This window comes from Haloparvum sedimenti (assembly GCF_001462205.1).
GTDB lineage: Archaea > Halobacteriota > Halobacteria > Halobacteriales > Haloferacaceae > Haloparvum > Haloparvum sedimenti.
Genome location: NZ_LKIR01000119.1, coordinates 1 through 52,288 on the forward strand (window position 1 = coordinate 1; position 52,288 = coordinate 52,288).

50 protein-coding genes and 2 tRNA genes are annotated in these 52,288 nt (G+C 69.9%); 28 read left to right on the forward strand and 24 right to left on the reverse strand.

Annotation, left to right across the window (positions count from 1 at the left end; translation table 11 throughout):
* The 7 genes from AN233_RS06885 to AN233_RS06915 form a co-directional block, all read right to left on the reverse strand.
* Window positions 1–1,026 (reverse strand): ABC transporter substrate-binding protein (locus AN233_RS06885; protein ID WP_141654133.1); only part of this gene is annotated, 1,026 nt, incomplete at its 3' end.
* A 147-nt stretch (window positions 1,027–1,173) separates the two neighbouring features.
* The gene (locus tag AN233_RS06890; protein WP_058366066.1) at window positions 1,174–2,877 is read right to left on the reverse strand and encodes a GTPBP1 family GTP-binding protein; all 1,704 of its coding nucleotides are present in this window, start codon (window positions 2,875–2,877) and stop codon (window positions 1,174–1,176) included.
* Window positions 2,878–3,019: 142 nt separating this feature from the next.
* Window positions 3,020–3,586, reverse strand: a complete 567-nt coding sequence (locus AN233_RS06895) for a J domain-containing protein (RefSeq protein WP_058366067.1) — start codon at window positions 3,584–3,586, stop codon at window positions 3,020–3,022.
* A gap of 111 nt (window positions 3,587–3,697) precedes the next feature.
* Window positions 3,698–4,120, reverse strand: coding sequence for a DUF5809 family protein (locus tag AN233_RS06900; protein WP_058366068.1), 423 nt, complete (start codon window positions 4,118–4,120; stop codon window positions 3,698–3,700).
* 51 nt (window positions 4,121–4,171) lie between these two features.
* Window positions 4,172–4,672, reverse strand: coding sequence for a DUF5810 domain-containing protein (locus AN233_RS16400; RefSeq protein WP_080508397.1), 501 nt, complete (start codon window positions 4,670–4,672; stop codon window positions 4,172–4,174).
* A gap of 112 nt (window positions 4,673–4,784) precedes the next feature.
* Window positions 4,785–5,243 (reverse strand): NOB1 family endonuclease, encoded by a 459-nt coding sequence (locus AN233_RS06910; RefSeq protein WP_058366069.1) that lies wholly within the window; start codon window positions 5,241–5,243, stop codon window positions 4,785–4,787.
* Window positions 5,243–5,488 carry a PRC-barrel domain-containing protein gene (locus AN233_RS06915; RefSeq protein ID WP_058366070.1) on the reverse strand — a complete coding sequence of 82 codons (246 nt, stop codon included), beginning with the start codon at window positions 5,486–5,488 and terminating at the stop codon, window positions 5,243–5,245. Before AN233_RS06915 ends, AN233_RS06910 begins: the two co-directional genes overlap by 1 nt.
* 237 nt (window positions 5,489–5,725) lie before the next feature.
* Here AN233_RS06915 and infB point away from each other — a divergent pair, with 237 nt between their 5' ends.
* Window positions 5,726–7,516 (forward strand): translation initiation factor IF-2, encoded by a 1,791-nt coding sequence (infB, locus tag AN233_RS06920; RefSeq protein WP_058366071.1) that lies wholly within the window; start codon window positions 5,726–5,728, stop codon window positions 7,514–7,516.
* A gap of 175 nt (window positions 7,517–7,691) precedes the next feature.
* Here infB and AN233_RS06925 read toward each other — a convergent pair whose 3' ends face one another.
* Window positions 7,692–8,147, reverse strand: a complete 456-nt coding sequence (locus tag AN233_RS06925) for a 30S ribosomal protein S19e (protein ID WP_058366072.1) — start codon at window positions 8,145–8,147, stop codon at window positions 7,692–7,694.
* 138 nt (window positions 8,148–8,285) lie between these two features.
* Between AN233_RS06925 and thiL the strand changes: the two genes are divergently transcribed.
* The 5 genes from thiL (at window position 8,286) to AN233_RS06950 (ending at window position 13,325) form a co-directional block, all read left to right on the forward strand.
* A complete protein-coding gene (gene thiL / locus AN233_RS06930; protein ID WP_058366073.1) occupies window positions 8,286–9,176 on the forward strand; it encodes a thiamine-phosphate kinase in 891 nt (296 codons plus the stop codon).
* A 696-nt stretch (window positions 9,177–9,872) separates the two neighbouring features.
* Window positions 9,873–10,874 carry a 2-phospho-L-lactate transferase gene (cofD, locus tag AN233_RS06935; protein ID WP_058366074.1) on the forward strand — a complete coding sequence of 334 codons (1,002 nt, stop codon included), beginning with the start codon at window positions 9,873–9,875 and terminating at the stop codon, window positions 10,872–10,874.
* Window positions 10,871–11,749 carry a tRNA-dihydrouridine synthase gene (locus tag AN233_RS16570; protein WP_058366075.1) on the forward strand — a complete coding sequence of 293 codons (879 nt, stop codon included), beginning with the start codon at window positions 10,871–10,873 and terminating at the stop codon, window positions 11,747–11,749. Before cofD ends, AN233_RS16570 begins: the two co-directional genes overlap by 4 nt.
* Entirely contained in the window at window positions 11,746–12,621 is an 876-nt protein-coding gene (locus AN233_RS16575) for a triphosphoribosyl-dephospho-CoA synthase (RefSeq protein WP_058366076.1), read from the forward strand. Before AN233_RS16570 ends, AN233_RS16575 begins: the two co-directional genes overlap by 4 nt.
* Window positions 12,618–13,325 (forward strand): DUF447 domain-containing protein, encoded by a 708-nt coding sequence (locus AN233_RS06950; RefSeq protein ID WP_080508398.1) that lies wholly within the window; start codon window positions 12,618–12,620, stop codon window positions 13,323–13,325. Before AN233_RS16575 ends, AN233_RS06950 begins: the two co-directional genes overlap by 4 nt.
* A gap of 32 nt (window positions 13,326–13,357) precedes the next feature.
* Here the strand turns inward: AN233_RS06950 and AN233_RS06955 are convergent, their stop codons facing one another.
* Together AN233_RS06955 and tmcA are read right to left on the reverse strand one after the other, a co-directional pair.
* On the reverse strand, window positions 13,358–13,849 hold the full coding sequence (locus AN233_RS06955; RefSeq protein WP_058366077.1) for a DUF456 domain-containing protein: 492 nt from the start codon (window positions 13,847–13,849) through the stop codon (window positions 13,358–13,360).
* Window positions 13,850–14,011: 162 nt separating this feature from the next.
* Entirely contained in the window at window positions 14,012–16,363 is a 2,352-nt protein-coding gene (tmcA, locus tag AN233_RS06960; RefSeq protein WP_058366078.1) for a tRNA(Met) cytidine acetyltransferase TmcA, read from the reverse strand.
* Window positions 16,364–16,479: 116 nt separating this feature from the next.
* Here tmcA and AN233_RS06965 point away from each other — a divergent pair, with 116 nt between their 5' ends.
* Together AN233_RS06965 and AN233_RS06970 are read left to right on the forward strand one after the other, a co-directional pair.
* Window positions 16,480–16,929, forward strand: a complete 450-nt coding sequence (locus AN233_RS06965) for a UPF0179 family protein (RefSeq protein ID WP_058366079.1) — start codon at window positions 16,480–16,482, stop codon at window positions 16,927–16,929.
* Between the two features lie 253 nt (window positions 16,930–17,182).
* Entirely contained in the window at window positions 17,183–17,959 is a 777-nt protein-coding gene (locus AN233_RS06970; RefSeq protein WP_058366080.1) for a mechanosensitive ion channel family protein, read from the forward strand.
* Between the two features lie 78 nt (window positions 17,960–18,037).
* Here AN233_RS06970 and AN233_RS06975 read toward each other — a convergent pair whose 3' ends face one another.
* From AN233_RS06975 to AN233_RS06985, 3 genes are all read right to left on the reverse strand, one after another.
* On the reverse strand, window positions 18,038–18,850 hold the full coding sequence (locus AN233_RS06975) for a DUF7847 domain-containing protein (RefSeq protein WP_058366081.1): 813 nt from the start codon (window positions 18,848–18,850) through the stop codon (window positions 18,038–18,040).
* 146 nt (window positions 18,851–18,996) lie between these two features.
* Complete coding sequence (locus AN233_RS06980) at window positions 18,997–19,956, reverse strand: zinc-dependent metalloprotease (protein WP_058366082.1); 960 nt, start codon at window positions 19,954–19,956, stop codon at window positions 18,997–18,999.
* A gap of 72 nt (window positions 19,957–20,028) precedes the next feature.
* A complete protein-coding gene (locus tag AN233_RS06985) occupies window positions 20,029–20,361 on the reverse strand; it encodes a hypothetical protein (RefSeq protein ID WP_058366083.1) in 333 nt (110 codons plus the stop codon).
* 152 nt (window positions 20,362–20,513) lie between these two features.
* On the opposite strand from AN233_RS06985, the gene AN233_RS06990 reads away from it, so the two are divergent.
* The 4 genes from AN233_RS06990 to AN233_RS07005 all read left to right on the forward strand — a co-directional run bounded on the left by AN233_RS06990 (window position 20,514) and on the right by AN233_RS07005 (window position 25,022).
* Window positions 20,514–21,578 carry a M20/M25/M40 family metallo-hydrolase gene (locus tag AN233_RS06990; RefSeq protein WP_058366084.1) on the forward strand — a complete coding sequence of 355 codons (1,065 nt, stop codon included), beginning with the start codon at window positions 20,514–20,516 and terminating at the stop codon, window positions 21,576–21,578.
* A 3-nt stretch (window positions 21,579–21,581) separates the two neighbouring features.
* Window positions 21,582–22,541: a glycosyltransferase gene (locus AN233_RS06995; RefSeq protein WP_058366085.1), complete on the forward strand. Its 960-nt coding sequence runs from the start codon at window positions 21,582–21,584 to the stop codon at window positions 22,539–22,541.
* Window positions 22,542–22,629: 88 nt separating this feature from the next.
* Window positions 22,630–24,129, forward strand: coding sequence for an amidophosphoribosyltransferase (gene purF, locus AN233_RS07000; protein WP_058366086.1), 1,500 nt, complete (start codon window positions 22,630–22,632; stop codon window positions 24,127–24,129).
* A 197-nt stretch (window positions 24,130–24,326) separates the two neighbouring features.
* On the forward strand, window positions 24,327–25,022 hold the full coding sequence (locus tag AN233_RS07005; RefSeq protein WP_058366087.1) for a halocyanin domain-containing protein: 696 nt from the start codon (window positions 24,327–24,329) through the stop codon (window positions 25,020–25,022).
* Window positions 25,023–25,111: 89 nt separating this feature from the next.
* On the opposite strand, the gene AN233_RS07010 is transcribed toward AN233_RS07005, so the two are convergent.
* Window positions 25,112–26,494, reverse strand: a complete 1,383-nt coding sequence (locus AN233_RS07010; protein ID WP_058366088.1) for an NAD(P)/FAD-dependent oxidoreductase — start codon at window positions 26,492–26,494, stop codon at window positions 25,112–25,114.
* A gap of 245 nt (window positions 26,495–26,739) precedes the next feature.
* On the opposite strand from AN233_RS07010, the gene AN233_RS07015 reads away from it, so the two are divergent.
* From AN233_RS07015 to AN233_RS07030, 4 genes are all read left to right on the forward strand, one after another.
* Window positions 26,740–28,065, forward strand: coding sequence for a sodium-dependent transporter (locus AN233_RS07015; RefSeq protein ID WP_058366089.1), 1,326 nt, complete (start codon window positions 26,740–26,742; stop codon window positions 28,063–28,065).
* A gap of 155 nt (window positions 28,066–28,220) precedes the next feature.
* On the forward strand, window positions 28,221–28,820 hold the full coding sequence (gene sod, locus AN233_RS07020; RefSeq protein WP_058366090.1) for a superoxide dismutase: 600 nt from the start codon (window positions 28,221–28,223) through the stop codon (window positions 28,818–28,820).
* Window positions 28,821–29,689: 869 nt separating this feature from the next.
* Window positions 29,690–32,065 carry an amino acid permease gene (locus AN233_RS07025; RefSeq protein WP_058366091.1) on the forward strand — a complete coding sequence of 792 codons (2,376 nt, stop codon included), beginning with the start codon at window positions 29,690–29,692 and terminating at the stop codon, window positions 32,063–32,065.
* 51 nt (window positions 32,066–32,116) lie between these two features.
* Window positions 32,117–32,659: a universal stress protein gene (locus AN233_RS07030; RefSeq protein WP_058366092.1), complete on the forward strand. Its 543-nt coding sequence runs from the start codon at window positions 32,117–32,119 to the stop codon at window positions 32,657–32,659.
* Between the two features lie 20 nt (window positions 32,660–32,679).
* On the opposite strand, the gene deoC is transcribed toward AN233_RS07030, so the two are convergent.
* Window positions 32,680–33,321, reverse strand: a complete 642-nt coding sequence (deoC, locus tag AN233_RS07035) for a deoxyribose-phosphate aldolase (RefSeq protein WP_058366093.1) — start codon at window positions 33,319–33,321, stop codon at window positions 32,680–32,682.
* 136 nt (window positions 33,322–33,457) lie between these two features.
* Here deoC and AN233_RS07040 point away from each other — a divergent pair, with 136 nt between their 5' ends.
* Complete coding sequence (locus AN233_RS07040; protein WP_058366094.1) at window positions 33,458–33,859, forward strand: hypothetical protein; 402 nt, start codon at window positions 33,458–33,460, stop codon at window positions 33,857–33,859.
* A 25-nt stretch (window positions 33,860–33,884) separates the two neighbouring features.
* Here AN233_RS07040 and AN233_RS07045 read toward each other — a convergent pair whose 3' ends face one another.
* Window positions 33,885–35,300 (reverse strand): sodium-dependent transporter, encoded by a 1,416-nt coding sequence (locus AN233_RS07045; RefSeq protein WP_058366095.1) that lies wholly within the window; start codon window positions 35,298–35,300, stop codon window positions 33,885–33,887.
* A 356-nt stretch (window positions 35,301–35,656) separates the two neighbouring features.
* Here AN233_RS07045 and AN233_RS07050 point away from each other — a divergent pair, with 356 nt between their 5' ends.
* The 6 genes from AN233_RS07050 to AN233_RS07075 all read left to right on the forward strand — a co-directional run bounded on the left by AN233_RS07050 (window position 35,657) and on the right by AN233_RS07075 (window position 40,493).
* A complete protein-coding gene (locus AN233_RS07050) occupies window positions 35,657–36,577 on the forward strand; it encodes an ABC transporter ATP-binding protein (protein ID WP_058366096.1) in 921 nt (306 codons plus the stop codon).
* Between the two features lie 53 nt (window positions 36,578–36,630).
* Window positions 36,631–38,058: a Fe-S cluster assembly protein SufB gene (sufB, locus tag AN233_RS07055; protein WP_058366097.1), complete on the forward strand. Its 1,428-nt coding sequence runs from the start codon at window positions 36,631–36,633 to the stop codon at window positions 38,056–38,058.
* A complete protein-coding gene (gene sufD, locus AN233_RS07060) occupies window positions 38,058–39,266 on the forward strand; it encodes a Fe-S cluster assembly protein SufD (protein ID WP_058366098.1) in 1,209 nt (402 codons plus the stop codon). Before sufB ends, sufD begins: the two co-directional genes overlap by 1 nt.
* Window positions 39,267–39,388: 122 nt before the next feature.
* Window positions 39,389–39,874: a ferritin family protein gene (locus AN233_RS07065; protein WP_058366099.1), complete on the forward strand. Its 486-nt coding sequence runs from the start codon at window positions 39,389–39,391 to the stop codon at window positions 39,872–39,874.
* 60 nt (window positions 39,875–39,934) lie between these two features.
* Complete coding sequence (locus AN233_RS07070) at window positions 39,935–40,372, forward strand: metal-dependent transcriptional regulator (RefSeq protein ID WP_058366100.1); 438 nt, start codon at window positions 39,935–39,937, stop codon at window positions 40,370–40,372.
* Window positions 40,373–40,420: 48 nt separating this feature from the next.
* Window positions 40,421–40,493: transfer RNA gene (locus tag AN233_RS07075), tRNA-Gln, on the forward strand.
* A 50-nt stretch (window positions 40,494–40,543) separates the two neighbouring features.
* Here AN233_RS07075 and AN233_RS07080 read toward each other — a convergent pair.
* Complete coding sequence (locus tag AN233_RS07080; protein WP_058366101.1) at window positions 40,544–42,160, reverse strand: long-chain-fatty-acid--CoA ligase; 1,617 nt, start codon at window positions 42,158–42,160, stop codon at window positions 40,544–40,546.
* A 155-nt stretch (window positions 42,161–42,315) separates the two neighbouring features.
* Here AN233_RS07080 and AN233_RS07085 point away from each other — a divergent pair, with 155 nt between their 5' ends.
* The 3 genes from AN233_RS07085 to AN233_RS07095 all read left to right on the forward strand — a co-directional run bounded on the left by AN233_RS07085 (window position 42,316) and on the right by AN233_RS07095 (window position 44,969).
* Window positions 42,316–43,110, forward strand: a complete 795-nt coding sequence (locus AN233_RS07085; RefSeq protein WP_058366102.1) for a molybdopterin synthase — start codon at window positions 42,316–42,318, stop codon at window positions 43,108–43,110.
* A gap of 278 nt (window positions 43,111–43,388) precedes the next feature.
* The gene (locus tag AN233_RS07090; protein WP_058366103.1) at window positions 43,389–43,649 is read left to right on the forward strand and encodes a DUF7123 family protein; all 261 of its coding nucleotides are present in this window, start codon (window positions 43,389–43,391) and stop codon (window positions 43,647–43,649) included.
* A gap of 189 nt (window positions 43,650–43,838) precedes the next feature.
* Window positions 43,839–44,969, forward strand: a complete 1,131-nt coding sequence (locus AN233_RS07095) for a site-2 protease family protein (RefSeq protein ID WP_058366104.1) — start codon at window positions 43,839–43,841, stop codon at window positions 44,967–44,969.
* A gap of 748 nt (window positions 44,970–45,717) precedes the next feature.
* On the opposite strand, the gene ndk is transcribed toward AN233_RS07095, so the two are convergent.
* The 4 genes from ndk to rpl7ae are packed head-to-tail and all read right to left on the reverse strand — an operon-like array spanning window position 45,718 to window position 46,985.
* Window positions 45,718–46,197, reverse strand: a complete 480-nt coding sequence (gene ndk / locus AN233_RS07100) for a nucleoside-diphosphate kinase (protein WP_058366105.1) — start codon at window positions 46,195–46,197, stop codon at window positions 45,718–45,720.
* Window positions 46,194–46,388 (reverse strand): 50S ribosomal protein L24e, encoded by a 195-nt coding sequence (locus AN233_RS07105; protein WP_058366106.1) that lies wholly within the window; start codon window positions 46,386–46,388, stop codon window positions 46,194–46,196. Before AN233_RS07105 ends, ndk begins: the two co-directional genes overlap by 4 nt.
* 3 nt (window positions 46,389–46,391) lie before the next feature.
* Window positions 46,392–46,616, reverse strand: a complete 225-nt coding sequence (locus tag AN233_RS07110) for a 30S ribosomal protein S28e (RefSeq protein WP_058366107.1) — start codon at window positions 46,614–46,616, stop codon at window positions 46,392–46,394.
* Window positions 46,617–46,622: 6 nt separating this feature from the next.
* Window positions 46,623–46,985: a 50S ribosomal protein L7Ae gene (gene rpl7ae / locus AN233_RS07115; RefSeq protein ID WP_058366108.1), complete on the reverse strand. Its 363-nt coding sequence runs from the start codon at window positions 46,983–46,985 to the stop codon at window positions 46,623–46,625.
* 300 nt (window positions 46,986–47,285) lie between these two features.
* Here rpl7ae and AN233_RS07120 point away from each other — a divergent pair, with 300 nt between their 5' ends.
* Both AN233_RS07120 and AN233_RS07125 read left to right on the forward strand, forming a co-directional pair.
* Entirely contained in the window at window positions 47,286–48,716 is a 1,431-nt protein-coding gene (locus tag AN233_RS07120; RefSeq protein WP_058366109.1) for a bifunctional metallophosphatase/5'-nucleotidase, read from the forward strand.
* 55 nt (window positions 48,717–48,771) lie between these two features.
* Window positions 48,772–49,173 (forward strand): universal stress protein, encoded by a 402-nt coding sequence (locus AN233_RS07125; RefSeq protein ID WP_058366110.1) that lies wholly within the window; start codon window positions 48,772–48,774, stop codon window positions 49,171–49,173.
* 49 nt (window positions 49,174–49,222) lie between these two features.
* Here the strand turns inward: AN233_RS07125 and AN233_RS07130 are convergent.
* The 3 genes from AN233_RS07130 to AN233_RS07140 all read right to left on the reverse strand — a co-directional run.
* Window positions 49,223–49,306 (reverse strand) — tRNA-Ser (locus tag AN233_RS07130).
* Window positions 49,307–49,509: 203 nt separating this feature from the next.
* Entirely contained in the window at window positions 49,510–50,898 is a 1,389-nt protein-coding gene (locus tag AN233_RS07135) for a glycoside hydrolase family 68 protein (protein ID WP_058366111.1), read from the reverse strand.
* Window positions 50,899–51,327: 429 nt separating this feature from the next.
* Window positions 51,328–52,288, reverse strand: a 961-nt coding sequence (locus AN233_RS07140) for a lysylphosphatidylglycerol synthase transmembrane domain-containing protein (RefSeq protein ID WP_058366112.1), incomplete at its 5' end; no start/stop codon positions are given.

The following is a 52,288-nucleotide window of genomic DNA, read 5'->3' on the forward strand; positions in this document are numbered from 1 at the left end:
CTGCCGGACGCCGGACGGCTGCACGAAGTTCTCGATGGCCTGATCCATCGAGAAGCAGTAGTCGACGGCCTCGCGGACCGCGGGGTCCGCGGTCGGGCCCTCGTTACAGTTGAACGCGAGGTAGAAGTAGCCGACGCCCGGCTCCTCGGAGATGCTCGCGTTCTCGTTGCTGCGCACCGTCTCGTACAGCTGGGGCGGAATCGTCTCGATGATGTCGACGTTGCCCGTCTCCAGCTCCGTGACGCGGGTCGTCTGCTCCTCGATGGGGTCGAACTCGATGGTCTGGACGTTCGGAAGCCCCGCGTCTCCGTCCCAGTAGTCGTCCCATCGCTCGACGGTCGCGAAGTTCTCGGGCTCCCACTCGACGAGGTCGAAGGGACCGGACCCGACGGGGTCCTGGTTGTACGCCTCGGTGTCCTCCTGCCGGACGGAGGCGTTGACGACGTTCCGGACCATCGCGGTGTTGAACGCGCCGTACGGGTACTTGAGGTCGAACTGGACCGTGTGCTCGTCGATGGCCTCCGCGGTGTCGATCATGTCGACCTCGGAGGCGTTCTCGGTCTCCTCTTCGACCGGTGCCGTCATCGTGTGGATGACGTCCTCCGCGGTGACGGCGTCGCCGTTCTGGAACTCCGCGTTCTCGCGGAGCGGAACGATGTATCGCGTCCCGTCGTTCTCGACGGTCGGCTGCTCGGCCGCGATCTTCGGCACGATGTTGACGCCCTCGCCGTACTCGTAGAGGCCGTCAAAGATCTGGCCCGCGATCTGCGCGGACGGCACGTCGTTGATGACGATGGGGTCCATGTCCAGCGCGCCCTTCACCTGACCGAAGTAGAGCTCCTGCTGGGGCAGGTCGCTTCCACCGTTGCCGCCGCCACCGCCGGAACCGTCCTCGGTGCCGGTTCCGCCGCCGGAACCGCCGTCGTCTCCACCGGTACAACCCGCAAGCAGCGCCGTCGACGACAGCGCGGCTCCGCTTGCGAGCAACTTCCGCCTCGTAACGTTGTCCATGCGTGACTTCCGCATGTTATGCCGGTTTCCTTTCTATATAATAAGGATTTCGCAAATCGTTCATGGATCTCCATCCGAGGTCGGTGATCTAACGGTAGATGTTGGACAGGAATGTACACTCCTGCGGATCCGTGTGACTCGGTCACAGGCGTTCCGGTCGTCTCAGTCGTCCGCGTTCGCGGGACTCGGTCGCGGCGTCACCGACGTGACGGTGCCGACGCCCTTGCTCGACCCCTCGCGGAAGACGAACCGCTGTCCCTCCTCCACGAGGTAGGGTCGGAACTTGAACCGGACCGTGGCCTGGCCGGTGTCACCGGGCAGCAGCCGCCCGCCCTCGGGCGAAAACTCGGCCGCTTCGCTCATCGTCTCCAGATGGACCACCGGCTCGTAGCCGTCGCGGATCCGGGTGGGGTGGTTGAGCACCATCACCTCGGCCTCGAACTCCCGGACTGCGGGCGGGTTCTCCTCCCGCGGCACGAGCACCATGCCGCGTTCCAGCTCCGCCTCGTCGACGCCCTTCAGCGCGATGCCGACGATGCGCCCGGCCGTCGCACGGTCGACGCGGTGGTAGTGCATCTCGATGGAGCGGACCTCGACCTCCCGGAAGCTCCCGTCGGGCATCGGCCCGCACAGCAGTTCGTCGCCCGCCTCGACCGCGCCGGAGTTCACGGTCCCGGACGCGACCGCGCCGACGCCGGTCACGCTGTAGGTCCGGTCGATGTACATCCGGAACGACGCGCGCTCGGGCGTCGCGCGCTTGGGGAGCGCCGCGAACAGCCGGTCGAGGTCGTCCAGTCCCTCCCGGGTCACCGCGCTCGTCCGGAAGACGGGGACCACCGACTCACCGATCTCGTCGGCCGCGGCCGCGACGCCGTGGCGCTCGACCGGGAGCGGCGTGCGCCCGACCTCCCGCAGCATCGACTCGACCTCACGCTCGACTGCGTCGACGCGCTCGTCGCTCACGGCGTCGGTCTTGGTGACAGCGACCACGGTCGGAAGCTCGGTCGCCAGCAGGATCCCGAGGTGCTCGCGCGTCGTCTTGGTGGGCCCGTCGTCGGCCGCGACGACGAGCAGCCCGTAGTCGAGCTTCTGGCCCACCAGCCCGCGGATCGTCGTCCGGAGCCACGGCTCGTGGCCCACGGTGTCCACGAACGAGACGAGCCGGTCGGCCCGCTCGACGACGCCCGCGCGGTCCGTCTTGCGGTGCGGGTTGTCCATCCGGACCGGCACGGGGTCCTCGACGGGGTCTCCCGCGGACTCCGCGTTCTCGTCGCCCTCGAAGCCGTAGACTGCGTACGACAGGTCCGCGGAGAGCCCGCGCTCGACCTCGTGGGGCTGCACGTCGAGGAAGCCGCGCGTCGCGCCGTCGCCGTCGTCCGCGTCTCCGGTGACGAGCGACCCGACGAGCGTCGACTTGCCGTGGTCGACGTGTCCCGCGGTGCCGACGACGAGGTGGTCCTCGTCCGTCTCCAGCACGCCGCCCTCGCGAACCGTCGCGAGACCGACGATCCCCTCCGTCGGGCTCTCGCCGCCGTCAGCGCCCTCGCGAACGTCGCCGACGCTCCACGTGTCGACGTCGTGGATGTGCGCGTCGGCCTCCTCGGCGAGCACCGAGAGCACGTCCATCGTCTCCGAGAAAATTTCCGGCGGAACGCCGGCGAGTCCGCCGTCGTCGGTGACGCCGAGCACGTACGTCGCCTCCCCATCCCCGGAGAGGACGCGGTGGCGGAGCTGCGCCACGAGCGACTCCATGCGCCCGTCCGCGAGGTGGACCTCGCGGGAGAGCCGCTCTTTGAACTCGACGGCGCCGCCGTCCTGCTCCCCGCGCTCGATGGCCCCCCGTATGGCGGACCGGTCAGCGCTCATGGGCGCTCGTAGGCGAGGACCACGTATAACGGTTTTCGTGGGGTGTGTCCCCACGGCACGGGATCGGTCCGGACCGGCCGAGAGCGGGAGGGAGCGCTCTCGTGTTGGACGTATTTCTGTCTCGGACGCTTCGCTGACCGCCCTACGCCCGCGACCCTTCCTGTAAGCGCTCGTAGGCGGCGTTTAGCTCCTTGAACGCCTCCTCGTCGCCATCCGCGGCGTCGGGATGCAGCTCCTTCGCCTTCTCGCGGTACGCGCGCTTGACGGCCGCCTCGTCCGCGTCCGTCGAGAGGTCGAGCGTGGCGTATGCCTCGCGGACCGTCGGACCGCCGTCGGCCGGTGGGGCCCGGTCGCGGCGTCCGTTGCGACGGCTGCTCCGGCGTTGCCCGCCCCGTCGCCGCCGCTCGCGGTGCTGCCGCTCCCGTGAGCCCGCTCGGTCCCCGGAGAACGCCGCGCGGCGGTTCTCGGCGGCCCTGGCGCGTTGTCGGGCCCGCCTTCGATCACGGGCGGACGCGCCCGTCGCCTGCCGCCGGACGCGGGCCCGGAGCCGACCGCTGGCGTGGTACCAGAGGAAGTAGGTCGCGAACGCGAACGGGACGGCGACCGCCAGCATCACCGGGCTGACCGCGAGCCCGCCGACCAGAAGCACCGCCGTCAGCCCCGCGAACGTCGCCGCGAGCCCCACGACCACCCGCTCGTTCGAGAGCACGGTCTCCGTTGGGGGCGAAGCGCCGTAAGCGTCCCGCCGAGACGCCGTCCCCGTCGTCGGAGCGCGTCGTCGACGCCTCGGGCGACGCGTCGTCAATCCCCCGACCGACCGCTACAGTTCGTCCCGATAGATCCGCCCGAAGGCGTTTCGACGGAGCGTGCCGGCGGCCGCGTCCGGTTCGTTCTGGAAGGTGGCGGCGACGACCGCGTCCGCGAACGGCGCGGCGTGCCAGACCACGTTGTCGACGTGTTCGGAGCCGAGCACCGTCACGTCCCCCTCGGTGAACGGGCGCTCGTCGAGCCACGTCTCGAACGTCTCGCGGTCGGCGACGTGGACGGTCAGAAGCGACGCGAACAGCGCGTCCCGGGCGGTCTCGATAACCTCGCCGGTGACGCGCTCGTCGTACTCCTCGCCGTCGAAGCCCATCGCCTTCGCCGTCTCGCGGACGACCACCCGCGCCGCCTCGCCGGCCTCCGCGTAGCGGTCGCGCGCCTCCTCCACGGTCGCCGGAGCGAACGAACCCTTCGTCTCCATGCCCCCGGATCCGACCGGCGACGGGAAGGGGTTTCCGCTCCGCGCCGGCGGTCAGGCGTCGTCTTCGGTCCCGGGAGTGTCGTCGTCCGACCCGTTGCCGTCGTCTGCCCCGCCGCCGTCGCCCGCCCCGTCGTCGTCGAGCATTCGCTCGGTCAACTCGCGCGCCTCCCGGAGGACCTGCTGGACCTCGGGGTCGTCGCGGCTGGGGGCCTCCGACGTGCCCCCCGAGGCGCGCCCGGTGCCGCCGGCGCCGAGTCCGCCCACTCCGCCGCCGAGGGGGCCGACGTCGGGCCGTCCCGGTTCCTGCCCGTGGCCCTGACCGTGGCCGTGCCGATGGTCGTGACCGTCCCCGTCCTCGGTCTCGACCTCCTCGGCGTGCGGCGTCACTTCGCCCGCGAGTTCGGCCGGGGTGCTGTCGCTCCACGCGTCGGCGTGCTCGTCGAGCCACGTTTCGTGGTCGTCGCCGTGCAGCATCGCCGTGAACGCGAGGTGATGCGCGAGGTGCTCGCCGTCGCGCTGCGGCAGGTCACAGACCGGACACGCGTAGCCCATTGTTCGTCCGCACGTCCGCGCGCCGGCCGCTTCAACCCGTCGTCCGCGGTCCGCGACCGAGCCCTCAGGGGTCAGAAAAAGGTCCGCGGACGAGGGTCGGGAACCGCGCCGCTCACGAGGGGTTCTTGCGCGTGAGCTCGCTGCCGCAGATCGGACACCGGTCCTTCTCCTCGTCGAAGACGCGGCCGCAGCCGAAACACTGCCACTGCCACTCGCGCTCCTCCGTGATGCCGTCGCGGGCGATCACCTCCACGTCGAGGTCGAGCCGCTCCGCGACGTTCTGCATCGCGTAGTCGTCCGTGACGAGCGTCGCGTCGAGCTCGAAGGCCGCGGCGACGAGGCGGCGGTCCGTCTCCGAGAGCACGTCCGCGTCGCCGGACTCCTCGGCGGCGCGGGTGATCCGGCGGAGCGACGCCTCGTCGGGGATGTGGACGGTCATGCCGCCCCCCTCCATGGCGTCGAACCGCAGCGCGTGGCCGCCCTCCAGTTCCTCCTTCACCGCCGGGATGGAGGCGGTCGGTCCGTCCGGGTCGTGACCGTGGATGAACGCGGAGGCGTCGAGGACTCGCATTAGCGGCCGACGACGATGTAGTCCTTCACCGCCTGCACGTTGCCGACGGGGACGAGCATCCGCCCCCGCTCGTCGACCTGAAAGCTCGACCGCGCGGGGTCGAACTGGTCGTTCGGAGTGACGAGCAGGTGGTGGAGCTCGCCCGACTTGAGGTTCATCGTGATGTTGTACAGGTCGCCGAGCTCGGTGCCGTCCGCGCCCATCACGGCCTTGCCGGAGAGGTTCTCCGCGAGGATGTCTGCCATGTCCGAACGAATCCGGCGGACCGTCTTAAACGCCACGGGGGCGTCCGACGGGCGGCACACGCCACACGGGGGCGTCCGACGGGCGGCACACGCCCACGGGGGCGGACCGACCGGGAGCACGGGAGCCGGCCGCCGCACCCGGGATCGGTCCGATCGCTGCGCGACCGCCGTTTTGAAAGGCTTAACTGCCGCCCGCGATTCCCTCCGGTAACGACCGATTTCTCGGGGTGACCTTCGATGGCAGACACACACGCGGACACGCTACGCACGCCAATCGTCGCCGTGCTCGGGCACGTCGACCACGGCAAGACCAGTCTACTCGACAAGATACGCGGCTCCGCCGTCTCGGAGGGCGAGGCGGGCGCGATCACGCAGCACATCGGGGCGACGGACATCCCCCTCGCGACCATCTCCTCGATGGCGGGCGAGCTCGTCCAGCCGGAGGACTTCGACCTCCCCGGTCTGCTGTTCATCGACACGCCGGGCCACCACTCCTTCTCCACGCTTCGGGCCCGCGGGGGCGCGCTCGCGGACATCGCGGTGCTCGTCGTCGACGTCAATGACGGCTTCCAGCCCCAGACCGAGGAGGCGCTGGACATCCTCCGGCGGACGGGGACCCCCTTCGTCGTCGCCGCGAACAAGATCGACACGACGCCCGGCTGGAACCCCAACGAGGGCGAGCCGATCCAGCCTACCTACGACGCGCAGTCCGACCGCGCGCAGTCGATGCTCGACGAGAACCTCTACAAGATCATCGGGGAGCTGTCGGACAACGGCTTCTCCGCGGACCTGTACTGGCGCGTGCAGGACTTCCAGAAGAATATCGGCGTCGTCCCGGTCTCCGCGATCACCGGCGAGGGCGTCCCGGACCTGCTGACGGTCCTGATGGGGCTCTCCCAGCGGTTCATGAAGGAGGAGATGGCCATCGACGTGGCCGGTCCCGGCAAGGGGACGGTGCTGGAGGTGAAAGACGAGCGCGGCTTCGGCGCGACCGTCGACGCCGTGATGTACGACGGCGTGATCCGCACCGGCGACACGATCGTCGTCGGCGGGCAGGGCGACCCCATCGTGACGGAGGTGCGCGCGCTGCTCCAGCCCCAGCCGCTCGCGGAGATCCGGACCGAGAAGCAGTTCGAGACCGTCGAGGAAGTCGGCGCCGCGGCCGGCGTGAAGATCGCCGCGCCGGACCTCGACGACGCGATGGCGGGCGCGCCGGTCCGCGTCGTCCGCGACCGCACCGAGGCCGAGGTGATCGCGGAGGTGGAGGCCGAGCTCGCGGAGATCGAGGTCGAGACCGAGGAGGACGGCGTCGTCGTGAAGGCTGACACCCTCGGCAGCCTCGAGGCGATGGCGAACGCCTTAGCGGAGGCCGAGGTCCCCATCCTCCGCGCGGAGGTCGGCGACATCGCGCCGCGGGACGTGGCCATCGCGGAGACCGCCAACCAGGACGAGCACAAGGCCATCCTCGGGTTCAACGTCGACCTGCTGTCGAACGCCCGCGACGAGCTGGAGGCCGCGGACGTGAAGCTGTTCACCGACGACGTGATCTACCAGCTGATCGAGGACTACGAGACGTTCGTCGAGGAGCGCCAGCGCGCCCAGCAGGAGACCGTCCTCGACAAGATCGTCCGCCCCGCCCGGTTCCGCATCCTCCCGGACCACACCTTCCGGCAGAACGACCCCGCGGTCGTCGGCGTCGAGGTCCTCTCGGGCACCCTCCAGAACAACCGCAACGTCGGGAAGTTCGAGGGCAACGAGTTCGACCGCGTCGGCCAGCTCTCCGGCATCCAGAAGCAGGGCGAGGACGTGGACGAGGCCCGCGCGGGCGAGCGCGTCAGCGTCGCCATCGACGGCCCGACCGTCGGCCGCGGCATCGAGGAGGGCGACACCCTCTGGACCGAGGTCCCCGAGAAGCACGCGAAGATCCTCGAACAGGAGCTCAAAAGCGAGATCACCGCCGACGAACTGGAGGCGCTGACGAGCTACCTGGATACGCGGCGCAAGCGGGACCCCTTCTGGGGGAAGTAGCGTCATCGAAGCCGCCACCTCCGTTTTCTGAGCTGCGAGGGCACTCCTGTCAGCGGCGCGATTTCCTGAACGACAGAATACTGCCCGCCAGAGTCGCGGTTTTCTGAACCACAAAAGGACGACCGCCAGCCCAGCCGCTCACGACCGCGAGCCTTTGGAAAAAGCGACTGCGGATCTACGCGTAGCGTTCGAGTTCGGGGCGGTCGAGGTCCTCGAAGACGTCCTCGGCGACCTCGGCGAGGAAGGCGGTGCCCTCGCCGGTGAGGCGGCGGCCCTCGCCCTGCGCGGTCTCGACGAGGCCCTCCTCCTCGAGCTGCTGGAGCGCGGTGCGGATGACGTTGCGGGAGCCGGCCGCGTGCTCGCCGGGGCGGACGATGTAGCGGTTGGAGCCGCGCTTCTTGCCGCCGTACTCGGTGGCGAGGCGCTCGACGCCGACCGGGCCGCTCTTGGAGATCTTGCGGAGCAGGCTCGCGGAGCGGACGTACCAGAAGTCCTCCTGCTCGGGGGGGAGTTCGTTGGCGGTGCCGGCCTTCGCGAACTCGGCCCACGCGGGCTCCTCGATGCGGTCCTCCAGTCGCGCGGCGGCCTCCTCGATGAGGTCCTCCGCCGGGACGTCGTAGATGGTTACCATTGAGGCCAAATTCCGTCGCATGCCGTTTAAAGTCATCGTATTCGGGAGGCACCGTGGGAACGGTTTGCAGGGCCGGAGCGGCGGGATTCCGGCCGCGTGTCGGCCCCTTTTAGTCGACCGCCGCCGAACCCCAGCCCGATGGACGAACGCGAGGCGCTGGCGCGGATCGGCGCCACCCTCCCACACGCTGGCGACGACGCGGCGGTCGTGAACGGGACCGTCGTCACCACCGACATGCTCCACGAGCGGACGGACTTCCCGGCCGGGACGACGCGGTACACCGCCGGCTGGCGCGCGGTCGGCGCCTCGTTGTCGGATGTGGCGGCGATGGGCGCCGACGCGACCGCCGCGGTCGCGGTGTACGCCGACGAGCGCTTCGATCCGGAGGAGCTGACGGCGTTCCTCGAGGGCGCCCGGGACGTGTGCGCGGCCGTCGAGGCCGAATACGTCGGCGGCGACCTCGACGAGCATTCGGAGTTCACCGTCGCCACGACCGCGTTCGGCGAGGTGGACGAGCGCGCGGGTCCGGTCCGCCGCACCGGCGCCGACCCCGGCGAGGCGGTCTGTGTCACCGGCGAGTGGGGCCGGAGCGCGGCCGCCCTCCGGCTGTTCGAGGCAGGAGAGGCGGAGCGGGCGAACGACCTGTTCCGGTTCACGCCCCGCGTCGCGGTCGGTCGCGTGCTCGCCGGGCGCGCGAGCGCGATGATGGACTCCTCCGACGGGCTGGCGCGCTCGCTCCACCAGCTCGCGGAGGCGAGCGACGTGGGGTTCGCGATCGACCGCGCGACGGTCCCGGTCCACCCCGCGGTGGAGGAGGTCGCCGCGGACGCGACGGACCGCTTCGAACTCGCGGCCCACTTCGGGGAGGACTTCGAACTCGTCTTCACCGCCTCCGAGCGCGCACTCGACGCGATCCGTGAGCGTTCACCCGCTCCGATCGCCCGGATCGGAACCGTCGAACCGGCCGATAACGGCGTGACCGCCGACGAAAATTCCCTCCCCGATCGCGGTTACACGCACGGGACTTGACATCCTCCCCGCCCTGAAGGGCGGGGATTTCTCCTCTGTTCTCCGCATACCGAACTCCCAGACCGCGATACTGAGTGATGCAGACCGATTCAGAAGTCTCGCTTTTCTGAAACTCGCGGCGGTGCGGTGCTGTGCGGTCGCGGAGCGGTGCGGTTGCGGTGCGGTTGCGGTCGCAGTGCCGTGCTGTCGGCGCGCGCCGCGGCGACCTTGTGTCGCCGCGACCGCGCGAGGGAGGCGGCGGCGCGGCCGCATTGCGGTGCGGTCTCGCGGCCGCGCCGCCGCCGAGGTTGGGGAGGTGCGAGGCTGCTGTGCGGTTGCGGTGCGGGGTGGGGCTGAAAGGGGCAGTCGGCTCGACCGGCCCCGACGACGTAAGCACCGCAGCGGGCTGTGCGGAGAGCGAGGAGCGCAACGAGGCGCGGCCGGTCGAGCCGACTGGGGCTTTCTGGATGGTGTTGTTCCACGCAGCAGGATCTGCAACAGACACAAAAACCGCGTCCAGAGAGCCGGCTGGGGCTTTCTGGGTGTTGCTGTCCCCAGCAGCAGGATCGACAGCAGTCACAAAAACACCCACAAGTAGCAGAAAACAGACAAAAACACACCGCTCCACTAAGTATCGGTATCGTACAGGAAGATGGAGTGAGCGGTTTCGTCGTCGCGGAGGGCAGGTTACAAATCTCCCCGCGTCCATCCGTCTGTATGGTCACCTTCCTCGCCGGCGGCACGGGGACGCCGAAGCTCCTCGACGGGGCGACGCGCCTGTGGGACCCCGACGACGTGACGGTCGTCGGCAACACGGGCGATGACGTGGAGCTCGGCGGGCACCTCGTCTGCCCGGACGTCGACACGGTGCTGTTCCACGGCGGGGGCGTCCTCGACCGCGAGACGTGGTGGGGGATCGCGGACGACACGACGGCGACACACGACGAACTCCGCCGACTCGCGGACGCCGCGGGGCTCGACGACGGCCCGCGCTACCTCGCCGATGAGGCGCAGACCGCCGGCCGCGACATCGCGCGCTGGCGGCGCTTCTCCGGCGTCGCCGAGTTCATGGAGATCGGCGACCGCGACCGCGCGGTCCACGTCACTCGAACGAGCCTGCTCGACGAGGGCCACACCCTCACGGCGGTCACGCGCACGCTTGCGGACGCGTTCGACCTCGACGTGGACCTCGTGCCGATGTCCGACGACCCGGTCGCCACCATCGTCCACACCCCCGAAGGACCCCTCCACTTCCAGGAGTACTGGGTCGCGCGCCGCGCCGACCCCCCCGTGGAGGACGTGGAGTTCCGCGGCGCGGACGCCGCGGACCCCTCGCCGGCGTTCGAGAACGCCCTCCGCGGGCCGGTCGTGATCGGCCCCTCGAACCCGGTCACGAGCATCGGCCCGATGCTCGCGCTCCCGGGCGTCGAAGCGGCGCTCCGCGAGACGCCGGTCGTCGCGGTCTCGCCGTTCGTGGAAGACGAGGCCTTCTCGGGCCCCGTCGCGGACCTGATGCGGGGGACCGGGCGGGACCCCTCCACGGCCGGCGTCGCCGACGCCTACCCCTTCGCGGACGCGTTCGTGCTCGACGACGCCGACGGCACCGAGTTGGACCGGCCGACGGTCAGGACCGACACCGCCATCGCGGACGCCGACGACGCCGCGCGCGTCGCTCGGGCGTGCCGCGAGGCGCTGGAGCGGGCGGGGGCGGTCGCGTGACCGGGGACGCGCCCGCCGCCCGAGAGCGCCGGCCACGTCCGTTCGATCCGCCGCTGGCGGCCGCCAGTCTCAGCGGCGTCGCGGACGCCGAATGGGCGCGGGCGGTCGCGGACCGGGTCGGGTGCGCGTTCCTCGGTGGCGTCTCGCTCGACCCCGCGAGCCGGGCCGCCGCGCGCGACCTCGTCGCCCGCGGCCGCGAGGAGTTCCTGCCGACGGACCCCGTCGCGTTCGTCGACGAGCAACTCGCCGCGCTCGCGGAGTCCGACGCTGGCGGGGACATCGACGACCTCCGCCCGGCGGTGAACCTCCGGAGCGCGACCCCGGGACCGCTCGGCGAGGCCGCCGGAGTTTGCGCCGAACACGGCGCGATCGCCGAGGTGAACGCGCACTGCCGCCAGCCGGAGCTGTGCGCCGTCGGCTGCGGCGAGCGCCTCCTCGGCGAGGAGGACCGGCTCCGGGAGCACGTCCGTGCGGCCGTCGACGCCGGCGCGACGGTGAGCGTGAAGGTCCGCGCGGAGGTTCCGGGCGTCGACCTGCCGGCGGCCGCCGTCGCGGTCGCCGAGGCGGGTGCGGACGCGGTCCACGTCGACGCGATGGACTCGGAGGCGGTCGTGAGCGACGTGGTCGAGGCGCTCCGCGAGTGGGCGAACGCCGAGCCCGCGGAGGTGGAGCGCCCCTTCGTGATCGCCAACAACGAGGTGCGCGACCGCGCGACGGTCCGCGAGTACCTCGACCACGGCGCGGACGCCGTGAGCGTCGGCCGTCCGACCGCACCGGACGCGGACGGCGCGGCGCTGGACCGCGTCGCGGCCGCCGTGGCGGACCTGACGGACGCGGAGCCGGATGCGGGCGACTCACGGAGGGCGCCGACGTGACCGACCGCGACCGCTCCGCGGACCCGGCCGACGACGCGCGCCTCGCGCTGCTGCTGGAGGTCGCGGGCACCCCGAAGCCCGGGAACGTCGACCGGGCGCGGGACCTCCCCGATCTCCGGTTCGAGCAGTTCCTCGCCGGCGCGGTCGGGGCCGGATCGGGACTGGACCGCGCCGCCGCGGGAGCGCCGGTCGGCGAGGCCTTCGAAGAGGCGGTCGCGGGCATGCACGCTCGGGCCGGCGAGAACACGCAGTTCGGGTGTCTGCTCCTGCTGGTTCCGCTGGTGCAGGCGGTCGCGGAGACCGGCGAGGGCGCGCTCACCCCGGCGGCCGTCGAGGAGGTGGTCGCGGGGACGACCGTCGACGACGCAGTCGCGTTCTACCGCGCCTTCGACCGCGTGAACGTGGCCGTCGGCGACCCGCCCCCGGACGCCCCGGCCCTCGACGTTCGCCGGGGGGCGGCGGCGGAGCCGACCCTTCGCGAGCGCGGACTCACGCTGGCGGACGTGATGGAGCTCTCTGCCGCGCCGGAGGAGGGGGTCCCGGACCGGAACGCACAGGAGTGGGTCGAGGGCTTCCCCCGGACGTTCGACGCCGCCGACTCCCTGCTGTCGATGGACGGGCCCGTGGGCGAGCGGACGGCGCGCGTCTTCGTCGACCTGCTCGCGGCCGAACCGGACACGCTGGTCGCCACGAACCACGGGGACGCGGTCGCCCGCGAGGTGTCACGGCGCGCGATGGCGGTCCGCGGCAACCTCGACGCGGCGGCGGAACTGGCCGAGGAGCTCGTCGCCGAGGGGATCAACCCGGGGACGACCGCCGACCTCACCTGCGCCGCGCTGTTTATCGCGCTCCGACGGGGGTTGAGCGTGTGACTCGCGGTTTCGACTCCGACGCCGACTCCGACGCCGACTCCGACGGTGCCGACCTCGACGACGCCGGCTGGCCGGTCGACCTGCGCGGCGTGACCGAGTCCGTCGTCGCCACGCGCGGGCCGAACGACCTGTGGAACCACGCCGCGCTCGGACTCCACGCGCCCGAGGGCGGAGAGGACGGAAAGGGCGGAGAGAGCGGAGGAGAACGCGCCGCCGCCCGCGACCGCGTTACCGCGCGGACCTACGGCCGGACACGGACTTGGCGCAACTTCACCGAGCGCGGCCGGGGCGTCGTCCAGTTCACGAGCGACCCGCGCGAGTTCGTGGACGCCGCGCTGACGGTCCGGGAGACCGAGGCGCCGGTGCTCCCGAACGCGGACGCGTGGGTCGAGGTCCGCGCCGAGCAGGTCGACGCCCGCGAGGAGAACGGGACGACGATCAGGGAGTGGGCGCTGGAGCCGATCGAGAGCGCCGTGCTCGACGAGCGCGTGCCCACGATCAACCGCGGCTTCGGCGCGGTGATCGACGCGACGGTCGCGGCCTCGCGGCTGGACGTGTCGGGCTTCGAGGAGGCGGACCTGCTCGACAGGCTCGCCTACTTCGCGGAGACGGTCGAGCGCTGTGGCGGCCCCCGCGAACGAGAGGCGTTCGCGCGGATCGACGACGCGACCGGCTGGCGCGATCGACTGGAAGGAGACGACTGACGGCCGATCCCGGCGGTTTCCCGATCCCTCCGCTACAGCACCAGCACGAACAGCACGAACCCCGCCAGCACCGACCCCGTCAGCAGGACCTGCATGACCGCCGAGCCGAGCATCCCGAGCACCGTGTAGCCGGCGCGTCGGACGGCGTCCTCGCCGGTCTCGCCGCGGTGGAGTTCCAACAGGAGCACCGCGCCGAACGAGCCGATCAGGATGCCGACCGGGCCGGTGACGAAGAACAGCAGGACGCCCGCGCCGGCCGCGATCAGCATGGTCCGCGTCGACGCGCCAGTGGCGCGGGCGGTCAGCGGCCCGGCGAACTGCTCCAGCACCGCGGCCGCGAGCGCGACGAGGACGAGGCTCGCGAGGAGGAGCGAACCGATCGGCTCCGCCCCCCAGACCGCGTACACGCCGACGCCCGCGAGCGACAGGAGCCCGGAGGGAAGCATTGGGACGACGCTCCCAACGACGCCCCCGAGCAGGAGCGCGAGCGTGACTCCCGTGACGAGCGTGGCCGGTTCGACCATGGTGGTGATTCCTCCCACGGTGACATAAAGAATCCCGTCCGCGGCCGTCCCCCGTCCTTCTGTCCCGGCCGTCTTCTGTCCCGGCCGTCTTCTGTCCCGGCCGTCTTCTGTCCCGGCCGTCTTCTGTCCCGGCGTCCTTCGGTCGCCGTGCTGCACCGCCGCCTACTCCGCGAACCGGTCCCGCTCAGCGTGCGCGGTCTCGTCGCCGTAGCGGTCCACCAGGGGCTTCGCCGCGTCGCCGAGCGCGCGCATGCACTGGCCGGTGGAGACGTAGTCGAGGCGGTCCGCGACCACGTCCCACGCGTGGCCCTGCAACACCTTCGAGACGAGCAGGCGCTCCTCGCGGGGGGAGAGGTCGCCCTCGCGGACCGCCTCGCGGTCCAGCAGGTGCGCGAGGGCGAGGTCGCGGAACGCGCCGACCGCGGCGTCGTACATCCCCGGGCCGTAGGAGGCGCCGACGACGCCGCGCCAGTCGCGCGCGGACAGCGAGAGCTCCGGATCCGCCGGACAGGCCCGGAGCGCCGCCCGGCCCACGTCCGGGTCGAGGTCGCGGTGGGCGTCCGACAGCGAGTCGCGGAGGCGGTCCCGCAGCGCGGCGGCGTGTCTGTCCAGCAGCGCCTCGCCCGCGGGCGATTCCGGTCGGACCATCACCGCGGAGTACTCGCCGGAGGCGTCGTTTCTGGTCGTCGAGACGTGGACCGTCCGGTAGCCCGCGCGGCGCCAGAACCGAAGCAGTCGCGGCGTCGCGCCGTAGCCGACGCCGAAGTAGTCCATCTCCGGCGCGAACTCGTCGTGGACGGCCTCCAGCAGTCGGCTTCCGAACCCCGAATCGCGGAGCGCGGGGTGGGTCGCGATGCGCATCGTCCGGAGCCCGCGGGTCTCGCCCGCGTCCTCGTCGCGGAGCTGGCTCGTCAGCACGTCCGGCACCATGTTCCCCCGGACGCGCGAGCCCTCGTACATCGACGCCCGGAGGTCGGCCGGAAGGTCCCCCTCGCGCGCGAGCAGGTCGACGGCGACGACGTGCCCCTCGAACAGCAGCGCGCGCACCGAGAGGTTCGGCGCGTCGAGCAGTCGAGCGAGGTCGTTCGGCTCGGTGCGGTAGTGTGCGAGTACCAGCAGGCCGAACGCCTCGCCGAGCAGGTGCTCGTCCGCGAGCAGGTCGTCCGCGTCGAGCGTGCGGTACTCGGCGTCCTCTGGTGTCGCGTCCGCGACGGCCGCGTCGACCGCCGGCCGCGCGTCGAGCATGAGCGCGCGGAACGCCCAGCCCTCGACGGGGTCGCCGCGCGCGTACCGGATCGGCTCCTCAAGGCGACGCTCGGTCACGGTCAGGTCGCTCGCCATGAGCCGCTCCGTGAACCGAACCGAGAACCCTCGGCCCGCGCCCTCATAGCCGTGGACCGTGGTACAGAAGGCGACCGCACGGGCGGCGAGCAGACGCGTCAGGAGCCGGACCGGGACCGCGGCCGCCTCGTCGACGATCACGGCGTCCGGCACATCGCCGGGGGCGGTCGCCCCGCTGCCCCCGACCTCGCCCGCCACGAGGTCCGCCGCGGTCGCCGGGGACGCGAAGCGCACGACGCCGCCGGCCTGCGTCTCGATCCGGCGGTCGTCGGCCGTTGCTCTCTCGTCGTCCTCGACCCCCCCACCGCCAGCGCGCTCGCCGAGCGCGTCGACCAGCGTCCGCGCGCGCTCGAACACCTCGGCGGCGTTTCTGAACGCGGGGGCGGTGACGAGCACGTCCCGGCCCTCGGCGGCCAGCGACCCCGCGGCAAGCCCCGCCGCGCTCGACTTCCCGCGACCGCGGTCCGACTCCACGACGACCGCGGACCCGGGCGTTCGAAGGCGCTCGAACGCCCGGAGCGCGCGACCCTGATCGGCGGTCAGACACGCCTCGTAGGCGGCCGCGGGGAAGGCGGTGTTCGTGGGCGCGGCGCGGTCCGCGGCGAGTCGATCCCGGCCGGTCGCGCGCTCCGGCGGGTCGGTACGTCCGTCGCGCTCGACCGTGGGCGGTGCGGCGTCCACGTCGACGACCCCGATTCCGGAGTGCTGTCGGAGCGTGTCGACGAATCGCTCGCGAAAGCGGCCGGTCACGTCGTCGACCTGGAACGGCGGCACCGCGAGCGTCTCGTCGAAGTCGTCCCGGACGGCGGGCCACTCATCGAGCGGGGGCGTCAGCAGGACGAGCAGGCCGCCGCCGTCGACCGCCCCGACGACGCGCCCGAGCGCGTTCGGCGCGAAGTAGTCGTGGCAGTCGAGGATCACCGCCTTGCGGGTGCTCCCGAGGAGCGAGCCGGCGCTCCGGGGCGCGACGCGGTCGAACCGGAACCCCTCGCGCGTCGAGACGACCGTGGTCGCGTCGTCCGCGATCTCCGCCCCGGCGACGGCGTCGAAGGCGGCGTCGATGCCGGCCTCGCGGGCGCCCGCCAGCACGAGGACGCGGCGCTCGTTGCTCCGCTCGGCCTCCGCGCGGAGATCGGCCGCGAGGTCGGCGACGGCGTTCCCGTCCGTGGTCATGGTCTCGCCGTCGGTCGGCGCGGGCTTTGGCTCTTCGCTTCCGCGGTGCGGTTCGGATCGGCGCGGGCGGGTCCCGAGGCGGGAGGCTTAACGCCGGGGCGGTCGTTCCCTCGGACATGACCTCCATCACGCTCGTCGGGACGCGGCTCGCGGACGTCGGTCGGGAGTTCGTCTACGGCGGCGAGGCGCCGGGCTGTGAGGGCTGTCCGTACCGGAGCCAGTGTCTCAACCTCTCGGAGGGAACGCGCTACCGGATCACGGGCGTGCGCGACAACGCACAGACGCTGGAGTGTGCCGTCCACGACGCCGGCGTCCGCGCGGTCGAGGTCGAACCCACCTCCGTGCCCGCGAACGTCCCGTCGCGCGAGGCGTACGCCGGGAGCAAGACCTCGCTGGCCGGTCCCTGCCCCCACACCGAGTGTCCGAGCCACCAGTACTGCGTCCCCGAGGGCGCGGACTTCGACGAGGACCGGAAGGTGAAGCAGGTGCTCGGCGAACCGCCACACGACACCTGCTACCTCGACCGCGACCTGACGCTGGTGGAGTTCGCGCCCGAGGAGGAGTAGCCGTTCGCGGCGGCGGTCGGTAGGCCGCCGTTTCGCCGGGTTTCCGAGGAGCTCTTCCCCCATCGCTCCGGACGGCGTGCACCCGGCGATGTCCGATACGGACGCACTACCCGGACGGAAGCCCGCCCGATAGGGACCCACGCGGAACTCACTGTGCCCCCGCCGAGCGTCGCGAAACGACGTGCCTCGTGGGGGATCTGAAGAACGGTGTATGCGGGTAATAACAATCCGTTCAGGCGACGGACACCACTCAATGAGTTCCAAAGCGACGGAAACGAGTGTGACGACGGCCGACGCGGTCGCGCTTCAAGCCGGCGTGCCGGAGTATCTGCAGGAGACAGTCGCGGGGATCGTCGCTTTCCTCCCCCGCCTGGTCGGCGCGATCGTCATTTTGGCCATCGGCTGGGCCGTGGGTCGGCTCGTCGCCGGCGCCGTCCGCCGTCTCGCGGACAGGACGAACGTCGACCGACTCGTCATGAACACGCCGCTCGGCGGTGCGCTGGGTGGGACCGAGAAGGCGGTTTCACGGAGCCTCGGACGCGTTGCGGCCTACTTCATCTACGCGCTGGCGCTGCTCGCGGCGGCTGACGCCCTCGCCGTCGAACTCCTCTCCGAGTGGATCGCGGCCGCCATCTCGTACCTCCCGGCGTTCGTCGCCGGCGCGCTCGTCATCGTCGTCGGCTTCGTCCTCGCCGACTTCCTCGCCGACGTGGTCGCTCACACCGAGACGGTCACGGACACCGGATACACCGACGTGTTCGCGGACGGACTGCGCGTCTTCCTCTACTTCGTCGCGACCGTCATCGGCTTGGGCACGATGGGCGTCGACGTCCGGATCCTCAACACGTTCGCACAGGCCGCGGCGTGGGGAGTGGCCGCGGGCGCGGCGCTCGCCGTCGGCATCGCGTTCGGACTCGGCGGCCGGGACTACGTCGCCGCCAACATCGGCGAGTGGCTCCCCGGTCGGTCGCCGAGCCCCGGATCGACGCCGATGGGCCAGCCCGACGGGGGCGAGGAGTCGGCCGAGTGACCCGCACCGTCCGGTGATTGGTTCACTCCGGCCAGAGGTCCGTCCCCAATAGCCGGTTGGAAGGTCGGAAGTGGGCCGTCACGTGCCGGCCGGGATCGAGAGCCGCCGGTAGACGGCGACCGAGAAGATCCCGAGGAAGGCCCCGACGACTCCGGTCGCGGCGACCGCGAGGACCGCGACCGCGACGACCGCGGCGATCGGGACGTCAATACCGGCGCCCGCGGTCGCTCCCGGCGTCGTCAGCAGGGACAGGACGCCGAACAGGAGGCCGACCCCGCCCCCGACGACGCCGCTGAGGAGCATGTAGCCGAACGTTGCGAGGGGGTTGTGCCGGACGCGGGCCGCGCTCCGTTTCAGGCCGTCGACCGCCCCGAGGTCGTCGAGGACGATGGCGTGGCCGTAGAACTGCAGGAAGAACGCGACCAGCAGGTACACGAGGAACCCGGCCGCGACGATTCCGAGGATCGCCAGCACGCCGATCCCGCCGGCGCCGGAGGAACCGCCCTGCGCCATCGCGAGCACGCCGGTTCCGACGAAGGCGCTCGCGACGACGGTGACGATGCCCAGCGCGAGGTTGATCCCGAGCAGGGCGAGGTACGCGCCGAAGATGGAGAGGTAGTTCGACTTTCCGGCGTCGAGGAACGTGTCCAGCGACGTCCGGCCGTCGAGCGCCTCGTCTGCCATCGCGACGATGCCGCCCTGGAAGAACGGGACGACGAAGACGATCCCGACCGAGACGACGAGCGAGGCCACCGCCCCGAGGAGCGGGTTCACCGCCTGCAGGGCGAGCTGTGGAAGCTGCAGCGCCGCGAGCAGGATCACGGGGATCAGTACGACCGGATTTCGGAGGAGAGCGCTCGGGCTCTCGCGGAGGGCATCGAAAACCGCCATGGAGACGCGTCAGCGTACTCATACAAAAGGATGGGTAGTAGGGAGTCCCGAACAGACCGACCGGTGTCGAACGTGAAGCGACGAGACGGGACCTCGGACGGTCCGTTACCGGGACCGGGAGTGCGACGCCCTCAAACCCGGTCCGATCAGGGGTCGACGCGCAGCAGCCACGTCTCGGGATGATCGAGTTCGGCGTCGGTCGGGAGGTTCTCGGGGCGCTCCCACACCGCACCGGCCGCGGCGAGACTCCGGCGCTCCGCGACCGCCTCGAAGAAGGCGGCACCGCGCTCGTACTGCCGGCGCTTCAGCCCGAGTCCGAGCAGTCGCCGGACGAGCTTCGAGACCGGGCTCCCGCCCTGCCGGCGGGCATCGAGCTTGCGCCGGAGGTCCGCGTACTCGTCGTCGAACGCGTGGTCCATCAGGAGCTCCGCGTACCCCTCCACCGCGGTCATCGCGGCGTCGAGCTCGCGGAACGCCTCTCGGTCGAGCGCGCCGTCGGTGAGCGCGAGCACGCCCTCCTCCATGCGGGTTTCGAGGTATTCGGGGAGCCACGGCGCGGCGCCGAACTCCGCGGCGTGGGTCACCTCGTGGAACGCGATCCAGCGCCGGAAGCGGGGGTAGTCCACGTCGAGTTCCGCGGCCGCGTTCGCGATGTTCGGGTGGACGAAGTAGAGCCCGTGGGCGGCGTCGGGGTCGTCCGCCAGCAGCAGGGGGTCGTACTGGCCGAGGACGTTTCTGCCGAGGAAGCCGAGCATCACCGCCATGGTCCCGGTGTTGGCGACGCGGGAGGCGTCCGGGAGCAGGGGTGCGGCGCGGTCCTCTAGCGGTTCCATCACCGCGCGGAACGTCTCGAGGTTGGCGTCGATCCAGTGGTGGCGGTTCTGGATCTCGACGGTCTCGGGCACGTCGAAGGCCACGTCCGCGGTCTCCCGAAGGCGGTCGCGGGCGTCGCGCACGTCGGTCGCGTAGCCCTCGCGCTCCGCGGGCGGGAGGTCAAGCGTCCCCGGGTCGGTGCCGGCCTTCGCGGCCTCCGCCGCCCGGTCCCAGTCGACGACGCCGTCGCCGGAGGCGGCCGTCACCGCGCGGACGCTCCGAAACAGGTTCATGGAGGGAGTCGGGCCGCACGACGCAAAGCCCTTGTGTCGCGGTGCAGTCGCGGCGCGGTCGGCGGGCGCGCCTCAGTCGACCAGTTCCTCGACCTCGTCCTCGATCTCCTCGAGGTCCTCGAACTCGCCGCCGCCGAGGAGCTTCCACGCGGCCACCGCCAGCGCGGCGAGGAGGCCGAGAACGAGCGCGGCCTTGCCGAGTTTGCAGGCCGGACAGTCGCACCCGTCCGAGCACATCGGACACGGGCAGGACCGCGTCGCGGCGTCCGAGCCGGCGGTCGATTCGGCCTCGTGGGTCCCATCCGCGGCGTCGGCGGTCGACCCCGCGCCGAGCGACTTCGGTCCGATCTGCACGTCGCCGTCGCCGAGCCTGATCTGCAACAGCGTGAAGGATTTGTCGGCCATGTGCAGTGTTTCGCCCGGCGCGGGCTTAACGGTGCTGGCGAGACGCCGCGACGCGAACCGGCGTGCCACTGCTGCCGGGACGGGACGGAATGCGGCTCCCCCGTCCGGAGCCGAGCGCCGGCTTCATTGCGCCCGCGTTCGAGCCCCTGGGCATGCACGAGTCACGGCGTGAGTTCCTCACCGACCTGCTGGAGACGCCGAGCCCCTCCGGCTTCGAGACCGCCGGCCAGCGCGTCTGGACGGCGTACGTCCGCGAGTTCGCGGACGAGGTGGAGACCGACGCCTACGGCAACGCGGTCGCGGTCCACGAGGGGTCCGGCGAGGGGCCGACGCTGGCGTTCACCGGCCACGCGGACGAGATCGGGTTCATCGTCCGTGACGTGACGGAGGACGGGTTCCTCCGGATCGCGCCGGTCGGCGGGAGCGACCGCACCGTCTCGAAGGGCCAGCACGTCACCGTCCACGCCGACGAGCCGGTCCAGGGCGTGGTCGGGCAGACCGCGATCCACCTCCGGGACCCGAGCGAGGACGAGTTCGAGGACATCAGCGCGCAGTTCGTCGACGTGGGCGCCGACAGCGACGAGGACGCGCGCGAACTCGTGGAGGTCGGCGACCCCGTCACCTTCTCGACGACCGTGCAGGACCTCGCCGGCGACCGCATCGCCGCGCGCGGGATCGACAACCGGACGGGGACGTGGACCGCCGCGGAGGCCCTCCGGCGCGCGAGCGAGGCCGACGCCGACGCGACCGTCTACGCCGTCTCCACCGTACAGGAGGAGGTCGGCCTCAACGGGGCGCGGATGGTCGGCTTCGACCGCGAGGAGGTGGACGCCTTCGTCGCGGTCGACGTGACCCACGCGACGGACAACCCGGACGTGGCGACGAAGCGGCGCGGCCCGGTCGAACTCGGGGAGGGGCCGGTCGTCACGCGCGGGAGCGCCAACCACCCCGAACTCGTCACCCTCGCGCGCGAGGCGGCCGAGGCGGCCGACGTGGACGTGCAGTTGCAGGCCGCGGGCACCCGGACCGGCACCGACGCGGACGCCTTTTTCACCTCGCGGTCGGGCGTCCCCTCGCTGAACGTCTCCATCCCGAACCGCTACATGCACACGCCGGTCGAAGTCGTCGACACCGGGGACCTCGTCGCTGTCGCGGAGCTGCTGGCCGCGATGGCGGAGCGCGCCGCCGGCCGCGAAGGGTTCGCGGTCGAGGTCTGAGCCGTGCCCAGTGCCTCTGCCGACGGACCGCCCGCGAGCGTAATCCTCCCGACCGTCCGGTGGACCGACGCCTGCGATCAGGTGGCCACGCAGCTCCGCCCGGACGACGAGCTACTGATCGTCTGCGACGACGCGTCCGACCCCGTGGCGGCCCGTCGAGACGACGGATCCCTCCCAGATGGCGTCCGCATCGTGCTGGCGGGCGAACCCGAGGGGTGTTCCGGGAAGGCCAACGCCATCGCGGTGGGGATGGAAGCGGCGACCCACGACCGGATCGTCTGGACGGACGACGACTTCGACCACCCGCCGGCGTGGCTCCCAACGCTGCTGGACGACTACGAGGCGCGGGGGGCGACCACAGAAGTCCCGTTCTTCGCGGGGAAGGACCCGTTCTCGACGTTCCTCGAGCCGATGAACGCGCTCGGCGGGTCGCTGTCGGTGCGGGCGGGCGGCATCGCGTGGGCGGGCGCCGTCGTCTTCGACCGCGCGGACCTCGACGAGGCCGCGTTCCACCGGGACCTGCGCTCGGCCGTGAGCGACGACGGGACGCTGAGCGAGCACGTGGACGTGACGCCCGTGGGACGGACGCGGCGCGTCTCCGCCGGCGGGAACCTGCGGGCGACGCTGGAGCGGCACGTCCGCTTCGTGAAGATCGTCCGCTTTCACGACCCGCGCGGGATGGTCGGGTCGACCGCGCTCGCCGCGGTCGGGGCCGCGGCCGGCGTCGCGTTCCCGCTCCCGACGCTGCTGGTCGCCACGCTCCTGATGGTCGGCGTGTACGCGGTCCTCGGCGTCCGGCGCTGGACCGCGCTGCTGGCGTATCCCGCGATGCTCGCCGCGCCGCTCCTGCTCGCGTACGGCCTCGGACGGCGGACGTTCGTGTGGGGCGGCCGCCGGTACCGCTGGCGGGCGCGGGACGACGTGAGGGTCGTCGACCGTGGACCGCAGGATGGCGACAGATAACCACGTCTGTGCATATCTGTGGTCGAGGGAAGGAGCAAAGGGACCACGAACAAGAGGGTTTTTACCGATTCCCGACCCAGCCTCGCGCATGGAACCCCGAGGGGTCGAGGCGGGCGACGAACCGCGCGAGAAGTGCGGCGTCGTCGGCGTCTCGCTCGCCGAGCGGGAGGCGGCCAGACCGTTGTACTACGCGCTGTACGCGCTCCAGCACCGCGGCCAGGAGTCGGCCGGCATCGTCACGCACGACGGCTTCCAGCAGCACGGCCACGTCGAGCGCGGCCTGGTCGGCGACGCCTTCGACGAGTCGGACCTCGAGTCGCTCAGCGGCTCGACCGGTATCGGGCACGTCCGCTACCCGACCGCGGGCAGCCTGGACAAGTCCTGCGCGCAGCCGTTCTCCGTCTCGTTCAAGTCCGGCTCGCTCGGGCTCTCGCACAACGGCAACCTCGTCAACGCCGCCGAGGTGCGCGAGGAGTTGGCCGCGCTCGGGCACGCGTTCACGTCCGACGGCGACACCGAGGCCATCGCGCACGACCTCGCGCGCAACCTGCTCGACGAGGACCTCGTCCGCGCGGTCAAGCGCACGATGGGCCGCATCCACGGCTCCTACTCGCTGGCGATCATGCACGACGACACCGTCCTCGGCGTCCGCGACCCGAAGGGGAACCGGCCGCTGTGTCTCGGCGAGCTGGAGGACGGCTACGTGCTCGCCTCGGAGTCGGCCGCCATCGACACGCTCGACGGCGAGCTCATCCGGGACGTGCGACCGGGCGAACTCGTCGTCCTCGAGCCCGACGGGCAGGGCTACGACACCTATCAGCTCGTCCAGGAGGACCGCACCGCCCACTGCTTCTTCGAACACGTCTACTTCGCGCGCCCGGACTCCGTCATCGACGACAGCCTCGTCTACGAGGTGCGTCGGGAGCTGGGTCGACACCTCTGGGCGGAGTCGGGCGTGGAGACGGACGTGGTGATGCCCGTCCCCGACTCCGGCCGCGCGTTCGCGTCCGGCTACGCGGACGCCGCCAACGAGACGACCGCGGACGGGGAGCCGCGCGGCGACGAGCCCGGCGTCGAGTTCGCGGAGGGGCTGATGAAGAACCGCTACGTCGGCCGGACGTTCATCATGCCGACGCAGGACGAGCGCGAGCGCGCCGTGCGGCTGAAGCTCAACCCGATCAAGTCGACCGTCGAGGGGAAGACGGTCACCATCATCGACGACTCCATCGTCCGCGGGACGACCTCGACACAGCTCGTGGAACTCGTCAAGGAGGCGGGCGCGGAAGAGGTTCACCTCCGGATCGGCGCGCCGCCGATAATCGCGCCCTGCTACTTCGGCATCGACATGGCGACCCGCGAGGAGCTGATCGCCGCCAACCGGTCCACGGAGGAGATCCGGGAGCTGGTCGGCGCGGACTCGCTGTCGTACCTCTCGATCGACGCCGTCGCGTCGGCGCTCGACAGCTCGCGTGCGGACCTGTGTCTCGGCTGCGTCACCGGCGAGTACCCGTTCGACGTGCCCGACGAGGCGACCGACCGCGACGTGGCCCGCCCCGTCATCGACGCGCCGGAGTCGGCCGGGGACTGACCCAGGTCACGCTGCCGGGGCGTTTCTGTGCCCGGTCGCGCCGCTGGAGTATTTCTGTGCCCGGTCGCGCCGCTGGAGTATTTCTGTGCCCGGTCGCGTGGCCGGCCGACGCGTACCGGCCGACGCCTCTCGCGGTCGCTTTTCATGCCGTGGGAACGCCCGGTCCCTTATTGCGCCCGTCACGCGAACGTGTAGCCATGAGCCGACCAGACACCGACACGCGAGTGGGGCGCCGAGGGTTCCTCCGTGCGGGCGCGGCGGGGGCCGCGGCCGCGACCGGACTGGCAGCGGGCGCCGGCACCGCCGCCGCGCAGTACGACGGCTGGTTCGAGGACGTGGACAACTACGAGGGCACCTACGACTACACCGGGCAGGACGAGGTGACCGTCGCGGTGGGCGCGGGCGGCGGCCTGCAGTTCGAGCCCGCCGCGATCCTCGTCGACCCCGGCACGACCGTCGTCTGGGAGTGGACCGGCGAGGGCGGCGACCACAACGTCGTCACCGAGGGCGAGGGCTTCGAGTCGGAACTCACCGGCGAGGCGGGCCACACCTTCGAGCACACGTTCGACGACGCCGAGTCGGGCGACACGTTCCTGTACTACTGCGACCCGCACCGCGCGGTCGGGATGAAGGGCGCCGTCGCGGTCGGGGAGACGGACGACGAGCTGATCGAACCGGGAAGCGGCGGCGAGGGCACCGAGTCGGGCGGCGGAGAGGGAGACGAGTCGACCGGAACCGCGACGAACGAGAGCGCCGGGGGCGCCGGCGGCGATGGCGGAAGCGCCGCGGCGTCGCTGACAGCCGGCGACGCCGGCGTGCTGGCGGTGGCGCTCGGCTTCGCGGGCCTGCTGTTCGCGGTCGGACTCGGCATCGTGGACATCGAACCGGAGTAGCGAATCGGCCCGGAGACGCACCGGTTCGAAAAAGCCCCGCCGCCGGCCCGCTCTCGGCCGCCGGCGTTCAGTAGGCGCATTCGCCCTCTTCAGTAGACGTACTCGTCCTCGGTGATCTGGGTGTACGACGAGCGCCACTTGCGCTTGTTCCACTTGTAGGAGAGCAGCAGCTTCGCCGCGTCCCAGCCCGCGGAGTACCCCCGTCGGAGCAGACTGTCGTCGGAGTCGTCGGCCAGCATCGTGTCGGCCGCCCCGATGATCCGGTTCCAGTCGCTCGGCGTGTACGCCTTCACCATGTCCGCCATCGTCACGTTCCGCAGCACCTCGTCGCCGATGGCCTCCTTCCAGCGGCGGTTGTACGCCGAGAGGTCGCCCGCGGCCGCGAGCTCGCCCGCGATGGCGCCCGTGCGCACGGCGACGTGGTCGCCGCCCTCGTGGAACGCCGAGGTGGTGCCCATGGCGCCGCCCGCGACCGCGACGTCCGCGCCCGTCGGGGAGTCGATGGGGCGCGTCGAGGAGATGGAGTACGTCTCCGTCCCCCCGCGCTTGCCGGCGTCCTCGACGAGCGGGAAGTCCTCCTCGACGTCGTACTCGTCGCCGTACTGCCACTCCAGGAGGCGTTCGACGTACTCGGATCCGGAGGGGACGGAGTCGTCCTCCGGCCGCAGGAGTTCGTACTCCTCGCGGTCCTCGACCGCGTCGAGGTCCAGCCCGATGGGCATCGTGAGCCCGACGCGGCAGACGCGGTCGCGGTTCGGGAACACCCACGGGTAGGCAGTCTCGCCGGGCATGACGCCCCACCAGAAGACGATGGCGTCCTCGACCTCCTCGTAGAGCTCCTCCGGGAACCGACGGTACTCCTGATACGCGATGTGGTTGGCGTCGCGGGAGGCGAGTCGCTCGGAGGCCTTCTCGCCGTCCGGGAGGTAGCGGTCCAGCACGCGGTTGGTCACCGTGCGCTGGGGACCGTCCGCGAGGATCAGGAAGTCGCCGCCGACGGTGCTCCCGTCGGCGAGTTCGACGACGTGGCGGGGGTCGTCGTCGCCCGCGGCGCTCGACTCCACGTTCCGGACCGACGCCTCCACGCGGTACTCGGCGCCGGCATCCTCCGCCCGCTCGCGCATGAAGTCGTCGAACCGGGCGCGGTGGAAGGTGTAGCCGAACTCGTCGTACGAGGAGTCGATGCCGGTGCTGTACAGCGTACAGCCGGCGTCGGGGCCGCGGAACTCCGCGCGCTCCAGTTCGTTCTGCACGACGCCCTCGGGGAACTCGTCGGGGTGGATCCCCATGATGTCGACCCAGTAGTCGAGGATCCCGGCGGCGTCCGTCGAGTCGGGACCGAGGCCCTCGCGGTCGGCTCGCGGGACCCCCTTCTCCAACACGATCGCGTCCGCGCCGCCGCTCGCGGCCGCGTGTGCCGCCGAGGTGCCGGCGGGTCCCCCGCCGACGATCACAACGTCTGCGCGTTCCATACACGTGAGCGTCGCGGTCAGGCTATTAAACCCACGGAACGAACGGGTATTCCGGCCCCTCACGGAGGACGAAATCTGGGCGTCCCGGTCGTGACGGTGCGCTGTGGAAGAATACCCATCAACGATCGTGATTGGGAATTGGTGTCCTTAATCGTGGTACTCCACGTCGATAGCTGTCACATCTCAGATGAAAACGTTCGCGAACGGACAGGTATATAGGGCGCGTGGCACGTCAGCTCGTACCGATGGCACGTGAAACGTGGGCCACGCGGCTCGGCTTCATCCTCGCGGCGGTCGGCAGCGCCGTCGGGCTGGGGAACATCTGGCGGTTCCCCTTCCTGACCGGCGAGGCTGGCGGGGCGGCGTTCCTCGTCGTCTACCTGCTGTTCGTCGCCGTGATCGGACTCCCCGTGCTGCTCGTGGAACTCGTCATCGGCCGACGGTCGAATCGTAACCCGATCGGCGCCTTCGAGGCGCTCGAAGCACCGAACTGGAAGTTCGCCGGCGTGGTGGGCGCGGTGGCAGGCTTCATCATCCTCTCGTACTACAGCGTCGTGGGCGGGTGGGTGATCCAGTACCTGATCGCCTCGCTCACCGGCGCGTACGCCGCGAACCCGGGAGAGTACTTCCTCTCGACCGCGAGCGGCCTCAACGCGGTGGCCTTCCACGCGCTGTTCATGGGGCTGGTCGCCACCGTCGTCGCGCTGGGCATCCGCGACGGGCTGGAGCGGGCAGCGAAGGTGATGGTCCCCTCCATCGTCTTCCTGCTGGTCGTCCTCGCCGGTTACGGCTCGACGCTCTCCGGCGCCGGTGCGGCGTACAGCTACTACCTCTCGCCCGATGTCGGAACGATCGTCGCCAACGCGACGAGCCTGATCCCGGACGCGGCGGGACAGGCCTTCTTCACGCTCTCGCTCGGGATGGGCGTGATGGTGACGTACGCCTCCTACCTCGGCGAGGACCGGAACCTGTTCCGCGACGCCGGCACCATCGTCGTCATCGACACGCTGGTGGCGTTCCTCGCCGGTCTCGTCGTCTTCCCGTTCCTGTTCACGCAGGGCGTCGAGCCCGGTTCCGGCGGCGCCGGCGCCGTCTTCATCAGCCTCGCGACGGCGTTCGCGGAGCTGCCGGCCGGCGGCGTCGTCGGCGCGGTGTTCTTCTTCATGCTGGGTATCGCGGCGCTGACCTCCGCGTTCTCCATCCTCGAGGTGGTCGTCTCCTACGTCGTCGACACCTACGGCGTCGCCCGCAAACCGGCGACGGTCGCGATCGCGGGGATCATCTTCCTCGTGGGGATCCCGACCGCGCTCGACCTGACGTACCTCGACACCTACGACCTGCTGGCCAACAACATCCTGCTGATCCTCGGCGGGCTGCTGTTGTCCCTCTTCGTCGGCTGGCGCTACGCCGGCGAGGCCATCGAGGAACTGCGGAAGGGCAGCGGCGACGCGACGCTCTCGGTCGCGTGGATCTGGATCGTCCGGCTCCTCGTCCCGGCCGTCCTCCTGTACACGCTCTACCTCGGGATCGAGGGCTACGCGGAGTTCCTCGTCGAGACCTACATCGCGTAATTCCCGACCGCGCCACTTTTTCGGCATCGACAGCCGCCGCGCCGCAGTTCCCCGGCGGGCGACGCCGGCGCGGCCGAACTAGTGGTGTGTGGTAACGTGTCTCTCCTCAATCTTTAACAGCTATCCGACCAATCCTGTACCGAGGAGAATTCACAATGAGCCACGAACTCGACCCACTTCCGTACGAGTACGACGCGCTGGAACCGCACATCTCCGAACAGGTGCTCACCTGGCATCACGACACCCACCATCAGGGCTACGTCAACGGTCTCAACAGCGCCGAGGAGACCCTCGCGGAGAACCGCGAGGAGGGCGACTACGGTAGCACCGCGTCCGCGCTCGGCAACGTCTCCCACAACGGGAGCGGTCACTACCTCCACCACCTCTTCTGGAACAACATGTCGCCGAACGGCGGCGGCGAGCCCGCGGGCGCGCTCGCGGCCCGCATCCAGGAGGACTTCGGGTCCTACGAGGGCTGGAAGGGCGAGTTCGAGGCGGCCGCCTCCGCCGCGGGCGGCTGGGCGCTGCTCGTCTACGACCCGGTCTCCAAGCAGCTCCGGAACCTGAAGGTCGACAAGCACGACCAGGGCGCGCTGTGGAGCGCACACCCCATCCTGGCGCTGGACGTCTGGGAGCACTCCTACTACCACGACTACGGCCCGGCCCGCGGCGAGTTCATCGAGAACTTCTTCGAGGTCGTCGACTGGGACGACGTGGCCGACAACTACGAACACGTCGTCGCGAAGTTCGAGTAGCCCGGACGTTTGCGGGTCGACCGCAACCCTCGCTTTCTTTCGAGACCGCCCCCGAGCCGCTGCGCTATCACAACAGATACCGATACTGGGTATAGCGATGTGTTTGTGTCTGCGTTCTGTTACTGGGCGGTGTTTTTGTGACTGCTGTCGATCCTGCTGATCTGGACAGCAACACCCAGAAAGCCCCAGTCGGCTCTCTGGACGCGGTTTTTGTGTCTGTTGCAGATCCTGCTGCGTGGAACAACACCACCCAGAAAGCCCCAGTCGGCTCGACCGGCCGCGCCTCGCTGCGCGCTCGCGCCTCTCAGCACCGCCCGGCGCAAGTGCTTACGTCGTCGGGGCCGGATCGAGCCGGCTGCCCCTTTCAGTCCCACCCACCGCAACCGCACCACGGGCCTCGCACCTCCCCAGCCTCGGCGGCGGCGCGGCCGCGGGACCGCACCGCACAGCAGGCGGCCGCGCCGCCGCCTCCCTCGCGCGGTCGCGGCGACACGCTCCGCGGTCGCCGCGGCGCGCGCCGACAGCACGGCACCGCAACCGCACCGCTCCGTGACCGCACAGCACCGAACCGCCGCGAGTTTCAGGAAAGCGATGTTTCTGAATCGGGCTGCATCACTCAGTATCAGTATCGGTCGGATCGACGGCCGCTCCGCTGCTCACGAGGCGGCGACCAATCACGACCAGCGAGGGGCGCTCCTCGATGGCGCCCTCGCCGCAAACGGAACCAACTAAGCGGCTCGCACACGAGGTCCCGGTATGAATCGCCTTCTCCGACGCCCGGGTCCGGACCCGAGGGGTCGCCGAACCGCGCGCACCCGGAGCGATCCGCTCCGGTCGCATCTCCGCTCTCTACGGGGGGCTTTCCACGCGTGAGCGACGAGGAACTCGCCAAGGACCTCGGTCCGCTCGCGGCGCTCACGATCGGCATCGGAACGATGATCGGCGCCGGGATCTTCGTGCTTCCCGGGACCGCGGTCGCACGGGCCGGCCCGCTCGCGGCCGCCACCTTCGTCATCGGCGGCGTCACCGCGCTGTTCACCGCGCTGTCGGCCTCGGAACTCGGCACCGCGATGCCGAAGTCCGGCGGCGCCTACTTCTACGTCAACCGGGCGCTCGGACCGCTGTTCGGGTCGATAACCGGCTGGGCCAACTGGCTCGGGCTGGCGTTCGCCTCCGCGTTCTACATGTACGGGTTCGGCGAGTACGTCAACACGCTCGCCGGACTCGGCCCCGTCTCGCTCGGTCCGGCCTCTCTGGAGGCGGCGCAGGTCATCGGCCTGTTCGGTGCGCTGCTTTTCATCGGGGTCAACTACTTCGGCGCCAAGGAGACCGGCGGGCTCCAGAACGCCATCGTCCTCCTCCTGCTGGCGATCCTCGGCCTGTTCACCGTCGTCGGACTGTTCAACGCGGACCTCGACTCGCTGCGGCCGATCGCGCCGCCGGGGGCGGCCGCCGAGGTGCTCCCCGTCACTGCGGTCGTCTTCGTCTCCTATCTGGGATTCGTTCAGATCACCTCGGTCGCCGAGGAGATCCAAGACCCCGGGCGGAACCTCCCGCGGGCAGTCATCGGCTCCGTCGTCATCGTCACCGTCGTCTACGCGCTGTTCCTGTTGGTCCTGCTCGCGGCGGTCCCGACCGAGCTGGTCGCGAACAACGACACCGCGGTCGTCGAGGCCGCGCGCCTGCTGTTCGGACAGTACGAGATCCTCGGCTACTCGCTCGGGGCCGTCGGGGCCTGGATGCTGTTGATCGGCGGGCTGCTGGCGACCGCCTCGTCCGCGAACGCCTCCATCCTCTCCTCGTCGCGGATCAACTTCGCGATGGGTCGCGACAAGATCGTCACGCCGAAGCTCAACGAGATCCACCCGCGCTTCGGGACGCCGTACAAGTCCATCGCGCTGACCGGCGGCCTGATCCTGCTGTTCCTGCTCGCGGGCGGGCTGGAGCTCCTCGCGACTGCGGGGTCGGTGCTCCATCTGGTCGTCTACGGCCTGCTCAACCTCGCGCTCATCGTGATGCGCGAAGCGGAGCCGGAGGGGTACGACCCCGACTTCGAGGTGCCGCTGTACCCGATCGTGCCGCTGATCGGGACGGTCTCGTCGTTCGCGCTGATCGCCTACATCGAGCCGTTCGTCATTCTCCTGTCCGGGGGGCTCGTCGCGTTCGCCGCGCTGTGGTACCTGCTGTACGCGCGCCGGAACGTCGAACACGCCGGCGTGCTGGCCGACTGGGTGCTCGACCGCTCCGAGGAACTGCCCGACGCCGCCGTCTCCGCGGCTACCACCGTCCAGCCGGACGCGACCGGCTACCGCGTGATGGTTCCGCTGTCGAACCCCAAGACGGAGGAGCACCTCATCTCGCTTGGCGCCGCCATCGCCAGTCAGAACGACGGCACCGTGGTCGCGGTGAACATCGCGAACGTGCCGGACCAGACCTCGCTCGAGGCAGCCCGCGAGCGCGGCGCCCACGACGCGGCCCACGACCTGCTCGAGAGCGCGAAGGCCGACGCCGAGACGTTCGGCGTGGACGTGGAGACGCACGTCGTGCTCTCACACCGCACCTTCGAGGAGGTGTTCGACGCCGCCCGCCGGTTCGGCGCGGACATGACAGTGATGGGCTGGGGGCCGGACGCCCACGGTTCGCCCGGCCGCGCGGAGTCGGCCATCGACGAGCTGGCGCACTCGCTGCCGTGCGACTTCCTCGTGTTCAAGGACCGCGGCTTCGACCCCTCGCGGATCCTGGTGCCGACCGCGGGCGGTCCGGACTCCGACCTCTCGGCGGCCGTCGCCCGCATGCTTCGCGCGGAGTTCGGCTCCGAGGTGACCCTGCTGCACGTCGCGGACGACCGCGACGCCGGCCAGCGGTTCCTCACGGAGTGGGCGGCCGACCACGGGCTCGCCGACGCCGCGACGCGCGTCGAGTCCGGCGACGTGGAACGGCGCATCGAGGAGGCCGCGGCCGAGGCCACGATGCTCGTCATCGGTGCGACCGAGAAGGGCCTCCTCTCGCGGCTGGTCCGCGGCTCGCTCGTGTTGAGCGTGCTCGACGACGTGGAGTGCTCGGTGCTGCTGGCCGAGAAGCGCCACGACCGCGGACTCCGGGATCGGCTGTTCGGCTCCGGCGCCCGATCGAAGGCGACGGATTGGGACGGCGACGAGTCCGACGAACCGGGCGAAAGCGGCGGGGAAGCGGCCGGAGACGCGCCGGGGACGGCGACCGATTCGGGGACGACGACCGACAACTGACCGTCCGTCCGAACCCCCGAACTTTTCACGGATAGCGGAGAACGCCGCCGTATGAACGCGGAGGACGCCGCCGGTGGCGACGATGAGGAGCGGCTTCCGGGGGAGCCAGCGACGGTCGACACACTCGCGGATGTGGCGGGGCTCGCGAACGGAGTCTCCTCGGTCACGTCGGTCGAAGTGCGCTGTCCCTCGGACGCTGAACCACCCGAGCGCGTCTCCTCGATCCTCGTCGCGGTCGGCGGCGGTCCGCACGCGGCCGCGACCGTCGACCTCGCACGAGCACTGGCCGAGGAGACGGACGCGTGGCTGGAGCTGTTCCACGTCGCGACCGACGATGTCGACGACGAGGCGCTACTCGACGACGCGACCGCCCGGCTGGGCGAGTTCGAACGGGTCGACAGGTGGGTAGTCGAGGAAGGAGCGCCGGCGTCCGCCATCGTCGAGCAGTCGGCTTACTACGACGCCGTCGTACTCGGGTCCTCCACGCGCGGCCGCGTCGAGCGATTCGTTCGGGGATCGACGACCGCCACGGTTGCCGAGCGCGCCGCCAGTCCGGTAGTCGTCGTCTCGGGCGACGGTGCGACGCCGATCTAACCGCGACGGCCTCCCCGACGCTACTCGGGATACCCCTCGACGATGGCGACGCCGGAGGAGGCGCCGATCCGCTCGGCGCCCGCCTCCAGCATCGCCGTCGCCTCCTCGTAGGAGCCGACGCCGCCGGAGGCCTTGACGGGGAGGTACTCGCTCATCAGTTCCACGTCGGCGACCGTGGCGCCGCCGTCCGCGAAGCCGGTCGAGGTCTTGACCATGTCGGCGTCGGCCTCGACGGCGGCCTCGCAGGCGCGGCGCTTCTCCTCGTCGGTCAGCAACGCGGTCTCGATGATCACCTTCACCGGGACCGGAACCGCGGCGACGACCTCCGCGATGTCGGCAGCGACGGCGTCGTCCTCGCCGGCCTTCAACCGTCCGACGTTGATCACGAGATCGATCTCGTCGGCGCCGTCGTTCCACGCGTTGACCGCCTCGTCGTGTTTCGACTCGGTGCTGTGCTGGCCGTGCGGAAACCCCACGACGGTCGCGAGCGTCACGTCGTCGTAGGCCGGGTCCGCGGCAGCCTCCGCGACGTAGCAGGGCGGGATGCAGGCGTTCATCCCGTGGGCGGCGGCCTCGTCGAGGACGGTGCACACGTCGCCCCAGGTCGTCTCCGGGCCGAGGACGGTGTGGTCGATGCTGGCGGCGAACTCCGCGCGGTTCATACCCGGCAGTCGCGGGCCCGCCTCAAAAGCGGTGCGGGGTCGTCGCGCTCGGGGGCGCTTCGAGCGCGGACGGAGTTGACGTGCGGGCGGTCCACCTGTCGGCCGCTTTTTACCCCGTCCCGTTCAACTGACGCCCATGACCCGATTCGACGCCGCCGAGGAGGCGGAGCGGCGAAAGCTCTACGCGGAGGCCGTGACGGCACACAGAAAGCGGTCCAGTCCGGTGACGACGATCGACGTCGACCCCGACAGCGACACCACGGAGACCGACGAGGAGTTTCCCCCGTGGATACAGGTGGCGGGCACGGAGGTCGTGATGGACTGCACAGACGCCGAACTGGAGCGGTTGAAGGACCTGCTGGGGGCGTACCCGGAGTTCCGTATCGAGGAACTGGAGAGCCCGGAGGAGGCGGAGGGGACGAACGCCGTGATCTCGGCGCGCTCGGACGCCAACCGGATCGCGGATTTCGTCGAGCGCGCGTTCCGCGAGGTGTACGAACTGGAGCCGGACTACCGCGCGTGGGTCTCCGCCGTCTGAGCCGGCAGCACGTTTGAACGCGCCGTCAGACCGCCGACCGCGTCCGTGCGCGTGAGAGCACCGCGGCCGCGACCGCGACCGCGGCCACGGCGACTCCGACGACCCCCCAGTCTCCGACGACGCGCCCCGCACCGAGCGCGCTCAGCAGCGTGAACGCGAGGAAAACCGGCAGCAGCGTCCCGATCAGGTAGCGCCACGGTACCGCCAGCGCCGCGGCGATCGGCCCCGCGCCCGATCGGAGTTCGGCGACCGCGTCGTCGCCGAGCGTCCACCCGGCGAACAGCAGGAACGCGAGGAGGCCGAGCGCGAGCAGGTTGTCGACCACCGGACCGGCGACGAGCTCGAACAGCGCGGGGCGAAGCGCGTTCGCCGTGCCCGTGACGGCGATCAGTGCGCCAGTGCCGGCGACCGCCCGCTTCCGCGAGATCCCGAACTCGTCGACGAGGAACGCGACCGGGATCTCGAGGATGCTGATCGACGAGGAGAGCGCCGCCAGAAGCACCACGCCGAAGAACGCCGCGGCGACGAGATTGCCGAACGGGAGCGCGGTGAACGCGCCCGCGAGGCTCACGAACAGGGCGCCGGGGCCGCCCGCGCCGGGGTCGACCTCCAGCGCGAACAGGAGCGGGAAGACGACCAGTCCCGCCAGCACGCCCACGGCGGTGTTCAGCGCGGCGATGGTCGTCGCGTCGACCGCGAGCGACCGGTCCTCGCCGACGTAGGAGGCGTACACGAGCATCGTCCCCGCGCCGACCGAGAGCGTGAACAGCGCCTGCCCCGCGGCCGGCAGCAGGAGATCGAGCGCGTTCGCGCGCAGCGTCCCGAGGTCGAACCCGAGCAGGAACGCGAAGCCGGCGGCGGCGCCCTCCTGCGTGCCGGCCCACGCCGCCAGCGCGACCAGCAGGACGACGATGGCGGGCATCATCACCTTCGTCGCGACCTCGATGCCGCGGCGGACGCCCGCGGCGACGACGACCCCGGTGATCGCGAGGAACGCGAGGTGGAACGCGACCGCGGACGGGCCGAACGAGATCGCCGAGAAGTGCGCGCCGGGCTCCGCCGCGTACGGCGCCGCGCCGGCGAGCCCCGCGATGCTCTCGAGGAAGTACCTGAGGATCCACCCGCCCACGACGCTGTAGAAGGAGAGCAGCACCGTCGCGGCCACGACCGCGATGCCGCCCGCGGCGCCCCACGCACGCGACCCGGACAAGTCCCGGAGCGCGCCCACGGGGTTCCGGTTCGCGCGCCGCCCGATCACGAACTCGGCGAGGAGGCCCGGCACCCCGACGAGAAGCACGACGCCGAGGTAGACAGCCAGAAACGCGCTCCCGCCGTTCTCGGCGGTCATCCACGGGAACCGCCAGACGTTTCCGAGCCCCACGGCGCTACCCACCGCCGCGAGGATGAAGCCGACTCGCGTCGCCCACGTTTCGCGTGTCATTACCCGTCACAGCGGATCCGCACTCAAAAGCGTAACTACCTGACGATCCCTCAACTCCGCGGTACCTACGTTTTTGAGTCGATTTGCGGCCGATATGTTCTCGAATCTATCGCCGATCGCGGCGAGACGATGTTGGATCGTCGTTTATGTCAATCAGGTTTCTGTATCGGTCGGCCAGCGCCCGTTGCGGTCGGATCTCGACTACCACCGACACCGTGTGGTCGCTAGTCGGGGGTCCCCGTCGCTCTTTCTGATTCGGAAAATTATTTTCCAGATTCGGGGGATTTGCAGGGGTGAATGCGTAACCATTAACCTCGGCAGTCCCCACTCTACACACACGAGGCACGAGACTACACATGGCAACTCTCGAAATTAACGATCTCCACGCACGAGTGGCTGAGGAGGACGGCGAACGGATCCTGCGCGGTGTTGACCTCACGGTCGAGTCCGGCGAGATCCACGCGCTGATGGGCCCGAACGGCTCGGGCAAGTCGACGACCGCGAAGGTCATCGCGGGCCATCCGGCCTACGAGGTGACCGACGGCGAGATCCTCCTCCACCTCGACGAGGCGGACGTAGCCGACATCGACGAGGACATCGACGAGGCGGACTACACCTGGAACCTCCTCGAGCTGGAGCCCAACGAGCGCGCCGCGCTCGGCATCTTCCTCGGCTTCCAGTACCCCGCGGAGATCGAGGGCGTCACGATGACGAACTTCCTCCGGCAGGCGATCAACGCCAAACACGAGGAGCGCGAGGAGCTCTTCGAGGACGAGGAGGCGGAGGCCGACGCCGACGAGGACGAGGACGCCGGCTACGACTCCTCGCCGATGGAGGGTCCCACGGACGAGGGCGAGATCGGCGTCGCGGAGTTCCAGCAGCTGCTCTCCGAGAAGATGGAGCTGCTCGACATGGACGAGAAGTTCATGCAGCGGTACCTCAACGCCGGCTTCTCCGGCGGCGAGAAGAAGCAGAACGAGGTGCTGCAGGCCGCGATGTTGGAGCCGGCCGTCGCCGTGCTCGACGAGATCGACTCCGGGCTGGACATCGACCGCCTGCAGGACGTGGCGAAGGGGATCAACGCGCTCCGCGACGAGCAGGGCACGGGCGTCCTCCAGATCACCCACTACCAGCGCATTCTGGACTACGTCGAGCCCGACCACGTCCACATCATGTTGGACGGCGAGGTCGTCAAGAGCGGCGACGCCGAGCTCGCTGAGCAGCTCGAGGACAAGGGCTACGACTGGGTCCGCGAGGAAGTCTACGAGGCAGCGTAACTACTCGTGGTTACACACCAGTATAATGTCCACGCGAACGTAATCAACACACAATGAGTTCCGAAGACCACATCAAAGAGACCGACACCGAGGCTCGCTTCGAGTTCAAGAAGGAGCAGAAATCGGCGTTCCAGACCGAGAAGGGCCTCACCGAGGAGACCATTCGGCTCATCTCCGAGGACAAGGACGAGCCGGAGTGGATGCTCGAGCGGCGCCTCCGCGCGCTCGAACAGTACAAGGCGATGCCGATGCCGACCGACTGGCCCGGCCAGCCCGACCTCTCCGAGGTCGAGATCGACGAGATCGTCCCCTACATCCGCCCCGACATCGAGACGCGCGGCGGCGCGGAGAACTGGGACGACCTCCCCGAGGAGATCCAGGACACCTTCGACAAGCTGGGGATCCCCGAGGCCGAGAAGAAGGCGCTCTCCGGCGTCGGTGCGCAGTACGAGTCGGAGATCGTCTACCAGAACATGCAGGAGCAGTGGGAGGAGAAGGGCGTCATCTTCTGTGACATGGACAAGGCGGTCCAGGAGCACGAGGAGATCGTCAAGGAGCACTTCATGACGAAGTGCGTCCCCCCGAGCGACAACAAGTTCGCGGCGCTCCACGGCGCCATCTGGTCCGGCGGCTCGTTCGTGTACGTCCCCGAGGACGTCACGGTCAACATGCCGGTCCAGGCGTACTTCCGGATGAACTCCGAGGGGATGGGCCAGTTCGAGCACACGCTCATCATCGCCGAGGAGGGCTCCGAGATGCACTACATCGAGGGCTGTTCGGCCCCGAAGTACTCGGCGTTCAACCTCCACTCCGGCGGGGTCGAGGTGTTCGTCGGCGAGGACGCCCACGTCCAGTACTCGACCGTGCAGAACTGGTCGAAGAACACGTACAACCTCAACACGAAGCGCGCCATCGTCGAGGAGAACGGCCGCATGGAGTGGATCTCGGGCTCGATGGGCTCGAAGGCCACCATGCTGTACCCCTCCACGATCCTGAAGGGCCGCGGCGCCTCCGACAACCACATCACCATCGCCATGGCCGGCGAGGGACAGGACATCGACACCGGCGCGAAGGTGTACCACAACGCGCCCGAGACGAAGTCGACCATCGAGTCGAAGTCCATCGCGAAGGACGGCGGCCGCACGAACTACCGCGGGCTCGTCCACATCGCGGACGGCGCCGAGAACTCCTCGACCGCCGTCGAGTGTGACGCGCTGATGTTCGACAACGAGTCGACCTCCGACACCATGCCGTACATGGAGATCAACGAGTCGAAGGTCGACGTGGCCCACGAGGCGACCGTCGGGAAGATCGGCGACGAGGACATCTTCTACCTCCAGTCGCGCGGACTGGACGACGACGACGCCAAGCAGATGATCGTCTCCGGGTTCATCGAGCCGATCACCGAGGAGCTGCCCATCGAGTACGCCGTCGAGCTGAACCGGCTCGTCGAGCTGGAGATGGAGGGGAGCCTGGGATAATGTCCGTGCAGGTACCCGCCAGCATCTCGGCCGAGACGGTCGAGCGCATCGCCGAGGAGCGCGACGAGCCCGAGTGGCTCCTGGAGACGCGGCTCGCGGCACTGGAAGCGCTCGAGGACCTCGACCTCCCGGACGTCATCCAGACGCCGGGCAACCGCTGGACCGACCTGGAGTCGCTCGACTTCGAGTCGCTCGTCGATCCGCTCAACCAGGCGGACGCGACCGAGCGCTCCGAGGACACCGACGCGGTCGTCCTCCCGTTCACTGAGGCGCTCGAGGAGTACGGCGACCTGATCGAGGCGAACTTCGGCTCCGTGCTGGACCCGCAGGAGAACTACCTCACGGCGCTGTCGGTCGCGCTGTTCACCACCGGCACGTTCGTCTACGTCCCCGAGGGCGTCGACGCCGAGGACGTGACCGTGCGCGCGGAGATGAACTCCCGCTCGCTGTTCAGCCAGACGCTCGTCGTCACCGAGGAGTCCTCGTCGGTCACGATCCTCGAGGGGATCGAGACGGGCGACGACGTCGAGGGCGAGCGCTACTTCTCGAACCTCGTGGAGGTCGCGGCCGGCGAGAACTCCCACGTGCAGTTCGGATCGCTCCAGAACCTCGACGAGGAGACGTACACGTACGCGCTCAAGCGCGGCGTCACCGACACCTACGCCACGATCAACTGGATCGAGGGGAACCTCGGCTCCCGCCTGACGCGGTCGGACATCGAGACCGACCTCGACGGCGACGGCTCCGAGAGCCAGATCGTCGGCGCGTTCTTCGGTCACGAGGACCAGCACTTCGACATCAACGCCCGCGTCTGGCACCGGGCCGAGAACACGACCGCGGACCTGGTGACGCGCGGCGTGCTCGACGACGAGGCGCGCTCGGTCTACGAGGGCGTCCAGGACGTGGGGCAGGACGCGTGGAACACGTCCTCCTACCAGCGCGAGAACACGCTGATGCTCTCGGACGACGCCGAGGCGGACGCGTCGCCGAAGCTGATCATCCACAACCACGACACCGAGGCCTCCCACTCGGCCACGGTGGGGCAGGTCGACGCCGAGGACCTCTTCTACATGGAGAGCCGCACCATCGACCCGATCACCGCCCGCAACATGCTCGTCGAGGGCTTCTTCGTCCCCGTCCTCGAGGAGATCGCGGTCGACGAGTTCCGCGAGGACCTCGAGGCGCTCGTCGGCGAGCGCCTGCGCTGAAGCGGAGCGTTTCCGCGCGACCTTTTTAACACGGCGCCGTCTCCGAGGGAACCCCTTAAGTCGGCGTCGCCCCGACGCACGTGTATGCGACCGGGAGCAACGACCCGAGGTGACCGCCGCCGATGAGCGTCGGCAGCCGGATCACCTCCGACGACCAGCTCGCGCGCCTGCTCCAGATCGGCATCGTGCTGGAGGAGGTCGTCGAGGCGCGGGCGTATCACCACTATCGGAGCCTCGACGAGGAGCTGGACGCCGAGATCGAGGAGCTGCTCGAGGAGGCGGCCACCGAGTCGGCCGAGCACCGCGAGCGGCTGGAAGACCTCATCGCCGACCTCGACGTCGAGAGCGTCCCCTTCGAGGAGATCGAGACGCTCGTCGAGGCCCGGTACGGCCGCACGCAGCCGGACGACTTCGACGGGATCCTCTACGACCAGCTCTGTAACGAGGAGACGGCCTACAAGTTCTACGACGACCTCATCGAGGCGGTCGAGGACACGGACGCGGAGCTGTCCGTCGACCGCGAGGCGGTCCTCGACGTGCTCCGGGCGATCCGCGCCGACGAGGCCGCGGGCGTCGAGGAGGTCGCGCGGATCATGGAGGACCGGTAACATGATGGCGACTCGCGGAGAATCGGCTATCGACCGGCAGGCGACGACGGGAGGGGACACGTGAACACCGCAGACCAGTACCTCAAGGCGATCTACCTCATCCAAAAACAGGCGGACGGCCCGGCCGCGACCGGCGCGATAGCCGATGCGGTCGACGTGAGTCCGGCGAGCGCCAACGAGATGATCGGCAAGCTCGAGGAGCGGGGGCTCGCCGACCACGAGAAGTACAAGGGCGTGATGCTCACCGACGACGGCATCGTCCGCGCCCGCGACGCGCTCCAGACGTACTGCATCATCGAGCGGTTCCTCGCGAACGTCCTCGGCGTCGAGGAGTTCCGCGAAGAGGCGGGCGAGCTGGAGGCCGTCATCGACGACACCGTTGCCGACCGCCTCGACACGATCATCGACCGCGAGCCCGAGTGTCCCGACTGCTTCGACGCGGAGGCCGACGCCTGTGCGTGTCTGGAGGCGGCCTTTGAGGGGACGGCGTCGGACTGACCGAAACCGCAACCGTTTGGTAGGACCGCCGTTTAGAAATTGATGCCCAGTCTCGTGGTGTAGTGGCCAATCATATGGGCCTTTGGAGCCCATGACGGCGGTTCGAATCCGCCCGAGACTACTTATATTTCGTACATAAATTCCGACCGCGAAGTCGCGCTTACCCTTCGCCTACCCCTCGCCCACCATCCGGTCCTCCTCGGCCCACTCACGCTCGCGGAGCTCGTACTTCTGGACCTTGCCGGTCGCGGTCGTGGGGAGCGACTCGACGAACTCCACCTCGCCGGGCGTCTTGTAGCTCGCGACGCGCTCCTTCACGAACGCGCGGAGGTCCTCGGCGGAGACGCCGGGGTCGTTCGAGTCGCCGGAGTCGGGGACGACGAACGCCTTCGGCGTCTCGCCCCACTGCTCGCTCGGCGCGGGGATGACGGCCACGTCCGCGACCGCGGGGTGCTCGAAGACGGCGTCCTCCAGCTCGATGGAGGAGATGTTCTCGCCGCCGGAGATGATGATGTCCTTCTTGCGGTCCTGGATCGAGATGAAGCCGTCCTCGTCGACGACCGCCAGATCGCCCATGTGGTAGTAGCCCTCGGCGCGCTCGGAGAACGCCTCTTCGGTGGCCTTGGGCTTGTTCCAGTAGCGGTCCATCACCTGGTTGCCGCGGACGACGACCTCGCCGACCGTGGAGCCGTCCGGGGGCACGTCCTCGCCGTCCTCGTCGACGACCCGGATCTCGGTGCCGAGGTAGCCGATCCCCTGGGTCTTCTTCACGGCGAAGCGATCCTCGGAGTCGTCGTCGAAGTGGCGGCGAGCGTCCGAGGTGGTGATCAGGGGGCCGGTCTCGGTCGCGCCGTAGACGTGTTTGAGGTACCAGCCGAACGTCTCCTCGACGGTTCGGATGGTCGCCTCCGGCGGGGCCGCGCCCGCGGTCGCGACGCGCACGTCGTTCGCGCCGGTCGTCGCCCCGCCGTGTTCGTCGTGGTACTCGCCGAGCGAGTTGAGCACGGTCGGCGCGGCACAGAAGTAGGAGACGTCCTCCTCGCGGATGCGGTCGAACACCTCGCCGGCGTCGACGCCGCGGGTGCAGACGTGACGCGCCCCCGCACCGGTGATCGCGTAGATGTGGCCCCAGCCGTTGACGTGGAACATCGGGAGCGTCCAGAGGTAGACGTCGTCGTCCGCGATCCCCTGGTGGATCGCGATCAGGTACGCGTGGAGCGTCTCCGCGCGATGTGTCCGGCAGACGCCCTTCGGGTCGCCGGTGGTGCCGGAGGTGTAGTTGATCGTGATCACCTCGTCCTCGTGCATCTCCGGACGTTCGGCGGCGTCGGGGTCCGCCTCGGCTAGGACCGCCTCGGCGTCCTCCCACTCCCCCTCGACGGCGTCCGGGTCGTCCGTAATGAACGTCTCCACGGGGACCTCCTCGCGCACCGCCTGCACCTTCTCGGCATACTCGTGGTCCGCGTACACGGCCGTGACGCCCGCGTCCGCGAGGATGTACGCGTAGTCGTCGGGCGTCAACCGGTAGTTCAGCGGCGTGTGGACCGCGCCGGTCTCCATGATCCCGTAGGCCGCTTCGAGGTGGTAGTGGGTGTTCGGGTCCAGCACCGCGACGCGGTCGCCCTTCTCGACGCCGCGCGCCTGGAGCGCGGCCGCGAACCGGTCCGCGCGCTCGCCCAACTCGTCGTAGGTGTACCGCGTCCCGTCCGTCGCCAGCACCGCCTCCTCGTCGGCGTAGTGGCGCCGCGCCCGGTCGAGGAAGTCGGTCACGAGCAGTGGCTTGTGCATCGTTCGTCCGTATCCTTCATGATTAATAGCGATTGTGCTCGGCGCAAGGGAGGCGTCTGCGGACCGGGATGTGGCTCCGAGGGGACCGTCGTGCCGACCCGTCTCGAGGACCGGCGTCGGAAAGCCCTAAGCCCGTGGCCCTCTCCGATTTCAGCATGCAACCCCTCTCCGTGCTGGGGCCGGATGCTGCGACGCTCGTGGACGCGCTCGCGGCGCGACTCGAGGGACGGACCGCTGTCGTCGACCACGCGGCCGTCGACGCGGGCGAGCAGTCGTCGATCGCGACGACGGCCTCGCTCGCCGCCGACGGGACGTGGACCGCGACCGGTACCGACGCGGACTTCACCGACATGCTCGACCGGCTCGCGCCGGACCACGACTACCTACTCGCGACCGGCTTCTCGCGGCTCCGCGTGCCGACCGTCCTGATCGGCGATGACCGCGACCCGACGGACGTGCCCGGCGACGTGGTGGCGACGCCGGACGCGGTCGCCGACGTCGACCTGGACGCGCTTATCGGAACGGTCGAGGACGCCGAACCGTGGGTCACGCTGGAAACGCTCGTCGAGCGCGCGACCGCTCACCCGGACGCGGAGTTCTCGGGCGCGATCGCCACGTTCACGGGGCGCGTCCGCGCGAAGGAGGAACCCGGCGACGACCGAACGACGCACCTCGCGTTCGAGAAGTACGAAGGCGTCGCCGCCGAGCGTATGGCCGCCATCGCGACCGATCTGGAGGACCGCGACGGCGTCTTTCGCGTGCTGATGCACCACCGGACCGGAGTCATCGAGGACGGGGAAGATATCGTCTTCGTCGTCGTTCTCGCGGGCCACCGCGAGGAGGCGTTCCGCGCGGTCGAGGACGGGATCGACCGCCTGAAGGACACGGTCCCCATCTTCAAGAAGGAGACCACGGAGGCGGAACAGTTCTGGGTTCACCGTCAGGAGTGAGCCTCGGTCGCTCCTGCGCGCCCCAGCTCCCCGGCACAAATGCGGAAGATATTACCGCAATCGAGCGGATCACTCGGAGAATTTGGCCGCGATTCCACGGCCGTTTCGGATGCGACTTGACAGCCTCAGAAAAGCGAATGAATGTTCTCGGCCGATCTAAAAGAGTCGTGAAAGGTCTCTTTACTCCGTTTTACGTTAGCGAGACGATAAAACCGACCGAACGTCCCCTAACGTTGCTTCCTTTATAACACCCTGCGGGGGTAAGCGTGAGGTACGTCATGAGCGCAACCGCCAATCCCTCCACTGATGCAGGCACGACCGAGACCGCGAGCAAGGAGGAGCGGCTCAAGGAGTACCTGCTCGAGCGGGCGCAGGACGGCGAGATGTACTTCAAAGGGAAGTTCATCTCCGAGGACGTGGACCTCTCTCCGAAGGAGATCGGCGCCCTGATGGTGAAACTCCGCGACTCAGCGACGGAGCTCACCGTTGAAAAGTGGTCCTACACCGGCGCGACCACGTGGCGCGTCGAGCCCGCGTAGCGGGCAGACTCGATCCCCGGCTTCCCCGTCCGCCGTCATGTCACCGTCTCGGCGCGTCGGCCTCCCCGCCCTCGACCGTACCGCCCCTCCGACAGCGCCGACCGGCGACCGGTTTCGTTCTCCGCTTTTCGACCGCGGAGCGGCGCCGCCGGCGCGGGGTTTATTGGCGACCGAACCCAGGTTTCGGTGATGGCAGACAGCCAGGTGGGCGGACCGGCGACGGAGACGGTTCCCCTGCCGAAGTCGCTCCGCACGTTCTTCCGCGTGGACGACGTGCGGCACGACGGCGACCGGATCCGATACGTCGGGGAGTCGTTGCTCCCGGAGCGCGCGCTCCTCCGGGAAGTGGCGCCCGCGTTTCACGAAGCGGGCTACGATGTCGACTTCCGGGCGACAGCGGAGGGGGACGTGCTGGTCGCCCGCCCGCACGGCAGCGGCCGCGAGGGGGTCCCGTGGCTCAACGTCGTCATGCTGCTCGCGACCGTCGCGAGCACGCTGTTCGTCGGCGCCTACGGCTGGTACTACGTCCCGCTGTCGACGCTGACCGAGAGTCCCCTCACGCTGCTCCGCGCGTGGCCGTTCACGGCCGCGGTGTTGGGCGTGCTCCTCACCCACGAGCTGGGCCACTACGCGGCCGGGCGCTATCACGGCGTGGACGTATCGCTTCCCTACGTGATTCCCTTCGTCTTCCCCTTCGGGACATTGGGGGCGGTAATCCGGATGCGAGGGCGGATGCCGTCCCGGAAGGCGCTTTTCGACATCGGCGTGGCCGGTCCGGTGGCCGGACTCGTCGCGACCGTCGTCGTCACCGCGGTCGGTCTCTCGCTCGACCCGGTTGCGGTTCCCGACCACGTGCTACGCGAGTCCTCGCGGATGATCGTGTTCAACAACCCGCCGCTGCTGTCGTGGATCGCGGCCGCGCTCGGGCGAGATGCCGGTGCGTCGGTCCATCCGGTCGTGATCGGCGGGTGGGTCGGGATGTTCTTCACCCTCTTGAACCTCCTTCCGGTCGGACAGCTCGACGGTGGCCACATGACCCGGGCCATGCTCGGCGAGCGGCAGGAGACCCTGGCCTCGCTCGTTCCCGGCGCACTGTTCGCCATCGCGGCGTACCTCCACTGGGTGCTCGACAAGGGGCTGCAGGAATCGGTCGGGTTGTGGGCCTTCTGGGGCCTTTTCGCGCTGTTCATCGCGTTCAACGGCCCCGCAAACCCCGTCGACGAGTCGGAGCTCGGCTGGCCGCGGCTGGCGGTGGGAATCGCGACCTTCGCAGCCGGCGCGACCTGCTTCCTCCTCGTTCCCGTCGAAATCGTTGGATAAACCGGGACCCTGCCCGGCTCCTTCGGAATGATGAACAGCGATACTGAGTGATGCAGCCCGATTCAGACACATCGCTTTTCTGAAACTCGCGGCGGTGCGGTGCGGTCGCGGAACGGTGCGGTTGCGGTGCCGTACTGTCGGCGCGCGCCGCGGCGCCCCTGTGGCGCCGCGACCGCGCGAGGGAGGCGGCGGCGCGGCCGCATTGCGGTGTCTCCGGCGCGCCACTGCACGCCGGAGGCCAGCGGGACGCGGTTTGTCCCGCGCTGCGGGTCGCGGCCGCGCCGCCGCCGAGGTTGGGGAGGTGCGAGGCTGCTGTGCGGTTGCGGTGCGGGGTGGGGCTGAAAGGGGCAGCCGGCTCGAACCCGCCTGGACGACGCAAGCACCGCAGCGGGCGGTGCCGAGAGCGAGGAGCGCAGCGAGGCCCGGCGCGGTCGAGCCGGCTGGGGCTTTCGAGGTGTTGCTGTCCAGATCAGCAGGATCCGCACCAGTCACAGAAACAACGTAATCTGACAGAAAGACAGAACGAACCGCGTAGTAGACTCAGTATCGGGGTAGTAACGATACTTGAGTTTCGAAGTTCGGGCCGGTTCTCGGTTACCGATGCGGATGTGGAGAAACCGCAAACCCCGATTCTGGCGGTTGTAGCTTCTGAAGCAGCCAGCTACACCGGAAACGTGGTGTGTGGAGAAATCACTGTCGGAGATGTTCGAAACGGATGGACGCGTCGGTCGTGACGCGTGTTGGTCCGCTAGTGGTCCTCGTCCTCGTACACCCAAGCGGCGGTGTCGAGGCCGTAATCGACGAGTTCGTCGTCGTCGAACCAGAGGTCGATCTCGCGGACGTTAGCGCCCTCCTCCTCGTGGTCCGAGGCGTGGATGACGTTGTGTCCGAGATCGAGGCCGAGGTCGCCGCGGATGGTGCCGGGCGGGGACTCGGCGGGGTCGGTCTCGCCGACCATGCTGCGGACCTGGGCGGTCGCGTCGGCGCCCTCCCAGACCATCGCGAAGACGGGGCCGGAAGTGATGAACTCGACGAGCCCCTCGAAGAAGGGCTGCTCGGAGAGTTCGGCGTAGTGCTCGCGCGCGAGCTCCTCGTCGACCTGCATGAACTTGCCGCCGACGAGCTTCAGGCCGCGGTCCTCGAAGCGGGAGACGACCTCGCCGATGAGGCCGCGCTGGACGCCGTCCGGCTTGACCATCACGAAGGTGCGCTCGTCGTGGTGGCTCATTCGTCCTCGCCCTTGGCGGCGCGGCCGGCCTCGGTCCACTCGAGGTCGCGGGCCTCACGCCCCATGAAGTAGTTCTTCTCCGCCTTCGAGTCGACGAAGTGGAGAACGGTGCCGTCGACCTTGACGTACATCGTGCCCGTGCCGGGCTCGATCTCCTCGCCGGTGTAGTCGCACGTTCGTGTCTCTACCATGGTCTACTGCCCTCCGATGGAGTCCGCGTCCCGCTGAGTCTCGCGGAGCTGGAGCACGTCGCCCAGCCGCACGGGACCCAGGACGTTTCGCGTGATGATCCGGCCCTGGTTCGAGCCTTCCTGGATGCGGCACTTGACCTGCATGGCCTCGCCGTGCATCCCGGTTTTGCCGACGACCTCGATGACCTCCGCGGCCGTCGAGTCGCCGGTGCCCTCTTCTGCGCTCATGGCGGGTTACCGGAGTTCCTCGACCTTCTCTGCGATGTCCTCGACGTCGTCGGACGCGTCGCCCGCGTCGACGACGGCGGCGGCGGCGGAGCCGACCTCCAGGCCGGCGGCCTGACCGACCTCGTCCTGCGTGTCGACGAAGACGACCGGGATGCCCTTCTCCTCGGCGAGTTCGGGGAGGTGCATCACGATCTCCTCGGGGGAGACGTCCTCGGCGACGAAGACGAGGTCCGCGTTGCCGCGCTCGACGGACTTCGTGGTCTCGTTGGTTCCTTTCTTGACGCTACCGGTGTCTCGGGCGACCTCGAGGGCCTCAAGGGCTCGTTCTGCGAGGTCGGCTGGGGTGTCGTAGTCTACGTAAACTGCCATGGTTGTTCACCTTTCCTCCCCGTGGGCTCGCGTGCTCGTGCCGTGGCCGATCCCTAACGACACTGCACATCATCAACCCCGAAGAGGCTGTACCCCGGAATACTGTGGGACACCATAAAAGCGCTTTCAATGCGATCCGGCCGTGGGACACCGGCTCATGCCCCGACGCGACGGGGTTCGGGTCACGAGACTGACCGTTCTGGACCGACTGCGACCGCGGTCGTCCTCTGCCGAGAGCATCTCTCAGGGTGCCCGGTCACTCCGAGTCCTTTTACCCGATGGGGAGCCACTCTCCGTCGAATGGCTCGGCTCCTCCACTACTCCGACATCGAGAACGTCTACGACACTCCGGAGCGGGCCGCCCGCCTCGCCGGCCGCATCCGCGAGCTCGACGGACCGGACGCCGCGGTCGTCGCGACCGGCGACACGACCGCGCCGGGTGTGCTCTCGCTCGTCGCCAAGGGCCGGCAGGTGACGGACTTCTACGCCGCCACTGACACCATGCTGGACACCTTCGGCAACCACGAGTTCGACTACGGTCCGGACGCGATCCGGGAGCTCGTGGCCGACGCCGGCCCGACCTTCGTCTCCGCGAACGTCCGCGACGAGGAGGGCGACCCCTTCGGCCGCGAGGCGGGGGTGGTCCCCCATGCGGTCCGCGAGGTGGGCGGCGACCGCGTCGGCTTCGTCGGCCTCACCGACCCCGCGACGGACTCGCTGAACCCCCTCGCGGCGCCGCTGACGTTCGACGACCCGCTCCCGGTCGCCCGCGAGGCGGTCGCGGAACTCCGCGCTGAGAATGTCGACCACGTCGTCGTCCTCTCGCACCTCGGCTCCGCTGACGACGACCTCGCCCGCGAACTCGAAGTGGACGCGGTCCTCGGCGGGCACGTCCACAGCCGCAGACACGAGTACGTCGACGGCGTCCTCCTTGTTCGACCGGGCGTCAACGGCCGGTGCGTGATCGAGGTCGACCTCGACGGCGCCACCGAGGCATCCGAAGACGGGGTTCCCCGAGATGCACCGGCCGCGACCTTCCACGAGCGCGACGGCGCGGCGCCGCACGGCGACCTCCGCGAGGCGCTGGAGAGACGGATGGCCGCGGCCGATCTCGGCGAGGTCGTCGCGCACGTGGACGAGCCCATCGAACGCGCGGGCGAGGTCGTCCACGGCGGCGAGTGCCGGATCGGCAACTTCGTCGCGGACGCCTTCCGGTGGGCCCACGACGCGGACGTCGGCCTCTCGAACGCGGGCGGCCTCCGGCAGGGTGACCCCTTCGAGGGCGCGGTGACGAAGGCGGACACGATCAGCCTGATCCCCTTCGAGGAGCCAGTCGTCGTGACGGAGCTTTCGGGGTCCGAACTGCGCGCGGTCCTCCGCGAGATGGCCGCGCCGGACGTGGACTTCGGCGAGGACGACTGGTGGCACGGCCACGTCTCCGGCGCGCGCGTGGTCTGGGACGCCGAGGCGGAGGAACTGGTCGAGGCGACCGTCGACGGCGACCCGATCGCGGCGAACGACACCTACACGCTCGCGACCTCCGAGTACCTGCTCCACTCCGACCACGAGTTCCCGACGCTGGAGGAACGCCACCGCGCGGGCGAGGACGGCATCCAGCACGAGGTGCTGGCCGAGTACGCCCGCGAGTACGGCATCGCCCCCGAGATCGAGGGCCGGATCCGGATCGTCGAGGGAGTGCGGTCGACCCCCGCCCCCGACGCCGCGGAGTGAGCCGGCCGGTGCCGGAAGGGGAGACTCTTTGAGGGCGCCGGTCGACTGCCCGGGCATGACGCTGGTCGTGGTTCCCGTTCGGTACCCGCTGTCGAGCCACTCGAAGGCGACCCTCAGCGAGGCGATCCGGATCGCCGACGAGCGCGACGCGGACCTCACGGTGTTACACGTCGACCTCTATCAGGACAGCCACAACGTCACCCGGATGGCGCTCAAGCGGGCCGTCGAGCGGGAGTTCGGCTCGCTCGACCGCGCACGCTACGTCGTCCGCAAGGGGTTCCTCGTGGAGGAGTCGATCCTCGACGAGGTCGCCGCGGAGGGCGCGGACGTGGTCGTCATCGGCTCGAAGCAGGCGGGGCGCTGGCGGCGGATGGTCCGGAAACTGCTCTCGGACCCGGACATCGACGCGTTCCTCCGCGAGAAGCTGGACGCGACCGTCATCTCCGTCGAGAACTGATCTGATCGAGAAGCGAACCGATCGGAGCCACGGCGCCCCGACCGTGTGACGGTGGGACTGGGATTTGAACCCAGGAAGCCGTGAGGCTACCTGCTTTCAAGGCAGGCGCAATGGGCCACTCTGCCATCCCACCGCGACTGCGGATTGTCCCGGCCCGGACTAATGAATGTCGGTCGGCGGCCGAGCGGTGGCCGGTCGGCCCGCGGCCGAGGCTGGGGAGGTGCGAGGCTGCCGTGCGGTGGCGGTGTTGGGCGGTCGCAGTACTGGGCCGGGGGCGGGACTGAGAGGGGCAGCGAGTTCGATTCGGCCCCGACGCCGCGACCGGCGAAGCTGGAGCTACCGCCGGTAGGCACCCGTCGCGCTAGCCGCACCGAGCCGCCGCTCTACGGGCTCCAGTTCCTCGTCCGGAAGCGGGAGGTGGCCGTGCCGCAGCGTTCCGGCGATTCGCGTTTCCGCGTCCGCGACGTCGAGTCGGAGCGTCGGCGCGAGCGTGCCGCCGAACCGGCGGAGCTGTTCCTCTTCCGGGAGGTGGGCGACCCCGTCGAGGTTCTCGCCGGCGTAGTCGTAGTAGTTGAAGAAGCTGACCGCGAGCAGTTCGTCCGCGTGCGGGTAGACCACCCACGAGTAGGCCTGGAACGGCGCGTTCGCGGGGTTGGTGGCGACGAGCCCGTGGCCGTTCAGCGGCTCGTAGTCGCCGCCGAGCGAGTCGGCGACGAAACCGTAGAGGGCGTCGTACCCCTCCAGCCCGGGGGCGAACGTGTGGAGGTGACTGGAGACGAACAGGTAGTACCGACCGTCGCGGACGACCACGTGGGGGCGTTCCAGTTCCTGATTCACACAGACGGCCTCGAGAAGCGGCGGCCGGAGCTCCCAGTCCATCGGGTCGCCGGTCGGGGAGTGGGCGACGCCCACGCTGCCGTTGAACTCCTGCTGAACGGGGTCCCCGCCACAGGCGTCCGACCCCTCCGGAACCGGCGTGTTCGCCTCGAACAGCAGGTACGTCTCGCCGGTCGCGGGGTCCTCGAAGAACCACGGGTCGCGGAAGGTGTAGGTCATCCCGCGCGACTGGTCCTCGCGCTCGTAGTGGTCGCCGTCCGGCTCCAGCAGGACCTCGTGGTCCCACGGGCCGGTTATCTCGACGCCGTCGTCGGTCGCCGCGATGGAACCCCCTGAGGCGCCCGCGATACGCTGCTCGTAGCTCAACTCGTCGCTCCCCCGGCGGCCGGCCGCGGTGTAGTAGCAGTAGAGTTCGTCCGCCTCGGCGTCGTACATCGCGGAGCCGGCCCACTGACGGGAGCCGTAGGGGACGGCGGTGGACGCGCCTTCGTCGTCGACGCTCTCGGGGCGCTGCGGGTCGTTCGGCTCCGAATCGTCCGGCTCCCCGAACACCGGCCCGCCGTGGGTCCAGTGTTCGCCATCCGCGGCGTAGAAGTAGTGGTGGCGCGCCACGTCGTGCCGCTTGCCCGGGAGCAGGTCGTCCGGCGTCGTGAGCGCGATCAGGACGCGGTAGCCGCCGACCTCCGCGAGGCTCCCGTCGCGGGCGCGGAGCGGCCACGTGTCCCAGACGTGGAGGCCGTCGAAGGTGTCGTGCTCGGGCGGGTAGATGACCGGCGCGACCGCGTCGGGGTCCCGCTCCAGCCCCGCCGCCTGCTCGCGCGTCCACGCGGGCGTCTCCTCGGTCTCGCGTCGAGGAACGTCCTCCTCGCGTCGAGGGGTGTGATCCATACGCACGTCTGCGAGGGTCGTGCGAAAAACTCTTTCTTCATGTACTCGGTCGGTAGTTAACGATCTCCGCCGGATCGGATCCACCGACATCGTCGCAGCCTCTGCTCGGAGTAAGCCACACGTATCTCGAGGGATCGGCCCAGCGGCAGCGGCTGTCGATTCAGTCAGTGGCCGCGACGGTGCGGTGCTGTCGGCGCGCGCGAGCAACGCGCGCGAGGGAGATCGCGGGACGGTGCGCGGTTGCGGTGCGGTTGCGGGGCGGATGGGACTTCCTGGATGGCGCTGTCCAGCACAGCAGGATCTGCGACAGAAACTGGAACAACGTCGTCGGGAGAGCCGGGTGGGCGTTCGAACCGGATGCGCGTTCACGATCCGACCGTTCCAGTCACCGCTCCTCCTGTAATCCCCGAGAACGCCCGTGGAGCGCTGTCAGTCCCGGAGCGTCAGCATCGAGGCGTAGCCGACGAGCAGGCCGGGCCAGTAGGTCGTGAGCCGGAAGAGGACCGCGGCGGTCAGCGCGACAGACAGGTCGACCGAGTAGAAGACGGTCACCAGCCCGGAGAAGGCGGCCTCGTAGGTGCCGGAGCCGCCGGGCGTCGGCGAGACGGTCGCGACGACCGAGAGGTTCACGATGAAGTACAGCGGGACGAACGCCGGCTCCAGCCCCAGCGAGAGGAGGACGAAGTACAGCGAGACGATCTGTGCGAGGATCGCGAGGTGCGAGCCGAGCGCGGTCGTCACGAGGAAGCGGCGGTCGCTGCCCGCCTCCTGGAACGACGACTCGATGTTGCGGACGCGCTCCCGGATCGACTCGAAGAACCCCTCCCCGCGGTCGACCCGGCGCTCGACCGCGTCGACGACGCGGACCACTGCACCCGACAGCGTCGCGTCGTCCGACCACAGGAGGTACGCCACGAGCGAGGCCGCGAGCAGCAACACCATCGCGGCCGCCCCCACGTCCGCGAGGAAGCCGGTCAGCGCGCCGCGGAGCGCGAGGTAGACGACGCCCCCGAGCGTGAACGTGAAGAAGGGGACCGCGTTGATCAGGTCCGCGGAGACGACGCACGCGAGGCTGCGCTCGTAGTCGGTGCCGGTGTTGTCCGAGACGATGTACGCCATCACCGGCTCCCCGCCGAACTGCCCGAGCGGCGTGATGGAGTTCAGGAAGTGGCCCGTCATGAACATCCGGAGGGTGCGGGAGACGGTCGTCTCCATCCCCATCTGCCCGAAGAAGCGGTGCCAGACCCACGCCCACACCAGAAGCGAGGAGAAGCCGACGAGGAGCGCGACCGCGAAGAAGCGCGGGTCGGCCGCCCGGATCGACTCGATGAACCGGTCGAGGTCCGCCAGGTAGATCAGGGCCGCGAAGAGGACGCCGGCGACGACGAAC

Excerpts from the sequence above, each read along its gene's own strand:
- AN233_RS06890 (WP_058366066.1), bottom strand. The coding sequence starts at position 2,877 with ATGAGCGCTGACCGGTCCGCCATACGGGGGGCCATCGAGCGCGGGGAG.
- AN233_RS06900 (WP_058366068.1), bottom strand. The coding sequence starts at position 4,120 with ATGGAGACGAAGGGTTCGTTCGCTCCGGCGACCGTGGAGGAGGCGCGC.
- AN233_RS16400 (WP_080508397.1), bottom strand. The coding sequence starts at position 4,672 with ATGGGCTACGCGTGTCCGGTCTGTGACCTGCCGCAGCGCGACGGCGAG.
- AN233_RS06910 (WP_058366069.1), bottom strand. The coding sequence starts at position 5,243 with ATGCGAGTCCTCGACGCCTCCGCGTTCATCCACGGTCACGACCCGGAC.
- AN233_RS06915 (WP_058366070.1), bottom strand. The coding sequence starts at position 5,488 with ATGGCAGACATCCTCGCGGAGAACCTCTCCGGCAAGGCCGTGATGGGC.
- infB (WP_058366071.1), top strand. The coding sequence starts at position 5,726 with ATGGCAGACACACACGCGGACACGCTACGCACGCCAATCGTCGCCGTG.
- AN233_RS06925 (WP_058366072.1), bottom strand. The coding sequence starts at position 8,147 with ATGGTAACCATCTACGACGTCCCGGCGGAGGACCTCATCGAGGAGGCC.
- thiL (WP_058366073.1), top strand. The coding sequence starts at position 8,286 with ATGGACGAACGCGAGGCGCTGGCGCGGATCGGCGCCACCCTCCCACAC.
- cofD (WP_058366074.1), top strand. The coding sequence starts at position 9,873 with ATGGTCACCTTCCTCGCCGGCGGCACGGGGACGCCGAAGCTCCTCGAC.
- AN233_RS06955 (WP_058366077.1), bottom strand. The coding sequence starts at position 13,849 with ATGGTCGAACCGGCCACGCTCGTCACGGGAGTCACGCTCGCGCTCCTG.
- tmcA (WP_058366078.1), bottom strand. The coding sequence starts at position 16,363 with ATGACCACGGACGGGAACGCCGTCGCCGACCTCGCGGCCGATCTCCGC.
- AN233_RS06965 (WP_058366079.1), top strand. The coding sequence starts at position 16,480 with ATGACCTCCATCACGCTCGTCGGGACGCGGCTCGCGGACGTCGGTCGG.
- AN233_RS06970 (WP_058366080.1), top strand. The coding sequence starts at position 17,183 with ATGAGTTCCAAAGCGACGGAAACGAGTGTGACGACGGCCGACGCGGTC.
- AN233_RS06975 (WP_058366081.1), bottom strand. The coding sequence starts at position 18,850 with ATGGCGGTTTTCGATGCCCTCCGCGAGAGCCCGAGCGCTCTCCTCCGA.
- AN233_RS06980 (WP_058366082.1), bottom strand. The coding sequence starts at position 19,956 with ATGAACCTGTTTCGGAGCGTCCGCGCGGTGACGGCCGCCTCCGGCGAC.
- AN233_RS06985 (WP_058366083.1), bottom strand. The coding sequence starts at position 20,361 with ATGGCCGACAAATCCTTCACGCTGTTGCAGATCAGGCTCGGCGACGGC.
- AN233_RS06990 (WP_058366084.1), top strand. The coding sequence starts at position 20,514 with ATGCACGAGTCACGGCGTGAGTTCCTCACCGACCTGCTGGAGACGCCG.
- purF (WP_058366086.1), top strand. The coding sequence starts at position 22,630 with ATGGAACCCCGAGGGGTCGAGGCGGGCGACGAACCGCGCGAGAAGTGC.
- AN233_RS07005 (WP_058366087.1), top strand. The coding sequence starts at position 24,327 with ATGAGCCGACCAGACACCGACACGCGAGTGGGGCGCCGAGGGTTCCTC.
- AN233_RS07010 (WP_058366088.1), bottom strand. The coding sequence starts at position 26,494 with ATGGAACGCGCAGACGTTGTGATCGTCGGCGGGGGACCCGCCGGCACC.
- AN233_RS07015 (WP_058366089.1), top strand. The coding sequence starts at position 26,740 with ATGGCACGTGAAACGTGGGCCACGCGGCTCGGCTTCATCCTCGCGGCG.
- sod (WP_058366090.1), top strand. The coding sequence starts at position 28,221 with ATGAGCCACGAACTCGACCCACTTCCGTACGAGTACGACGCGCTGGAA.
- AN233_RS07030 (WP_058366092.1), top strand. The coding sequence starts at position 32,117 with ATGAACGCGGAGGACGCCGCCGGTGGCGACGATGAGGAGCGGCTTCCG.
- deoC (WP_058366093.1), bottom strand. The coding sequence starts at position 33,321 with ATGAACCGCGCGGAGTTCGCCGCCAGCATCGACCACACCGTCCTCGGC.
- AN233_RS07040 (WP_058366094.1), top strand. The coding sequence starts at position 33,458 with ATGACCCGATTCGACGCCGCCGAGGAGGCGGAGCGGCGAAAGCTCTAC.
- AN233_RS07045 (WP_058366095.1), bottom strand. The coding sequence starts at position 35,300 with ATGACACGCGAAACGTGGGCGACGCGAGTCGGCTTCATCCTCGCGGCG.
- AN233_RS07050 (WP_058366096.1), top strand. The coding sequence starts at position 35,657 with ATGGCAACTCTCGAAATTAACGATCTCCACGCACGAGTGGCTGAGGAG.
- sufB (WP_058366097.1), top strand. The coding sequence starts at position 36,631 with ATGAGTTCCGAAGACCACATCAAAGAGACCGACACCGAGGCTCGCTTC.
- sufD (WP_058366098.1), top strand. The coding sequence starts at position 38,058 with ATGTCCGTGCAGGTACCCGCCAGCATCTCGGCCGAGACGGTCGAGCGC.
- AN233_RS07065 (WP_058366099.1), top strand. The coding sequence starts at position 39,389 with ATGAGCGTCGGCAGCCGGATCACCTCCGACGACCAGCTCGCGCGCCTG.
- AN233_RS07080 (WP_058366101.1), bottom strand. The coding sequence starts at position 42,160 with ATGCACAAGCCACTGCTCGTGACCGACTTCCTCGACCGGGCGCGGCGC.
- AN233_RS07085 (WP_058366102.1), top strand. The coding sequence starts at position 42,316 with ATGCAACCCCTCTCCGTGCTGGGGCCGGATGCTGCGACGCTCGTGGAC.
- AN233_RS07090 (WP_058366103.1), top strand. The coding sequence starts at position 43,389 with ATGAGCGCAACCGCCAATCCCTCCACTGATGCAGGCACGACCGAGACC.
- AN233_RS07095 (WP_058366104.1), top strand. The coding sequence starts at position 43,839 with ATGGCAGACAGCCAGGTGGGCGGACCGGCGACGGAGACGGTTCCCCTG.
- ndk (WP_058366105.1), bottom strand. The coding sequence starts at position 46,197 with ATGAGCCACCACGACGAGCGCACCTTCGTGATGGTCAAGCCGGACGGC.
- AN233_RS07105 (WP_058366106.1), bottom strand. The coding sequence starts at position 46,388 with ATGGTAGAGACACGAACGTGCGACTACACCGGCGAGGAGATCGAGCCC.
- AN233_RS07110 (WP_058366107.1), bottom strand. The coding sequence starts at position 46,616 with ATGAGCGCAGAAGAGGGCACCGGCGACTCGACGGCCGCGGAGGTCATC.
- rpl7ae (WP_058366108.1), bottom strand. The coding sequence starts at position 46,985 with ATGGCAGTTTACGTAGACTACGACACCCCAGCCGACCTCGCAGAACGA.
- AN233_RS07120 (WP_058366109.1), top strand. The coding sequence starts at position 47,286 with ATGGCTCGGCTCCTCCACTACTCCGACATCGAGAACGTCTACGACACT.
- AN233_RS07125 (WP_058366110.1), top strand. The coding sequence starts at position 48,772 with ATGACGCTGGTCGTGGTTCCCGTTCGGTACCCGCTGTCGAGCCACTCG.
- AN233_RS07135 (WP_058366111.1), bottom strand. The coding sequence starts at position 50,898 with ATGGATCACACCCCTCGACGCGAGGAGGACGTTCCTCGACGCGAGACC.